The 57517-nt window shown below is 67.0% G+C and carries 53 protein-coding genes (1 of these 53 running past the window's edge); 32 read left to right on the top strand and 21 right to left on the bottom strand.

Annotated features, from left to right (window positions below; genetic code table 11):
* Positions 1-67, top strand: partial view of a CAP domain-containing protein gene (locus FB562_RS07585; RefSeq protein ID WP_185740479.1) — the end only. It extends 983 nt beyond the left edge of the window; 67 of the gene's 1050 nt are visible here — the last part of the coding sequence; its start codon lies off the left edge, out of view; its stop codon occupies positions 65-67.
* Between the two features lie 124 nt (positions 68-191).
* Here the strand turns inward: FB562_RS07585 and FB562_RS07580 are convergent, their stop codons facing one another.
* Positions 192-1214 carry a LacI family DNA-binding transcriptional regulator gene (locus tag FB562_RS07580; protein WP_141880548.1) on the bottom strand — a complete coding sequence of 341 codons (1023 nt, stop codon included), beginning with the start codon at positions 1212-1214 and terminating at the stop codon, positions 192-194.
* A 161-nt stretch (positions 1215-1375) separates the two neighbouring features.
* Between FB562_RS07580 and FB562_RS07575 the strand changes: the two genes are divergently transcribed.
* The 7 genes from FB562_RS07575 (at position 1376) to FB562_RS07545 (ending at position 10491) form a co-directional block, all read left to right on the top strand.
* Positions 1376-3394 (top strand): beta-galactosidase, encoded by a 2019-nt coding sequence (locus tag FB562_RS07575; RefSeq protein ID WP_141880547.1) that lies wholly within the window; start codon positions 1376-1378, stop codon positions 3392-3394.
* Complete coding sequence (locus FB562_RS07570; RefSeq protein ID WP_141880546.1) at positions 3391-4314, top strand: carbohydrate ABC transporter permease; 924 nt, start codon at positions 3391-3393, stop codon at positions 4312-4314. Before FB562_RS07575 ends, FB562_RS07570 begins: the two co-directional genes overlap by 4 nt.
* A 56-nt stretch (positions 4315-4370) precedes the next feature.
* Complete coding sequence (locus FB562_RS07565; RefSeq protein ID WP_141881138.1) at positions 4371-5195, top strand: carbohydrate ABC transporter permease; 825 nt, start codon at positions 4371-4373, stop codon at positions 5193-5195.
* Between the two features lie 73 nt (positions 5196-5268).
* Positions 5269-6591, top strand: a complete 1323-nt coding sequence (locus tag FB562_RS07560) for an ABC transporter substrate-binding protein (RefSeq protein ID WP_141880545.1) — start codon at positions 5269-5271, stop codon at positions 6589-6591.
* A gap of 8 nt (positions 6592-6599) precedes the next feature.
* On the top strand, positions 6600-8723 hold the full coding sequence (locus FB562_RS07555; RefSeq protein ID WP_141880544.1) for an alpha-galactosidase: 2124 nt from the start codon (positions 6600-6602) through the stop codon (positions 8721-8723).
* 193 nt (positions 8724-8916) lie between these two features.
* A complete protein-coding gene (locus tag FB562_RS07550) occupies positions 8917-9804 on the top strand; it encodes a glycerophosphodiester phosphodiesterase (protein ID WP_141880543.1) in 888 nt (295 codons plus the stop codon).
* Positions 9805-9891: 87 nt separating this feature from the next.
* Positions 9892-10491 carry a GDSL-type esterase/lipase family protein gene (locus FB562_RS07545; RefSeq protein ID WP_141880542.1) on the top strand — a complete coding sequence of 200 codons (600 nt, stop codon included), beginning with the start codon at positions 9892-9894 and terminating at the stop codon, positions 10489-10491.
* Positions 10492-10523: 32 nt separating this feature from the next.
* Here the strand turns inward: FB562_RS07545 and FB562_RS07540 are convergent, their stop codons facing one another.
* Both FB562_RS07540 and FB562_RS07535 read right to left on the bottom strand, forming a co-directional pair.
* Entirely contained in the window at positions 10524-11876 is a 1353-nt protein-coding gene (locus FB562_RS07540; RefSeq protein ID WP_246081383.1) for a M20/M25/M40 family metallo-hydrolase, read from the bottom strand.
* A gap of 41 nt (positions 11877-11917) precedes the next feature.
* Positions 11918-12952 (bottom strand): hypothetical protein, encoded by a 1035-nt coding sequence (locus FB562_RS07535; RefSeq protein ID WP_141880541.1) that lies wholly within the window; start codon positions 12950-12952, stop codon positions 11918-11920.
* Between the two features lie 164 nt (positions 12953-13116).
* Between FB562_RS07535 and FB562_RS07530 the strand changes: the two genes are divergently transcribed.
* Positions 13117-13461 (top strand): DUF6804 family protein, encoded by a 345-nt coding sequence (locus FB562_RS07530; RefSeq protein ID WP_141880540.1) that lies wholly within the window; start codon positions 13117-13119, stop codon positions 13459-13461.
* A 275-nt stretch (positions 13462-13736) separates the two neighbouring features.
* Positions 13737-15914, top strand: coding sequence for a DEAD/DEAH box helicase (locus FB562_RS07525; protein WP_141880539.1), 2178 nt, complete (start codon positions 13737-13739; stop codon positions 15912-15914).
* A 710-nt stretch (positions 15915-16624) separates the two neighbouring features.
* On the opposite strand, the gene FB562_RS07520 is transcribed toward FB562_RS07525, so the two are convergent.
* The gene (locus FB562_RS07520; protein ID WP_281284319.1) at positions 16625-18022 is read right to left on the bottom strand and encodes a DUF2510 domain-containing protein; all 1398 of its coding nucleotides are present in this window, start codon (positions 18020-18022) and stop codon (positions 16625-16627) included.
* Positions 18023-18444: 422 nt separating this feature from the next.
* Between FB562_RS07520 and FB562_RS07515 the strand changes: the two genes are divergently transcribed.
* From FB562_RS07515 to FB562_RS07500, 4 genes are all read left to right on the top strand, one after another.
* Positions 18445-19932, top strand: a complete 1488-nt coding sequence (locus FB562_RS07515; protein WP_141880537.1) for an aspartate ammonia-lyase — start codon at positions 18445-18447, stop codon at positions 19930-19932.
* A 170-nt stretch (positions 19933-20102) separates the two neighbouring features.
* Positions 20103-20903, top strand: coding sequence for a hypothetical protein (locus tag FB562_RS07510; protein WP_141880536.1), 801 nt, complete (start codon positions 20103-20105; stop codon positions 20901-20903).
* On the top strand, positions 20900-22081 hold the full coding sequence (locus tag FB562_RS07505) for a PrsW family intramembrane metalloprotease (protein ID WP_141880535.1): 1182 nt from the start codon (positions 20900-20902) through the stop codon (positions 22079-22081). The genes FB562_RS07510 and FB562_RS07505 overlap by 4 nt, the downstream gene beginning before the upstream one ends.
* Before the next feature lie 109 nt (positions 22082-22190).
* Positions 22191-24410: a UvrD-helicase domain-containing protein gene (locus FB562_RS07500; RefSeq protein WP_141880534.1), complete on the top strand. Its 2220-nt coding sequence runs from the start codon at positions 22191-22193 to the stop codon at positions 24408-24410.
* Between the two features lie 24 nt (positions 24411-24434).
* Here the strand turns inward: FB562_RS07500 and FB562_RS07495 are convergent, their stop codons facing one another.
* On the bottom strand, positions 24435-25460 hold the full coding sequence (locus tag FB562_RS07495) for a hypothetical protein (RefSeq protein ID WP_141880533.1): 1026 nt from the start codon (positions 25458-25460) through the stop codon (positions 24435-24437).
* Positions 25461-25513: 53 nt separating this feature from the next.
* Between FB562_RS07495 and FB562_RS07490 the strand changes: the two genes are divergently transcribed.
* The 3 genes from FB562_RS07490 (at position 25514) to FB562_RS07480 (ending at position 28541) form a co-directional block, all read left to right on the top strand.
* The gene (locus tag FB562_RS07490; RefSeq protein WP_141880532.1) at positions 25514-26656 is read left to right on the top strand and encodes an acyl-CoA dehydrogenase family protein; all 1143 of its coding nucleotides are present in this window, start codon (positions 25514-25516) and stop codon (positions 26654-26656) included.
* Positions 26657-26677: 21 nt separating this feature from the next.
* Positions 26678-27337, top strand: coding sequence for an alpha/beta hydrolase (locus FB562_RS07485; RefSeq protein WP_185740478.1), 660 nt, complete (start codon positions 26678-26680; stop codon positions 27335-27337).
* 373 nt (positions 27338-27710) lie between these two features.
* On the top strand, positions 27711-28541 hold the full coding sequence (locus tag FB562_RS07480; protein WP_185740477.1) for a nuclease-related domain-containing protein: 831 nt from the start codon (positions 27711-27713) through the stop codon (positions 28539-28541).
* A 14-nt stretch (positions 28542-28555) separates the two neighbouring features.
* Here the strand turns inward: FB562_RS07480 and FB562_RS07475 are convergent, their stop codons facing one another.
* Both FB562_RS07475 and FB562_RS07470 read right to left on the bottom strand, forming a co-directional pair.
* Entirely contained in the window at positions 28556-29323 is a 768-nt protein-coding gene (locus FB562_RS07475) for an SDR family NAD(P)-dependent oxidoreductase (protein ID WP_141880529.1), read from the bottom strand.
* A gap of 10 nt (positions 29324-29333) precedes the next feature.
* A complete protein-coding gene (locus FB562_RS07470; protein WP_246081382.1) occupies positions 29334-30098 on the bottom strand; it encodes a lysophospholipid acyltransferase family protein in 765 nt (254 codons plus the stop codon).
* 122 nt (positions 30099-30220) lie between these two features.
* Between FB562_RS07470 and rpsO the strand changes: the two genes are divergently transcribed.
* Positions 30221-30490 carry a 30S ribosomal protein S15 gene (gene rpsO / locus FB562_RS07465; RefSeq protein ID WP_141880528.1) on the top strand — a complete coding sequence of 90 codons (270 nt, stop codon included), beginning with the start codon at positions 30221-30223 and terminating at the stop codon, positions 30488-30490.
* A gap of 140 nt (positions 30491-30630) precedes the next feature.
* Here rpsO and FB562_RS07460 read toward each other — a convergent pair whose 3' ends face one another.
* A complete protein-coding gene (locus tag FB562_RS07460; protein ID WP_141880527.1) occupies positions 30631-30939 on the bottom strand; it encodes a protealysin inhibitor emfourin in 309 nt (102 codons plus the stop codon).
* Positions 30939-31997 (bottom strand): M4 family metallopeptidase, encoded by a 1059-nt coding sequence (locus FB562_RS07455; protein WP_141880526.1) that lies wholly within the window; start codon positions 31995-31997, stop codon positions 30939-30941. The genes FB562_RS07460 and FB562_RS07455 overlap by 1 nt, the downstream gene beginning before the upstream one ends.
* A 144-nt stretch (positions 31998-32141) precedes the next feature.
* Between FB562_RS07455 and FB562_RS07450 the strand changes: the two genes are divergently transcribed.
* Positions 32142-33272 (top strand): LLM class flavin-dependent oxidoreductase, encoded by a 1131-nt coding sequence (locus tag FB562_RS07450; RefSeq protein ID WP_141881135.1) that lies wholly within the window; start codon positions 32142-32144, stop codon positions 33270-33272.
* A complete protein-coding gene (locus FB562_RS07445) occupies positions 33269-33904 on the top strand; it encodes an FMN reductase (RefSeq protein ID WP_141880525.1) in 636 nt (211 codons plus the stop codon). The genes FB562_RS07450 and FB562_RS07445 overlap by 4 nt, the downstream gene beginning before the upstream one ends.
* A gap of 198 nt (positions 33905-34102) precedes the next feature.
* On the opposite strand, the gene FB562_RS07440 is transcribed toward FB562_RS07445, so the two are convergent.
* From FB562_RS07440 to FB562_RS07390, 11 genes are all read right to left on the bottom strand, one after another.
* Positions 34103-35032 (bottom strand): LysR family transcriptional regulator, encoded by a 930-nt coding sequence (locus tag FB562_RS07440; RefSeq protein ID WP_185740476.1) that lies wholly within the window; start codon positions 35030-35032, stop codon positions 34103-34105.
* A 74-nt stretch (positions 35033-35106) separates the two neighbouring features.
* Positions 35107-36498 (bottom strand): NAD-dependent succinate-semialdehyde dehydrogenase, encoded by a 1392-nt coding sequence (locus FB562_RS07435; RefSeq protein WP_141880523.1) that lies wholly within the window; start codon positions 36496-36498, stop codon positions 35107-35109.
* Positions 36495-37460: a fumarylacetoacetate hydrolase family protein gene (locus tag FB562_RS07430; RefSeq protein ID WP_141880522.1), complete on the bottom strand. Its 966-nt coding sequence runs from the start codon at positions 37458-37460 to the stop codon at positions 36495-36497. Before FB562_RS07430 ends, FB562_RS07435 begins: the two co-directional genes overlap by 4 nt.
* 12 nt (positions 37461-37472) lie before the next feature.
* Complete coding sequence (locus FB562_RS07425; RefSeq protein WP_141880521.1) at positions 37473-37766, bottom strand: putative quinol monooxygenase; 294 nt, start codon at positions 37764-37766, stop codon at positions 37473-37475.
* A gap of 51 nt (positions 37767-37817) precedes the next feature.
* Entirely contained in the window at positions 37818-38084 is a 267-nt protein-coding gene (locus tag FB562_RS07420) for a hypothetical protein (protein ID WP_141880520.1), read from the bottom strand.
* 22 nt (positions 38085-38106) lie between these two features.
* Entirely contained in the window at positions 38107-39033 is a 927-nt protein-coding gene (locus FB562_RS07415) for an NADP-dependent oxidoreductase (protein WP_141880519.1), read from the bottom strand.
* Positions 39034-39078: 45 nt separating this feature from the next.
* On the bottom strand, positions 39079-39585 hold the full coding sequence (locus FB562_RS07410; RefSeq protein ID WP_141880518.1) for an RpiB/LacA/LacB family sugar-phosphate isomerase: 507 nt from the start codon (positions 39583-39585) through the stop codon (positions 39079-39081).
* A gap of 10 nt (positions 39586-39595) precedes the next feature.
* Complete coding sequence (locus FB562_RS07405; protein ID WP_141880517.1) at positions 39596-40987, bottom strand: FAD-binding oxidoreductase; 1392 nt, start codon at positions 40985-40987, stop codon at positions 39596-39598.
* Positions 40984-41748 (bottom strand): SDR family NAD(P)-dependent oxidoreductase, encoded by a 765-nt coding sequence (locus tag FB562_RS07400; protein WP_141880516.1) that lies wholly within the window; start codon positions 41746-41748, stop codon positions 40984-40986. The genes FB562_RS07405 and FB562_RS07400 overlap by 4 nt, the downstream gene beginning before the upstream one ends.
* Before the next feature lie 60 nt (positions 41749-41808).
* On the bottom strand, positions 41809-42747 hold the full coding sequence (locus tag FB562_RS07395) for a VOC family protein (protein ID WP_141880515.1): 939 nt from the start codon (positions 42745-42747) through the stop codon (positions 41809-41811).
* Between the two features lie 103 nt (positions 42748-42850).
* Positions 42851-44119, bottom strand: coding sequence for a multidrug effflux MFS transporter (locus tag FB562_RS07390; RefSeq protein ID WP_185740475.1), 1269 nt, complete (start codon positions 44117-44119; stop codon positions 42851-42853).
* Positions 44120-44247: 128 nt separating this feature from the next.
* Here FB562_RS07390 and FB562_RS07385 point away from each other — a divergent pair, with 128 nt between their 5' ends.
* The 5 genes from FB562_RS07385 (at position 44248) to FB562_RS07365 (ending at position 48198) form a co-directional block, all read left to right on the top strand.
* Positions 44248-45147 carry a LysR family transcriptional regulator gene (locus FB562_RS07385; RefSeq protein WP_141880513.1) on the top strand — a complete coding sequence of 300 codons (900 nt, stop codon included), beginning with the start codon at positions 44248-44250 and terminating at the stop codon, positions 45145-45147.
* Between the two features lie 148 nt (positions 45148-45295).
* Entirely contained in the window at positions 45296-46414 is a 1119-nt protein-coding gene (locus tag FB562_RS07380; RefSeq protein WP_141880512.1) for an FAD-dependent monooxygenase, read from the top strand.
* Positions 46411-46965 (top strand): cupin domain-containing protein, encoded by a 555-nt coding sequence (locus FB562_RS07375; RefSeq protein WP_141880511.1) that lies wholly within the window; start codon positions 46411-46413, stop codon positions 46963-46965. The genes FB562_RS07380 and FB562_RS07375 overlap by 4 nt, the downstream gene beginning before the upstream one ends.
* A gap of 7 nt (positions 46966-46972) precedes the next feature.
* Positions 46973-47404: a VOC family protein gene (locus FB562_RS07370; RefSeq protein ID WP_221625367.1), complete on the top strand. Its 432-nt coding sequence runs from the start codon at positions 46973-46975 to the stop codon at positions 47402-47404.
* Entirely contained in the window at positions 47401-48198 is a 798-nt protein-coding gene (locus tag FB562_RS07365; protein WP_141880510.1) for an SDR family NAD(P)-dependent oxidoreductase, read from the top strand. The genes FB562_RS07370 and FB562_RS07365 overlap by 4 nt, the downstream gene beginning before the upstream one ends.
* Before the next feature lie 24 nt (positions 48199-48222).
* Here the strand turns inward: FB562_RS07365 and FB562_RS07360 are convergent, their stop codons facing one another.
* Positions 48223-49089, bottom strand: coding sequence for a formylglycine-generating enzyme family protein (locus FB562_RS07360; RefSeq protein WP_141881133.1), 867 nt, complete (start codon positions 49087-49089; stop codon positions 48223-48225).
* Positions 49090-49272: 183 nt separating this feature from the next.
* Between FB562_RS07360 and FB562_RS07355 the strand changes: the two genes are divergently transcribed.
* The 7 genes from FB562_RS07355 (at position 49273) to FB562_RS07325 (ending at position 57122) form a co-directional block, all read left to right on the top strand.
* A complete protein-coding gene (locus FB562_RS07355) occupies positions 49273-49701 on the top strand; it encodes a nuclear transport factor 2 family protein (RefSeq protein ID WP_141880509.1) in 429 nt (142 codons plus the stop codon).
* A gap of 161 nt (positions 49702-49862) precedes the next feature.
* Positions 49863-50885, top strand: a complete 1023-nt coding sequence (locus FB562_RS07350) for an ABC transporter substrate-binding protein (RefSeq protein ID WP_185740474.1) — start codon at positions 49863-49865, stop codon at positions 50883-50885.
* A gap of 113 nt (positions 50886-50998) precedes the next feature.
* On the top strand, positions 50999-51745 hold the full coding sequence (locus FB562_RS07345) for an ABC transporter permease (RefSeq protein ID WP_185740473.1): 747 nt from the start codon (positions 50999-51001) through the stop codon (positions 51743-51745).
* Between the two features lies 1 nt (position 51746).
* Positions 51747-52622 (top strand): ABC transporter permease, encoded by an 876-nt coding sequence (locus FB562_RS07340; protein ID WP_141880506.1) that lies wholly within the window; start codon positions 51747-51749, stop codon positions 52620-52622.
* Between the two features lie 20 nt (positions 52623-52642).
* A complete protein-coding gene (locus tag FB562_RS07335) occupies positions 52643-53464 on the top strand; it encodes an ABC transporter ATP-binding protein (RefSeq protein WP_246081381.1) in 822 nt (273 codons plus the stop codon).
* Positions 53461-55812, top strand: a complete 2352-nt coding sequence (locus tag FB562_RS07330) for an arylsulfatase (protein ID WP_246081380.1) — start codon at positions 53461-53463, stop codon at positions 55810-55812. Before FB562_RS07335 ends, FB562_RS07330 begins: the two co-directional genes overlap by 4 nt.
* 146 nt (positions 55813-55958) lie before the next feature.
* The gene (locus FB562_RS07325) at positions 55959-57122 is read left to right on the top strand and encodes an alpha/beta hydrolase family protein (RefSeq protein ID WP_141880504.1); all 1164 of its coding nucleotides are present in this window, start codon (positions 55959-55961) and stop codon (positions 57120-57122) included.
* Positions 57123-57517 lie beyond the last annotated feature (395 nt).

Raw genomic sequence — 57517 nt, 5'->3', positions numbered from 1 at the left:
TGCGGCCATCCTGTTGCTGGGGGCCGCCGTGTTCCCGCGTGTGCGGGCTCGCTTCATCCGGAGCTGAGCCACCGCGCGGCCCGCACACCTGAACCGCTCGACGGCTGCAGTTTGTCGCGACGGCTGCGGAATGTTCAGCCGCCGTCGCGACAAACTGCAGCCGCTGCTGTTCGGGGTGGGGTCGCGCGGGCTCAGGCGGAGTCGCGCCAGATGATGGGCGTGTCGAGCAGGATGCCGCCCAACTTCACTTCGTCACCGCGCAGTTGGGCGAGAACGGTTTCGGCAGCGCGGCGCCCGAGACTCCCCGCGGGCTGGTGGATGGTCGAGAGTTGCGGAGAGCAGCGCGCGGCCCACGAACTGTCGTCGAAACCGACGATGCCGATGTCGCCTGGCACGCTGAGCCCCGCCTCGCGGATGGCCTCAAGCGCGCCGGCTGCGACGGCGTCGGATGCCGCGAAGACACCGTCGATGTTCGGCTCCCGCGCGAGCAGCTCGCGCATGCCGGTGACGCCCGCCGAGTACTCATACAGGGGGACCTCGACGACGAGGCGAGGGTCGAAGTGATCGCCGAGCGCGTCAGTGAAGCCGGCGAGCCGGTCGGCGCCAGAGTCGCGGTCGAGGGCGGCCGCGATCATTCCGACGCGCCTGCGTCCCGTTTCCAGCAGGCGTGAGGTGATGGCGGCGGCCGAGCCCCTGTTGTCGATTCCGACGAAGGGTACGTCATCTAACTCTGGCGGATGTCCTACGAAGACGGCGGGCAGGTCCAGCCCGGAGACAACTCGCGTTATGGGGTCGTTCTTGCGGGCTGAGACGATGATGGCGCCGTCGACGAAGCCGCCGCTGAGGTAGCGGGCGACCCGGTCGGTGTCGCGGTCGGAGTCGATGACGAGGCACACCATCTGGTAGTCGGCGTCGGAGAGGCTCGCGTTGGCGCCGAGCAGGATCTCGCCGATGTTGGGGTCGTTGAGGAAGAGGGAGTGTGGCTCGTGCACGATGAAGCCGACGGCCTGGGTCTTCTGCATGACCAGATTTCTCGCAGCGGTGTTGGGCACGTAGCCCACCTTGGCGATGGCGTCTTCTATGGCCGTTCGGGCGGCCTCTGAGACGTATCTCTCGCCATTGACGACCCTGCTGACGGTGCCGCGGGAGATACCCGCTTCGACAGCGACGTCATGAATCGTCGCCCGTTTTCTCCTCTGCGAGGTGCTGCCCATTGCCTTACTCTAACGCCACGGCATCTTGACATGTGCCCCCGGTTCTCCCTAATCTGTGTACGTTCACAGAATAGATGTCGTGCAGTTCGTCGTCCTTATCTGTGCACGTTCACAGACATCGGCGTCGCAATCGACTCCGATGAGGTTCTGACAGGAGATCGATGAACGCCACCACAGGCGGAGAAACCCCCTTCGTCCACGCGGGCATCGCATTCGGCTGCGACTACAACCCCGAGCAGTGGAGCCCCGAGGTGTGGCGCGAAGACGTCGAGCTCATGCGCCAGGCGGGCGTCGATCTGGTAGCCGTCAACATCTTCGGATGGTCGCAGCTCCAGCGAGGGCCGGGTGAGTTCGACTTCGCCGACCTCGACACCGTCATTGAGCTGCTCCACGGGGCAGGCATCCGCATCAATCTCGGCACCGGCACCGCGTCGGCGCCACCTTGGCTGAGCCATGCGCATCCGGAGATCCTGCCTGTCGTGGCCGATGGAACGACCCGCTATCCGGGCGGTCGCCAGGCCTGGTGCCCCAGCTCGCCGGTGTTCCGCGAGCACGCGCTCGCCCTCGTCGATGCTGTCGCAGAACGATACGGATCGCATCCGGCGATTGCGCTGTGGCATGTTTCCAATGAACTCGGATGCCACAATGCGCTCTGCTACGACGAAGCAAGCGCCGCCGCGTTCCGCTCCTGGCTGCAGCGTCGCTACATCACCATCGATGCGCTCAACGCGGCGTGGGGCACATCGTTCTGGAGTCAGCGATATGGTGACTGGGCCGAGATACTGCCCCCGTTGCTGACTCTCTCGAGCCGCAACCCGATGCAGACAATCGACTTCCACCGCTTCAGCTCAGACGAGCTGCTCGACTACTACCGCGGGGAGGTCACGGCCATCCGCAGGCACAGTTCGGTGCCTGTGACGACGAACTTCATGGTCACGGCGCATATCCGTAACCTCGACTACTGGAGCTGGGCGCCCGAGATGGACGTCATCGCCAACGATCACTACCTCGACCACCGCCTCGGCGAGCCAGTGACGGAGCTGTCGTTCGCGGCTGACCTCACTCGGGGGCTTTCGGGCGGCGCGCCGTGGCTCCTGATGGAGAGCGCGACGAGTGCGGTCAACTGGCAGCCGTACAACATCGCGAAGGAGCCGGGCGAGTTCACTCGCAATTCCTTGTCGCATGTCGCACGCGGCGCCGACGGTATCTGTTTCTTCCAGTGGCGCGCCTCGGTGCAGGGATCCGAGAAATTCCATTCGGCGATGTTGCCGCATGCTGGAACGGATTCGGCGGTGTGGCGCGAGGTCGTCGAGCTGGGGTCTATCCTGAATCGGCTTGGCGAGGTCGCTGGCTCGAGGGTTGTCGCCGATGTGGCGCTCGTCTTCAGCTGGGAGTCGTGGTGGGCCTTCGATGGCGAGAGCAGGCCGTCGCAGGGTGTCGACTATCTGCAGCAGGTGCACGCCTCCTATGGAGCTCTCCGTGATCTGGGGCTCACCGTCGACATCGTCGCCCCAGGGGCGAGCCTCGAGGGGTACAGGCTTGTCGTCGTTCCTGCCCTGTACATGGTGAGCGACGCCCAGGCGACTGTCGTCAATGAGCACATCGCGCAGGGCGGGCATGCCCTTGTGACCTTCTTCAGCGGTATCGCCGACGAAGACGACAGGGTGCGCCTCGGTGGGTATCCGGGCGCTTTCCGTGATGCGCTCGGCGTGCGCGTCGAGGAGTTCGTGCCGCTGCCGCCCGAGGTTCGTGTCACCCTCGACTCGGGTGAGAGCGCGCGCCTCTGGGGTGAGCGCCTCTCGACCACGACGGCATCCGTCGTCTCGCGCTTCTCTGAGGGTGCTCTTGCGGGCATCCCTGCTTTCACTCGCAATGAGCACGGTGCCGGCGTCGCCTGGTATCTCGCAACAGTCCTTGAGGCGGATGCGCTCCGCGAGCTCTTCGGGCGAGTCGCCTCCGAGGCGGGAGTCGTGCCGTTCTCGGATGCCGCGGGCCACGACGTCGAGGTCGTGCGTCGTGTCGCCGAGGGCCGCAGTTACGCCTTCGTCATCAACCACTCACATTCCGCCATTGAGGTCCAGGTCTCGGGGCGAGAACTCATCACTGGTGCGGATGCTGTGGGCTCCGTCACCGTTCCGGCAGGCGCCGTGCGCGTCGTCAGGCAGGAGAGCGCATCATGACAGCGGTCGTAGAGACGCAGGAGCTGCGCCCGAAGCGCACGAACAGCGGGCGGCGCCGGCAGCATGCGGGAGCCATCGCCGTGTTCGTGCTTCCGTTCGGCATCCTGTTCGCTCTCTTCTACCTGGTGCCGATCGGCTACGCGATCTACCAGTCGCTGTTGGTCATCGAGCGTGAGGGCACATTCGGTGCGGCACGTGAGGTCTTCGGGGGCCTCTCCCAGTATGTGGCGGTGTTCCAGAATGAGGCATTCCTGACGTCGATCGGGCGGGTGCTGCTGTTCGGTGTCGTGCAGGTGCCGGTCATGCTGGGTCTGGCGCTTCTGTTCGCGCTTCTGCTCGATTCTCCGCTCGTGAAGGGCAGACGGTTCTTCCGGCTTGCGTTCTTCGTGCCGTATGCGGTGCCCGGCGTCATCGCGGCCATCATGTGGGGCTTCCTGTATTCGCCGAACCTGTCGCCGTTCAGCGCTGTGACGAAGTCGGTCGATTTCCTTTCCGCCGATCTTGTGCTGTGGGCGATGGCGAATGTGGTCACCTGGGTCTATGTGGGCTACAACATGCTCATCATCTACTCGTCGTTGCTGGCGATTCCGACCGAGTTGCATGAGGCGGCCAAGCTTGACGGTGCTGGCCAGGTGCGGATCGCATGGTCGATCAAGATCCCGCTCGTGATGCCGGCGATCATTCTCACCGCCATCTTCTCGATCATCGGCACGCTGCAGTTGCTGGCAGAGCCGCAGGTGTTCCGCACGTTCAGCTCGGCCGTGACGAGTGCTTTCACCCCGAACCTGGCCGTGTATTCGACTTCGGCCATCCCGAACTTCAACCTCGCGGCCGCCATGTCCGTCGTGTTGGCGCTGGCGACCTTCGCCCTGTCGTTCGGGTTCCTCAGACTCACCCAGCGGAAGGCGTTCACCTCGTGACCACGGTGTCAGCGGGCAGGGCCCGACAGCGCGCGAGGGCGCCTCGCGAGCCGATCATGTCGCGAATCGGCGCCATGCTCATCATGGGTGTGTTCACCCTGTACTTCTTGGTGCCGCTGTGGTGGCTGTTCATCGCCTCCACCAAGGACCGCTCGCAGCTCACTACCACGAATCCACTCTGGTTCTCAGATTTCACGCTGTTCGAGAACATCGGCCGGGTGCTCGCATATCGTGACGGCGTCTTCATCAAGTGGCTCGTCAACTCGCTTGCCTACGCGGGGGGCGGTGCGCTCATCGCGACCGTGCTCGCGGCGGCGTGCGGATATGCGCTGGCCAAGTACAGCTTTCCGGGCCGCGACCTCATCTTCAATGTCGTGCTCGGAGGGGTGCTCGTGCCGGCGACGGCCCTGGCTTTGCCGCTGTTCCTCATCTTCAGTCAGATCAATGCCACGAACACTTTCTGGTCGGTCTTTCTGCCGAGTCTCGTGAGCCCTTTCGGGGTCTATCTAACCCGTATCTATGCGGCGGCGAGCGTGCCGGATGAACTGCTCGAGGCTGCGCGACTCGACGGCTCAGGCGAGCTGCGCACTTTCGCGACGGTGTCGCTGAAGCTCATGTTCCCGGCGCTGGTGACGGTGTTCCTGTTCCAGTTCGTCGCCATCTGGAACAACTTCTTCCTGCCGCTGATCATGCTCAGGGATGAATCCTTCTTCCCGGTGACCCTCGGCCTCTATGCCTGGAACTCTCAGGTCAACCAGATTCCGGAGCTGCGCGGCTACGTCCTCGTCGGCGCACTCCTGTCGATCATCCCGCTCATCATCACCTTCCTGCTGCTCCAGCGCTTCTGGCGTAACGGGCTCGGCGCGGGAGCGGTGAAATGACCGTTTTTCTGAAAGCTCATCACCTGACGCAGCACCATCCGAGAATGCACCACGAGAGAAAAGGAACACAGTAATGGCAATCAAACATGGAGCGGCCGCCGTCGTCCTGCTCACCGCCGTCGCCCTCACGGGATGCTCCGGCACGACCTCGGGAGGTACCGGCGATGCTGCCGAGTGCGCGCCCGCTGACGGTGCCGTCACCCTCGATTTCACGTCGTGGATCCCCGGCATTGAAGACGTGGTCTCGATCTGGAATGAGGAGAACCCCGACATTCAGGTCAAGGTGCAGACGGGCCCCAACGGTAACGGCGGCACTTACCAGAACTTCTTCAACCAGCTGAAGGCAGGCAACGCGCCAGACCTCGGCCAGATCGAGTATGACGCCCTGCCGAACTTCCGTGTTCAGGATGGCCTCGTCGACCTGGGCGCCTGCGACTTTGTGCTCGACGCCAAGGACGACTTCGTTGACTGGACCTGGAACCAGGTCAGCTTCGGCGAAGACGGCTCGGCCTACGGCGTGCCGCAGGATGCCGGCCCGATGGCGATGTTCTACCGCTCAGACCTGTTCGAGGCGAATGGGATCCCGATTCCGACCACCTGGGCTGAGTACGCGGATGCCGCGGAGAAGGTTCGCGCGCTGGGCGGCTATATCACCAACTTCTCGCAGGTCGACATCAACCAGTTCGCTGGCTTCGTGTGGCAGGCCGGTGGGAGCTGGTTCAGCACCTCAGGCGACGAGTGGACGGTCGATCTGACCGGTACTGAGTCGACCACGGTCGCCGACTACTGGCAGGATCTCATCGACCGCGACCTGGTGGCGAGCTACCCGGCGTGGACGAGCGAGTGGGATAACGCCTACAACTCGGGCGAGGTCTGGACGTGGGTATCGGCGGTGTGGGGAGCCAACTCGATCGCGAGTGGCGCGCCCGACACGGCAGGCAACTGGTCGGTGGCACCGCAGCCGCAGTGGAAGGCCGGCGACGAGGTCGCGGGCAACTGGGGCGGATCGTCGACCGCGGTCTTCAAGGGGTCTGACCACGTCTACGAGGCTGCGAAGTTCGCGCTGTGGCTCAACACCTCGGATGAGGCGCTCACCGCCTTGAACAAGGCTGCGAACCTGTACCCGGCAACGAAGGAGGGCCTCAGCCTGCCTGCGCTCAAGGAGGGCGTTGAGTTCTATGGTGGCCAGCCGATCTACGATGTGTTCGCCGAGGCTTCTGGTCAGGTGGCGCCGAACTTTGCGTGGGGCCCCACGATGACGCAGACGTACAACGACACGTCTGACGGATTCAAGGCTGCTGTCAGTGGCTCGGGCACCCTGCTCGGCGCGCTCGAGTCGGCGCAGAAGTCCACGATCGAAGCGCTGAAGGCGCAGTCGATCCCTGTCAAGGAGTAGATACAGAAGTGATTGTGAACCTTCGTGCCGCGGGCACCGGCCTGTTGTTGGATGCCCGCGGCACGGAGGTTCCTGCCATAGTCCACTGGGGTCGTGACCTCGGTGAGCTTTCCCCGGAGGAGCTGGAGGCTGTGGCGGATGCCGCGGTGCCGGCGATTCCGCCGAGTTCGACCGATACGCCGCTGCGGCTCTCGGTCCTCCCCACGATCGCCGAGGGTTGGTCGGGGCGGCCGGGAGTGGCTGGGCATCATCCGGGCGAGGCCCGTAGGGAGCTCCGTTTCAGTCTGGCCGGTGTCGACGAGGTCTCCATGCTCGGCGTTGACGTGCGGCTGCAGGATGCTGCGGTGGGGCTATCGGTAGTCATCCGCATCGAGCTCAGCCCCGAGGGTGTGCTGCAGCTTCGTCACACCCTCCTGAACCGCTCGCACCATCCTTTCGAACTTGCATCATTGGATGCGATCCTGCCCGTTCCGGGAAGGGCGAGTGAACTGCTCGACTTCACTGGTCTGTGGGGGCAGGAGCGTCGACCGCAGCGCCATCCGCTGGGTCACGGCGCCTGGAGCCGCGAGACGCGGCACGGTCGCCCCGGCCACGACGACCCCATGCTCATGGTTGCGGGAATACCAGGATTCGGGTTTCGCCACGGCGAGGTGTGGGCGGTGCATCTGGCCTGGAGCGGCGACAAGCGTCTGTGGGCGGAGGGTCAGTCTCTCGGCGCATCCGTTCTGGGCGCGGGTGAGCTTCTCGCCCCGGGCGAGATCAGGCTTGAGCCGGCGGAGTCGTACGAGTCACCCCTTACGGTGGCCACGTGGTCTGATGCAGGCCTGGATGGCCTGTCGGGGCGGCTGCATCCGTGGATTCGCTCGTGGAGCATCATCCGCGGGGTCCAGCCTGTCGTGCTCAACACCTGGGAGGCTGTCTACTTCGATCACGAGCAGGGCAGGCTCGACGAGCTCGTTGATGCGGCAGCCGAGGCGGGGGTCGAGCGCTTCGTCCTCGACGACGGCTGGTTTGCGGGCCGCAACGATGCCACGACCGCGCTTGGCGACTGGTTTGTCGACCCGATCAAGTGGCCGCAGGGGCTTGCGCTGCTCGTGGAGCGGGTACGTTCGGCGGGCATGGACTTCGGGCTCTGGTTTGAACCGGAGATGATCAGCGCCGACTCGCATGTCGCGCGCGAGCACCCCGAGTGGGTGCTCGGCTCACACGACGCCCTCGAATGGCGAGATCAACGGGTCATCGACCTTGCCAACCCGCAGGCGTTCGACTTCGTACTCTCGAGGCTCGACGCCCTCGTCAGCGAGTACGCGATCAACTACATCAAGTGGGATATGAACCGTGACCTGCTCATCGACGGCTCGCACGCCCATGTCGCTGCTCTGTATCGGCTCATCGACGAGCTGCGCGCGCGGCATCCGCTGCTCGACATCGAGTCGTGCGCCTCGGGCGGTGCCCGCATTGATCTCGGGGTGCTGCGCCGCGTGCACAGGGTCTGGACGAGTGACAGCAACGACCCGCTCGAGCGGCAGCTGATCCAGCGCCACACGGGTGTGCTCGTGCCACCCGAGTATCTGGGCAGTCACCTCGGCGACTCTCCCGCGCACACGAGTGGTCGCGCCTCGGCGCTGGCCTTCCGCTTCGCGACGGCGCTCTTCGGCAGCGCGGGCATCGAATGGGATCTCAGCAGAGCGGATGCGGGGGAGCGCGCCGCGGTGGCCGGCTGGCTCTCCTTCGTCAAACGCATGCGTCCGCTTTTGCACAGCGGCACAGTTGTTCGCGGTGATGCCGTTGACGAGTCGCGCATCCTGCACGGCGTTGTCTCCCTTGACCAAAAAAGCGCACTGTTCGCGGATGTTTCGCTGGCGGCCGCGCGCTCGGCGCTGCCTGAACGGCTTCGGTTTCCGGGCCTCGACCCGGATCGGCGCTACAGGGTGCAGGAGCTGTCGGCGGGAGGCGTCCCGGATGCGCAATTGACGCTGGGGGTGATCGAGGCCGCCATGCCTCCTTCGGCCGCTGCAGCGATCGTGTTGCCGGGTAGGGCGCTGGTCGAGCTCGGCATCGCGGGCAGGCTGCTACTCCCGGGGCAGGCGGTGCTGTATCGCGTGGATGCTGTCGGCACTGGCGTGCTGTGACCCTGTTTCGCTGAACCCCGGTTTGTCCCCCTGAATGGGGACGCGACTATATGTAACAAAAAGGTAACGACTGCCGCTAGAGTGGCGTCAACCCGTGTTCACGGGCCGTGACGACTGCAACAGGAGTGGCGGGTCTATGGCGACTACGCGGCACCGGACGGGCTTAGGTCCCGATGCCCCCGATGTGTTGTTCATGCCGTTTCGGGCATGGGGGAGTGACGGCTTCCAGCGCGGTTTGATCGCCGCCTCGCTCACACTCGGACTCGTGCTGGTTCTCGTGCTTGGCCCGGCCGCGAGTCGCAGCCATGCGGCGAGCATGTTCGGAACGCTGCGAGCTCCGGGCGAGCCCGCGCTCATCGCCGGCCATCGCGGCGACCGGGCAACGGCACCCGAGAACACCCTCCCGTCCTTCGAGAGCGCGCTCGCAGGACCCATGACTTTTGTTGAGACCGACGTGCGCCTCAGCGCAGATGGCGTGCCCGTGCTCATGCACGACGCCACGGTCGACCGCACCACCGACGGCGCGGGCGCTGTCGCCGAACTCACGCTGGCCGAACTGAAATTGCTCGATGCGGGCACCTGGTACGACACGCATTTCGCCAACACCCGCATCCCCACCCTCGACGAGTTCCTCGACCTCCTCGTCGATTCCCGCAAGAAGGCGATGATCGAACTCAAGGGGGTATGGGCGGTCGAAACAGTCACGATCGTCGACGAGCTCATCCGCGCCCATGGCGTGGAATCCCGCATCATCCTCGCGAGCTTCGAGGAGGAGACGATGATGGCGCTGCAGGAGGCGGTCGAGCTACCGAGAGTGCTGCTGTGCCGCGAGTTGCCGCCCGACGCCGTCGCCACGGTGAGCGACTTCGGCGCGATCGCCCTGATCACCAATCCGGATGCGATCGAGTCGCGCCCGGAGGTCGTCGACGAACTGCACAAGGCCGGTCTGGGGGTGCTGCTCTACACGCTCAACAAGACGCGCAACTGGAGCGAGGCGCTCGCCCTCGGCGTCGACGGGATCATCACGGACAAGCCGAGCACGCTCGACGGCTGGCTCGCCGAATCTGCTCCCGGAACCTGAGCGCGAGGCCCGCCCCGAGCCCTCGGGTATGGCATTCTCCCAGCGATGCGGCGCATGATGGAGTGAACCGCACAGTGAGGAGCAGGCATGGAGAATCCCGATTCTGACCACCCGCAGACGATCGCCTTCGTCGGCGACAGCCTCACGGCATCCGGTGACTGGGCCGCGTGGTTCAGTGACGCCGATGTTCTGAACTTCGGCGTCAGCGGCTACACGAGTGACGATGTTCTGGCGAGCATCGGAGACATCGTGCAGGCGGCGCCGCATGAGATCCTCATGCTCATCGGCACCAACGATCTGGGCCTGCGGCGCTCGGTCGAGCACATGGTCCGCAACATCGAGTCGGCCCTCGTGGAGCTACGGCGCGAACTGCCCGGCACCCGTCTGCTGTTGCAGTCGATTCTGCCCCGCACGCGCGAATTCTCCTCCGACATCCAGACCGCCAACATCCACCTGCGCCAGTTCTGCGCAACGGTGCGCGCCCAGTATCTGGATCTGTGGCCGCGATTCGCGCTCGCGGACGGCAGCCTCGACCCGCAGCTCAGCTCTGACGGGCTGCACCTGAACCAGGCCGGTTACGACGCCTGGCTCGATGAGCTGCGCCCAGCGCTCGAGGCGCTGCGCGGGCTCCCGCCGATGAGCCGCCCCATCCCGGTGATCGGCCGCGAGACCCTCGGCTCGCACTAACCGCAGCACACGCCTGCGAAGCGGATGCGCCGCTACAGCGACCCGATGAGGCTGCGGTAGAACTCGATGCCGCGCAGGTAGGTGGCCACATGCATCCGCTCGTTCTTCGCGTGCAGGGTGCCGCGTTCCTCCGTCGACATCTCGAAGGGGCTGAAGCGGTAGACGTTGTCGCTGATGCGCGTGAAGTGCCTGGCGTCGCTGGCCGCCATCATCACGTAGGGCGTGACGATCGTTCCGGGGTGGCTGTGTTCGATGGCGTCGCGCATGAGCTGCCAGGCGCGGCCGTCGGTGGGCGATACGGGGGAGGGCTCCGACGGCGACTGCACATCGATGCGCACGAGCGGGTCGGCCACGGCGGCGCGCACATGCTCGACCGCCTCGGCGACGGACGACCCGATGGCGATGCGGATGTTCACGGTCGCGACTGCGCGTTCGGCCAGCGCGTTGTCGGCCATGCTGCCCGACAGGCGGGTGACGGCCTGCGTGGTGCGGGTCATCGCCGCCGTCTCATCGCTGAGGCGCCGGAACAGCCCCAGCAGCAGCGGTTTGGTCAGCCACAGCTGGGTGAATGCGAAACGGAGCGGCTGGCGCGCGTGCGCGCCGATGGTGCGGATCATCTCGAGGTTGGTGGCCGAGAACGCTGCACGGAATGGGCGCCGGTTCAGTGCGACGATGGCCTTAGCGAGCCGCACCGTCGCGGTCGTGGCTGGCGGTGTGGATGCGTGTCCGCCATCCTGATCGACCGTCAGGGTGAGCGTCATGATGCCCTTCTCTGCGACGCCGATGACGGCGATCGGGGTGTCGACCCCGGGGAATATGCCCTCGACAACGGCGCCGCCTTCATCGCTGACGAGGGCCGGGCGTATCCCGCGCGATTCGAGCAGGTCGACGATCGCACGGGCGCCGTCGCCCGCGGTCTCCTCGTTGTGGCCGAAGCTGAGCAGCACGTCGTTCTCGGGAACGAAGCCCTCGGCCAGTCGTGTCTCGACGGCTTCGAGAATGGCCGCCATGCTGCCCTTGTCGTCGAGCGTGCCGCGACCCCACATGAGCTGTTCGGCGCCGTCTCCCGTGAGTGTGGCCGAGAACGGCGGATGCTCCCAGCCTTCGTCCTCCGCCGGCACGACGTCGTAGTGAGCCATGAGAACGGCTGGCGCCCCATCGCCTCGCCCCTTCCACCGGTACAGCAGCGAATGCCCTGCCACGCGCTCGAAGGGCAGGTTCTCGTGAACGAGGGGGAACAGCCCCGGCAGCGTCTCGATGAACAGCTCGAACTGCTCCCATTCCGTCTCAGACTCGTTGACGCGCGAGACGGTCGGGATGCGGACGAGGGCCTGCAGGGCGGCCACGGCCTCCGCGTCGTCGCGGTGGGGCGCTGGAATGCTCACGCCACGACTCTATTGGAGCTTCCGGCTCGAGGTTGGGTTCGTCAGCCACCGGGCCTCTGCGAGCAGGGGCCCCACTCCCAGACGGGGAAACCGGCATAGAAGCGGGTCCATGTGCACCAGCCTCCGCTACCTCCTCCTCCGCCGCCGCCTGCCGCAGGCGGGGGAGGAGGCGCGATCGCGGCCTGATGGCTGTTCCGCACCTCGGCGGCTGCGCTGGCGTAACCGCTGAGGCTTGTCGGCACCGACTCGAGCAGCGCTGCCAGCTCGGCGGATGTGTCGCTGTCGCCCAGCGCCAACAGTCTCTGCTCATGGATGGCGAGAGCGTCCAGCGGCGGAACAGCCGCGATGGCCGCGTTCAGCGCAGCCACCGAGTCGGCTGAGGCCTGCGCGTTTGCCGCCAGGGTCTGTTCTCTGACGGTGGCGGCGGATGATGTGAGCTGGGATACGACGGCGTCGAGGTCCTGCGCGGCGAGGTTGTATGCATCCATCCAGTCCTCGAGCAGTCGCGGCTGCTTCGACAGGCGATCGATCTCATCCTGCGCCTGTGATCGCATGACCTCGCGGAAATCGTCGTCGACTGCGAGATACCGTTGCGCGAGTTTCTGTGACAGTTCCGGCGACCGATAGTCACTCGACAGGCCCGAGGCTGACGGCACGTCGGAGAGAAGAACCCGCATGCTCTCGGCGGACTGCGTGAACAGCGCGATGGTGTCGGCATCGAAATCGGAGCCGTTGTCGTTCAGCACGACGGACAGGGGAGTGACGAACACGCTCTCGTGCTGCTCGGCCAACGCCACGGAGGAAGTGAATGTCGCCAGCGTCGCTTCTGCGCTCGCCGCAGCCGAACGCACTCTGTCGGCGTCGTCGGCTGCCGCGCTGCTGATCGATGCCGAGCGCACCTGCGCGATGGTGATCGGGATCCCGACGGCGAGCACAAGCGCGCTCGCGCACAGGATGCCGACGATCAGGCGCGGGCGGGTCAGCCATCGTGTCGTCGTGACCGCCGTATCGGCGGAACCCTCATTCTCATCGACCGGATCGGGATCGGGGCTGCCTGAATCGGGGAGGGGCTTCACGGGAGCAGTCGGCCTTTCGAGCGAGCGATATTGAGAATTCATTAATCTATCGCCCCCGTCCGGGGGTCAAATCTTGGCCGTGTCGGCATGTCGGCATGTCGGCCGCCTGGATCATCGGCGCAACCGTGCTGATCCAGCCGTGGAGGCTGCTCTAGCCTTGGAGCATGGCCAAGCCCACTCCCGACTTCACCCGCCCCGCGCTCGCCCCGGGCATCCTCGGCGTCATCGTCGTTCTCGTGGGTCTCGCCCTGCTCGAGGTCGACGCCTACCTGTTCGTGCGTTTCGGCGTGTGCATCCTCGCGGTCATCGTGGCGGTGTTCGCGGTGAAGGCGGGGCAGTGGTGGTGGCTCCTGGGGCTCGCGCCCGTCGCCGTACTGTGGAACCCCGCGTGGATCATCGAGCTGCACGGGCAGGGCTGGGTGGCCGGGCAGTATCTTGCGGCCCTGCTGTTCCTCCTTGCCGGTGTGTTCATCAAGGTGCCCGAGGAGGGCGACACGGCCCGGAGGTGAGCTGCGGGTGATTTCGCAGTTCACCCGGCTGGTTCGGGGCCTGCGGATCGAATTTCTGGGAACATCCGGGATTGTGCGCTAAACTTGCCGTGCGTTGACGATTCCGTTCACCGTCTCGACCGTGTTCGCACGTTGCTTGAGTCTGGGGTCGTCGCCTGAGGGGCAGGCACCGAGTTCGTGGTGTCGGTTCCGCGGATGCATTCCCACGGATGTGACGCAGCCGGGCAGAGACGCCCCCGGCAGGTATCCCCAGCTTGTGCTGATTCAGGAGGATCATGGCCCGCTCCGCTCGTTCGGAAGGCAACACCATCAACGGCGCTTCGTCGCGCAGCAGGACGGCCGCGAAGTCGGCATCCCGTCGCGGCTCGAAGCATCGCAGCCGGCCCGGCGACGACGCCGGCATGATCCCCGTGCTCGCGCGTGCTGTGCGCGAGATCGAGGGGGCGGCCGAGCGCGGCAAGGTGGGGCCGTCGAACCGCACCAAGTTCCAGGTCATCGCCCTGCTCATGCGGGAGGAGCGTGCCCACGCCAAGAGCGATCCGGATGTCAGCGACGCCGAGCGCGCCGAGCTGCTCAAGCGGCTCGACGGGGTCGCCACGATCCTCGCCAAGACGGCCGCGCGCGACACGTCGCTGATCGCGCTCCTCGCGGAGGACGCCCCCGTGTCGGATGCTGCGCGCAAGCTTCGCAGGGACATGCTGATGGCCTCGGGTGCCGAGCTCAGCCCCGACGAGCTCATCATCGCGGTCGAGGCGCCCACGCTCGCCCCCGTGGCCGAGAAGCAGGTCGTGCCGAAGTCTGTCATCTCCCGGCAGCTGAGCAACCCCTTCCTGGCCCCGGACTTCAGCCAGCCGGTCGCGGCGAAGCCCGCGACGCACCGCCTCGCCAACTGGGAGCTGCTCGAGCCGCTCTTCCGTGCCTTCGAGTACGGTTCGGGCGGCAATGTCGCCAGCATGGGGCTTCCCGAGCCCAGCGATGCCGACAGGCGCGTTCCGGGCGGCCTCGAACTGTTCCACCACCAGGCCGAGTTCGTGGCGAGCGCCCGCGAGGGGCACCGCAGCTATCTGCTCGCCGACGAGCCGGGCCTCGGCAAGACGGCGCAGGCGCTGCTCGCCGCATCCGTCACCAACTCCTACCCGCTGCTCGTCGTTGTGCCCAATGTCGTCAAGATGAACTGGGCGCGTGAGGTCGAACGCTGGACTCCGAACAAGTCCGCCACGGTCATCCACGGCTCGGGGGAGGACCTCGACGCCTACGCCGACGTCGTCATCGTCAACTACGACGTTCTCGACCGCCACGTCGGCTGGCTTCGCACCCTCGGCTTCAAGGGCATGGTCGTCGATGAGGCCCACTTCATCAAGAACCGCGAGTCGCAGCGTTCGAAGCATGTGCTCGCGCTCGCCGAGAGCATCCGGGCGCTTCGCCCGCGCGCGCTCATGATCGCCCTCACGGGAACGCCGCTCATCAACACGATCGAGGACTTCAGGGCGATCTGGCAGTTCCTCGGCTGGATCGACGGCGAGAAGCCGACCGCCGAGCTGATGGCGCACCTCGAGGAGAACGGCCTCACACCCGCCGATTTCGGCTTCTTCGCCGAGGCCAGGCAGACGGTCATCGACATGGGCATCGTGCGGCGCAAGAAGCTCGACGTGGCATCCAATCTGCCGTCGAAGCGCATCGCCGATCTTCCTGTCGAACTCGACGACGATCTGGGGCGCAGCATCCGCGACGCCGAACGCGAGCTGGGGGCGCGCCTCAGGTCGCGGTACCTGTCGCTGCGGGCCTCCCGCACGGGTGCCGAGATCGGCGAGGGCCACAGCGAGGAACTCATGCGCATGGTCGCTCGCGCCGAGCTGGAGGAGTCGAAGGCCTCCAAGTCCGGCGACAACGTGTTCACGATGCTGCGCAGGATCGGGCAGGCCAAGGCCGTGCTAGCCGCCGACTACACGGCTCAGCTGGCCCGCTCGGTGGGCAAGGTCGTGTTCTTCGCGAAGCACATTGATGTCATGGATGCCGCGGAGGAGACCCTCGCACGTCGCGGCCTGACGACGGTGTCGATCCGCGGAGACCAGACCGCGGCGTTCCGTCAGGCGCAGGTCGACGCCTTCAACAACGATCCGCAGGTCTCCGTCGTGGTCGCCTCGCTGACCGCCGCGGGCGTCGGCCTCAACCTGCAGGCGGCGTCGAACGTGGTGCTCGCCGAGCTGAGCTGGACCTCTGCGGAGCAGACCCAGGCGATCGACCGGGTTCACCGCATCGGCCAGGCCGAACCGGTGACCGCGTGGCGCATCATCGCGGCCCAGACCATCGACGCCAAGATCGCGGAACTCATCGACAGCAAGGCCGGCCTCGCCGCCCGCGCGCTCGACGGAAGCGATGCTGATATCGTCGACGCCTCCGAAGTGCAGTTGGAGGCGCTCGTGGCGCTGCTGCGCGACGCCCTGGGCGACTAGGAGCCATGCCGGCGGCAGAATGTACGTCGGCGCAACAAAAGGCCGTCAGGCGGCCGCTGGATGCTCCGGCGGCTGTCTGGCGGCCTTTCTTCTCGAGATCAGCCGTGTCCCCCTTAATGCCGATCCCCCTTCGGGGGGGCCCCCAACTGGGGGCATGCAGGGGTGGACGCGAGGGTCTATCGTTTCAAACACGCAACACGGGGCAACCCGGGCGGCGAGGCCTGCAGGCCGAAACGGTTGGGATACGGGGGTATACCGGCTGGTGGAATCCTGCGATACGGCACCGCCGCTCGGAACCGTGTTTCGCTGCAGTCAGGGACGAGGCCCGACTCTCCCCGATCACATAACGTGTCCCGGGTAGGGCTGCAGGGGGTTTGTGCGGTGTCGCCATAGCGGCCTCGTGGTGTGGAGACATCCACCGCGAGTCCTGCCGCTAGGGCGACACCCGCGCGCCACTGCGCACCATCGACCCGTCAAGCGTGCGCTTACCGGCCCGCCAGCGTGCGTGCAGGCTTGAGTCCTTCCGAGCCGCCGCAGCAGACCGTATGCATGCCTGAGAGTGCATGAGACGCTCCCGGGCTGCCACAGCTCTGCCGCCCCGCGCATGTCTCGTCCAGCGCTTGGAGACGACGAGAACGGATCCCGCCGGCACATACGAAAGCGGCCGCACCCCGGAGGATGCGGCCGCTTTCTGAAGGGCTGTGCGTGCGCTACTTGGTGAGCGCGCCCGACTGCCAGACCTGGGAGTCGACGCGCCAGTCGATCCAGCCGTTGGCGCGCTGCAGGCTGACGTTGATCTCGACCTGGTTGCCGGTCTGGGTGACCCCGAGGCAGGTGAACTGTACGCCGATCTGCACGGCGGGGTTCGGGCAGGTCACGTCGAGTGCCGTTCCGACGATCGCGGCGTCATCGGTGATCGACTGCTCGACCTCTGCCTTGAACACATCAGGCACTGCGGCGATCAGGATGCCGGGGACGGCGACGATCGAGAGCACCTGGAGGATGGCCAGCGACGCCCAGATGAGCACCGGGGTCATTCCCTTGCCGAACTCGCGGTTGGTGGCCACCGAGCGGACGATCAGGTACACGAGCGGAGTCAGGAACGCCCAGGCCCAGTGGGCCGGTGCGCGGTGGCCTGCCTGCAGGAGCGCCTTGTGATCGAAGTAGGCGAGCACGATCGAGGCCACGTAGGGCAGGCCCATGATGAGCGCCGGAACCCAGACGGGGATCGCGGCGGCACCCGAGGAGACCCCCAGAAGGATGATCACCATCTGCACGAGCGGAATGATCGCGATCGCCCAGGCGGCGGGCGTGTAGATCTGCTGCGAGGGGTCGGTGATGCGGCGCTGAGGGCGCGCGTACTCGGTGCGACGACCGTATTCGGCATCCTGTGGCACATACTGCGCCGAGGGGTTGCCTCCGTAGCCGCTCTGTCCTGCTGCGGCGAAGCCGGGCTCGGATGCGGGCGCCTGCGGGAAGCTGGGGCCGTCCGAGTAGTTGACGGAGCTGCGCGCCGGGCGCGGCTCCTGGGGAGCCGACGGCGAGATGAACTCGGCGAAGGGGTCGGCTTCGGGTGCGGCGCCGAATCCCTGCTGCGCGGCGCGTGCCTGCTCTTCTGCTGCCTGCTGGGCGGCACGAGCCTGCGCTGCTGCCTGCTGCTGGGCGCGGAACTGCGCCTCCCGCTGCTGCTGGGCAGCCTGCTCACGGGCGAAGTGCTCCTGGGCTGCTGCCTGCTGAGCGGCCTGTGCCTGCTCGCGGGCCATGCGGTCCTGCTCGTCCTGCGAGCCGAACGGCGACGGCTGGTTGCGCTCGATGTGCTGCGGCTTCGGCGGCTCGAGCTGGCGAAGCGTGGAGATGAGCTCCGCCTTCGACATCGGCGGCTGCTCGGCGGCGCCCTCCGTGGCGAGGCGCACGTACTGCTCCTCGCGGTCGCGCTGCTCCCTCTGGGAGCGACGGGACGGCAGGTCGTCGTCTGCGTAGGCCAGCGGCGGCTGGTCCTGCATGATGAGCGGAGTGCGCGCGGCCGAGGTGAACTCGGTCCACGAATGATTGTCCCACCAGCGCAGCTGGGGCAGACCCATAGGGTCCGGGTACCACCCAGCGGGCACTGTCACGGTTTCATCCTCTAGCAAGGCGCTAACCCTCTCCTCTGTGCGCACGACCGATATCGGCCATGTGCACGCATTCTTCCCCCAGTAGAACTGAATGAGCACATCCTGACTTCACACTCCCTTCACGGGAATGAGAAAGACTAGATTTGCGTCTTCGAGAATAGTAGCGGCATCAGGTGGCGCAGCGACATGGTTGTTTTTGTTCACCCCGTGAATCACTCCCGGGGGTGAGAGGGGGGCGAGGCGCTCTCCGGGCGGCTTCGAGTCGAGATCTGGCGGATGCGTCGCGACGGCGAATATGTGCCCGAACTCCCGAAATTGCGGGGCTTGTTAGGCTGTTGGAGGCAGATCCGCCACCACCAGATCAGACGATGGAGTCACTACCCGTGAACAGCACTGAAGTTCCTGAGAAGCCCGCAATGACGGTACCTGTCACCACAATTGGGGGAGGGCCCACGCGGCCTGACAGCGACTCCCTCGGCACGATGCAGGTGCCCGAGGACGCCTATTGGGGCATCCACACCGCTCGTGCACTCGAGAACTTCCCGATCACGCGCAGGCCCATCTCGGTCTATCCCGACCTGGTCAGGGCTCTCGCGCGGGTGAAGCAGGCCGCGGCACGCGCCAACCGGGAGATCGGCGTGCTCGACGCAGCCAAGGCGGATGTGATCGAGCGGGTGTGTGAGGAGATCATCGCCGGGGAGCTGCACGATCAGTTCATCGTCGGGGTCATCCAGGGCGGCGCCGGCACCTCGACCAATATGAACACGAACGAGGTGATCGCCAATCGCGCCCTCGAGATCATGGGGCACCGTCGTGGCGAGTACCAGTTCATGCATCCGATCGATGACGTGAACCGCAGCCAGAGCACCAACGACGTCTACCCGACGGCCGTGAAGCTCTCGCTCGTGTTCGGCATCAACCGCCTGCTCGAGGAGCACGCACTTCTGGCGCAGAGCTTCGCCCGCAAGGGTCATGAGTTCGCCGGCATCCTCAAGGTCGGCCGCACCCAGCTGCAGGATGCCGTGCCCATGACGCTCGGTCAGGAGTTCAACGGCTTCTCGCACACCCTCGTCGAGGACCACGACCGCCTGCGCGAGACCATCCCGCTGCTCAGTGAGATCAACATGGGTGCCACGGCCATCGGAACGGGCATCACGACCGATCCGCGCTACGCGGAGGCGGTCTGCCGTCACCTGGCCGAGATCACGGGCATCGACACCGTCACCGCGAAGGACCTCATCGAGGCCACAAGCGACGTGGGCGTGTTCATGACGGTGAGCAGCAACCTCAAGCGTGCCGCGGTCAAGCTCTCCAAGATCTGCAACGACCTTCGCCTGCTCAGCTCGGGCCCGCAGGCTGGCTTCGGCGAGATCAACCTGCCGGCGAAGCAGGCGGGTTCCTCGATCATGCCGGGCAAGGTCAACCCTGTCATCCCCGAGGTCGTCAACCAGATCGCGTACAGCATCATCGGGGCGGATGCCACGGTGACGGCCGCCGCGGAGGCCGGCCAGTTGCAGCTCAACGCCTTCGAGCCGGTCATCGCCCACAGCATCCTGCAGTCCCTCGCCTGGCTGACGAACGGATGCCGCACGCTCAGGGTGAACTGCATCGACGGCATCACCCCGAATGTGCAGCGGCTCGCAGCGCAGGTGGAGACCTCGGTGAGTGTCGTCACGGCGCTGACTCCCTACATCGGCTATGCGGCATCCGCGACCCTCGCCCACACGGCGCTCACCACGAATGCGTCGATCGCCGATCTCGTCATCGAGAACGGCTACATGACGGAGGAGGAGGTGCGGCGCGTGCTGCGGCCGGAGCGTCTCAGCGGCCTCGTGCCCGCGACGGGCGTGATCGATGTGATCACGCAGGACGATCTCGACGCGGCGGCAGCCGAACAGCGGTGACGGCGGCGGGCGGAGGGGCACAGGAGCCTCTCCGCCCGTTCCTTGTCAGTACTGGCGCCGTGACTGCTCGCCCTATGGCTGCTCGGGGCAACACTCGCAGCGGTACGGATTCCGTGTCATCCGGTGCGCCCGGCTCGACTTGGGGCACGGGGGCGGGTACCTTGTGCGACGTGAACATTTGGTGGGATGCCGCACTGTGGCTGCTGGTGCTGTGGCTGGGCGCGCTGATCTTCCAGATCGCAGACATCGGCACCGCGTGGTTCGATCTGCGCTCCGCCCGCACCGGCCGGGGGCAGCTGGCCCGCCGTCGCGTGCACGAGATCTTCTGGGTGTTGCCGCTGGCGGCGCTCCTCGCCGTGGCGCTCGCCTTCGCCATCGCGCTCAGTGCCGCCCTCGTGATCGACACCGGCTGGCAGCTGACGGCGGGCCTGCTGCTGAGTCTCGCCGTGACGGCCATCGTGTCCACGATCGCCGTCGTCATTCTGGTGCGCCTGCTCACGCGCGATGTGCTCAGCTACGGGGTGTTGCGGCTGCGCGTCAGCGATTCGAAGTCGCGCAAGGTCAGCAGGGTGGATGTCGAGGGCTGGCGGGCCGAGCTCGAGGTGATCGATCGTCGTGAGGCGGTGCGTCATGAGCGCATCGCCCGGATGCTGCGGCTGATCCCGGTCGGGCTGGCCGTGTTGGCGTTCGCCGCGGTCTGGGTGGCGGTGCTGGTGGGCCCGCTGCCCACAGGGTGGCCGGCGATTCTGGTGGTCTCGGTTGTGCCGCCGGCGGCGAGCATCCTGATGGCGGCGCGGAGTGCGCGACTGTCGCTGCGTGCGCGCGCCGAGTGGGCGATGCTGAACGGTCGCCAGCGTGAGCAGCTCGTGCAGTCGCTCGATGAGTTGGAGCGGCGCACGAACAGGGGCGTCGCGGGGCTGAGTGACCGTGTGAACAGGGCCCTGCAGATCCTGCGCGAGCAGCAGCTGTGACGGCACGGCCCGGCGGGGCTGCGCCGGCGCTCAACCCGAACCCGGTCGCCGAATCCGCTGAGCCGGTCGTCGCGGGCAGACCGCGGGGCGACCATCTGGTGTTCGTTCTGGCGATCGTGGGTTACGCCATCCTGTCGCTTCTGCTTCTGGTTCTGCTCGTGTATCTGCTGTCGCTGCTGGGGCCGGTGGCGCTCGTCTCGGCCAGTGTCATGGCGATGGTTCCTCTCGCGATCGTGCTTCTGGGCATCCGCTGGATAGACCGCTGGGAGCCGGAGCCGCCCGGCGCGCTGGTCTTCGCGTTCCTGTGGGGGGCGGCCGCGTCGATCGCGATCGCGCTGCTCTTCGACGTGGGGGCGCACATCGTGGGCGCCGTCATGGGGATCGACGATGGGTTCCCGTCGCTGCTGTTCGGGCTCGTCGTGCAGGCGCCGCTCGTGGAGGAGTTCGGCAAGGGGCTCGGCCTGCTGCTGCTGTTCTGGGTGGTGCGCCGACAGTTCGACGGCCCCGTCGATGGGGTCGTCTATGGGGCGATGATCGCCGTCGGCTTCGCATTCATCGAGAACATCCAGTACTTCGGCCTCGCGATCGGTGACGCCCAGGTTCCGGGCGATGTGGGGGAGATCTTCGTGATGCGGGGACTCATGTCGCCGTTCGCGCACGTCATGTTCACGGCCTGCACGGGCCTCGTCATCGGGTGGGCTTCCCGCAGGGCGTCGGCGTGGGGGATCGTGGGCTGGTTCCTGCTCGGGCTGCTTCCGGCGGTGCTGTTGCACGCCTTCTGGAACGGCTCGGCGCTGTTCATCGCCGACTTCTACGGCTACTACTTCCTTGTGCAGGTGCCGCTGTTCGCGATCGGCTTCGCCATCGTCTTCTTCCTGCGCAGGCAGGAACGCATCATCACCCTCCGACACCTGCAGGAGTACGCCGCGGTCGGCTGGTTCACAGACGACGAGGTGCGGATGCTCTCCACGGGCGCCGGCAGAAGGGCGGCCACCGCCTGGGCGCGCGGTCACGGCGTCGGTGCGGCCTTCTCGCGCTTCTCTCGCGCGGCGACGCGGCTCGCCTTCGCCCGGCACCGCATCGTGCTGGGGCGTGACCGTGCTGCGGCCAGATACGACGAGGGCATACTGCTCGCCGAGGTGGCCGACGCCCGCTCGCTGCTAATCGGCCCGCGCTGAGCTCGAAGGCCCCGACCTTCCCCGGTGGTACCGGACCCCACAGGATGCGGCGGGCGACGGCATCCGGGATCGCGTAGGATTGAAGGCCGGATTTAAAGGGGCTACCTGGGTGATCGACAACGGACTGGAGCATGAGCAGCGGTACGTCGCCGCGCTCTATGCGCGACTCGACGAACTGCGTGCGGAGGCGGAGGAACAACTCGCCGCCGTGCGCCGCCAGAGTGTGGGCGGCACGCATCAGAGCCGCACCGAGCGAGACACCTTCGCCCGGCTCTACGAGGACCGCATAGCGCAGCTGCGCGACGTCACGGAGCGGCTCGCCTTCGGCCGGCTCGAGCTCGACGGGGCGCCCGACGATGACGCACCGCACCGCTACATCGGCCGGATCGGCCTGCGCGACGAGGAGCAGCGGCCCGTGCTGCTCGACTGGCGGGTGCCGCAGGCGAGCGCCTTCTACCAGGCGACAGCGGCCACCCCCATGGGCGCCCGCGCGCGCCGCCACATCATCTCCAAGGGTCGCGATGTCGTACGCATCGAGGACGAGATCTTCGACGAGACGCTCCTCACCGACGGTTCGGAGCATCAGGGTGAGGGCGCGCTGCTCGCGGCGCTGAGGGCGCAGCGCACCGGTCGCATGGCCGACATCGTCGCGACCATCCAGGCGGAACAGGACCGCATCATCCGCTCGCCCCTGGCCGGTGTTCTGGTCGTGCAGGGAGGCCCCGGAACAGGCAAGACGGCCGTGGCGCTGCACCGAGCGGCCTATCTGCTCTATTCGCACAGGGACAGGCTGCGCAACTCCGGTGTGCTCATCGTCGGCCCGTCGCGCTCCTTCCTGCACTACATCGAGGCCGTGCTTCCGTCGCTCGGCGAGACCGGCGTCGTGCTGGCCAGTCTCGGGCAGCTGTTCCCCGATGAGGAGGCGACAGCCCACGATGCACCTGCCGTCGCCGAGATCAAGGGCCGAGCCTCGATGGCCGATCTCGTGGCCCGGGCGGTGCGCTCCCGGCAACGGGTTCCCGCAGAACCGCAGCCGATGAACGTGAACGGCGACACCCTCGTGCTCGACCCTGCGACGATCGCAAGCGCCATCCAGAAGGCCCGCGACTCCCGCAAACCGTACAACGAGGCCCGCGTCGTCTTCGTCAAGAACGCGCTCTCGCAGCTCACCCGGCAATGGGCAGAGCAGCTGCGCGACCAGGGCAACTCGATCGACGACAGTGACCACCCCATGCTGCGCGAGGATCTGCGCACGGCGTACGACGTGCGGGTGGCGCTCAACACGGCCTGGCTGCCGTTGACGCCGCAGAAGCTGGTGCAGGATCTCTACGCGAGGCGGCAGTGGCTGGCCGAGCTCACGCCCGGCTGGTCTCCGGAGCAGCGTGCGCTGCTGTTCCGCGAGCGCAGCGCCCCCTTCACCGTCGATGACGTGCCCCTGCTCGACGAGGCCGCAGAGCACCTTGGCGAATACGACGACGTCGACGCGGCCCGCCAACGCGAGGACAAGGCGCAGCGCAAGCGCGACATCGAGAATGCCGAGGCGGCCATCGAGAACATGCAGGTCGGCGGCATCGTCGACGCGAAGACGCTCGCCTCGAACTTCGCCGAGACCGGCGCGAGCCGCTCCACGGCAGAACGCGCCGCCGCCGACCGCAGCTGGAGCTACGGTCACATCGTCGTAGATGAGGCCCAGGAGCTCTCGCCCATGCAGTGGCGCGTGCTGCTGCGCCGCGGGCCCCTGCGCTCCTTCACGATCGTCGGCGACATCGCCCAGGCGAGCGCCGCATCCGCAGCCCCCAGCTGGAAGCGTGCCCTGCGGCCGCTTCTGGGGCGCTCGCCGGAGACCGATCGCTGGCGACTCGAGGAACTCACCGTCAACTACCGCACCCCCAGCCAGATCGCGGATGCGGCCCAGGAGTTCGCCCTCGCGCACGGCCTGCCGGTGACGCCGTCATCGTCGGTGCGAGCCAGCGAGTGGCCCGTCACCGTCGTCGACGACGTCGTGGCCGCAGTCGCCGAGGCACGGGAGGCGGATGCTGCGGGAACCATCGCCGTCATCGTGCGCCCCGACTCGCTGCGGCAGGTGCACGACCAGCTGCGGCAGGAGTTCGGCGGTGACGTGGCCTACGGGGAGGACAGCCTGCTGTCGGCCGTCGTCGTGCTCACCGCCCAGGAGTCGAAGGGTCTCGAATTCGACTCCGTCATCATCGTCGACCCGACCGGAATCGTCGCAGGGGAGCCGCGCGGCGCGAGTGCCCTGTATGTGGCCATGACGCGGGCGACGCAGCGCCTCACGCTCGTGGGTGAGCTGCCGCCGGCCCCCGCCTAGACCGGCTCCGGCGCGAGCGTCGGGTCAGCGCAGCACGAACTGCGTGATGATCGTGAAGGCCACCCAGGCGACGACGACGACCCCGCCCACGCCCAGCCAGAGCGGGGTGCGGCGCAGCCGCTGGCCGCGCGGCGCCACATAGTCGACGCCGGGGTCGCCGATGCGCTCGTCCGCGTAGCGGCGGGTCTGCCGCTGCGCCTTCTCCCCGACGGTGTCGAGGATCGTGAACACGCGCTGCATGATGGCGGGGTCGTCGATGTCGATTCCCCCGTGCGCGTACAGGAACATCCAGTCGTCGATGATCTCCACATCGAACGCGGCGCTCTCATCGATGAGCCGCGCCATGAGGTCCGGGGTGAACACGTAGAGGGCGTCCCGCTCATATTCGGCGGGGCAGTACAGCGTGAAGTACCTGTCGAAGTCGCCCTCGAGCGAGAGCACCTGGTTGCGTGAGAAGGAGATCGGCAGATTGGATGCCCCAAAGATGCCGTTGTTGCTGCGAGCGTCGAGGAGCATGTGGGGCAGCTTGCGCGGCAGGCGCAGCGCGACGTAACCCCAGTTGTGCGTCGTCTTGTTCTTGTCGGAGCCGGTCGTGTAGCGGTACCCGCTGATGTCGAGCCCCGAGGCATCCGCTCGCCTGTAGCCGCCCGTCGCCTGCCGGGACGATCCGATTCCGAAGATGACGCCCGGATAGGAGGGGGCAGCGGATGCGGCGACATAGACGAGCCCGTTGGCGGCAGCGAAGCGGGTGCGCCGCATCGTCCTCTCCCAGTGGCGGCCGCGGCCGAGGAACCAGACAGCGCCGACGATGACGCCGAAGATCGCCACAACCACGAACATGGGAATCGCGGCCTGACCGGCCGAGCCGATCATCGAATACATGATGACCGCCCAGACAGCGATGAACACGCCGATGAAGACGTAGCCGGCCACACGCGCCGTGTTGGCGCTCGCCGAGCCGCCGCGCTGCCGGGCGTCGCGACGAAACGCCGTGACCTCCTCCCGAGTGACAGGGACGAAGAGGGCGGAGTAGTCGATGGAGGGCGTCACGGCACCATTCTGTCGGCTCGGCGCGCCCCCGCGAAGCGTGACATGCTGGACGGGTGACCGTGCTGAGCGATGAGCTGCTGACCAGGATCCGGGAACGCGCCGCGGGATACGACCGCGCGAACGCGTTTCCGCACGAAGACCTCGCCGAACTGAAACAGGCCGGCTATCTTCGGATGCTCGTGCCCGCCGAACTCGGAGGGCTCGGCCTCGGGCTCGTCGAGGCGACCAGGGAGCAGGCGCGCCTCGCGGCGGCAGCCCCCGCGACGGCCCTCGCCGTGAACATGCACCTCATCTGGACGGGCGTCGCGAAGGTGCTGCGCGACAGGGGCGACACCAGCCTCGACCACGTGCTCACGGAGGCCGCAGAGGGGGAGATCTTCGCCTTCGGCATCAGCGAGCCCGGCAACGACCTGGTGCTCTTCGGCAGCTCGACGGAGGCACGACCGCTGCCCGACGGCGGCTACGCGTTCACCGGAACAAAGATCTTCACCAGTCTCGCCCCCGTCTGGACCCGGCTCGGGGTCTTCGGCCTCGACAGCGAATCGGCAGACGCGCCCAAACTCGTGCACGCCTTCCTCGAACGCGGTGACGGCATCGAGACGCTCGACGACTGGGACACGATCGGCATGCGCGCCACCCAGAGCAACACCACGAGACTGCACGGGGCGGTCGCCGCGGCAGACCGCGTGTTCGGCCGCCGCGAGACCGGACCGAGCGGGCATCCGCTGGTCTTCGCCATCTTCACCAACTTTCTTCTGCTCGTCTCCTCCGTGTATGTGGGGGTCGGCCAGCGTGCGCTCGAGCTCGGGGTGGAGGCGGCCCGCTCGCGCCGCTCCGCCAAAACGGGCCAGAGCGGCGACCAGAACCCGGACACCCGCTGGAAGCTCGCCGACGCCGCCATCGCGCAGGATGCGATCGTGCCGCAGCTCGACGCGCTCGCCCGCGACGTTGACGAGAAGGCCGACCGCGGTGACCAATGGTTCCGGGCGCTCACCGGCATGAAGCTGAGGGCCACACAGAACGCCCGCTACATGGTCGAGCAGGCGGTGCGGGTGGCCGGCGGCTCCTCCTACCGCAACTCGAGCGAACTCGGCAGGCTCTACCGTGACGTGCTCGCCGGCGGGTTCCACCCGAGCAACGAAGATTCGGTGCACTCCACCGTGGCGACAGCCCTGCTTGGGCCGATCGCAGACTGAGACGACAGAAAGAGGATGCTCATGGGCGACGACATCGTGGAGATCGACGAGGCGGCGATCGCCTGGTCGGAACCGCAGGAGACGCTGAGGGAGCGCCCCCTCGTTCTGCTGCTGCACGGGCGGGGATCGCACGAGCTCGACCTGCTCAGCCTCGTGCCCCACCTCGTGCCCGGAGCCGTGTACGCATCGCTGCGGGCACCCCATCCGTTCCCGGGCGGCAACGGCTACACCTGGTTTCCTCCGGCGGAGCCCGGCCTGCCCGATCCGGCCGCGGTGCTCGCCGCCACGCGCGGTATTCTCGCCTGGCTCGACCGTGTCTCTCCCGTCGGCCGCGTCGCATCCGTCGGCTTCAGCCAGGGTGGGGCATTGACGACCCACCTCATGCGCACTGAGCCGGAACGCTTCGCCGCGTTCGTGAACCTGTCCGGCTTCGCCGTGCGCGGGGAGGCTCCGGCCGACGACCGCCTGGCCGAGCTGCGCCCGCGCATGTTCTGGGGGCGTGACGCCGCCGACCCCGTCATCACGGCGGGCGCGATCGACTTCACCGAGCAGTGGCTGCCGGGTCACTCCACCCTTCGGGCGGAACTGTACCCGGGAGTGGGGCACGGCATCTCGGCGGACGAGATCGTCGATGTGCGCGAGTTCCTCGCGGCGACCCTGTTCCCGGCCGGCGGCGCCTGAAGCGCATCCGTCGCTCTGAGGGGTTTTCGGCGATTCGAGCCCGCAATCGCATCCTCGGACCGCCGAAAACGACTCGCGACGGCGGATGCGGGGCATCCGGTGACAGGACCGGTTAAAGGACTCATCGCCCGGCGCGGCACTTGGTGCGGCACTTCCGGGCGATGAGTTGATCTGCCTCCAGCATGCGACGACCGCCCGCAGGTGTCAAGGCCTGTTCGCCGGACTTAGGATTCGCACATAGCGGAGCAGCGGTCACCCGAGGCATCCCACAATGAGGGGATGGCGCTGGGGGCCGCGAAGAGGCAAGCTGAAGCAGCGGTGCCCATGGTGGGCGGCGGGGATCGGCCGCAGACAGGTGGCGGAACAGGGCGCGATGAGCGGCAGCGATGCGCTGAACAGTCGACGGGGTGATCAGCAGGGTGGACGCCCTGCCGGCGGAACGCCCGCGGCGAGCGCCATAGAGGAGTTCCTGAGAGCTCAGGATGCTGTGCCTGCACGATCACGCTGGGCGCGCTTTGTGGGTCACAGCCCGCTGAGCGAAGCGAGCCGCCCCCGTTTCTGGGGTGCGCTGGGCGAGCTCGAGGTCGCGCGCGCCCTCGATGAGCTCGGCGCGGAGTGGACGCTGCTCTACTCGGTGCCGGAATCCGCCGATGGGGCCGGCGTCGACCATGTGGCGATCGGCCCGGGCGGCGTCTTCACGATCATGACGGAGAACACCTCCGGCCAGTCCGTCTGGATCTCGGGGCGCACGGCGATCGTCTCGGGCCACCGCCAACCCTTCGTGCGTGACGTCGAGCTGGGGATGGGGCGGGCGGAGGCCCTGCTCTCCGCCGCGACCGGCTCGGAGGTTGAGGTCGTCGGCATTCTCGCCCTCGTCGACCCGGAGACGCTCGCCGTGAGGGAACTGCCCCGCGATGTCGTCGTGCTCCACTCTGCGCGTCTGTCGCGGTGGCTGTCGCGCAGGCCGACCGTGCTCGATGCGGACAGCATCCAGGCGATGGCCCAGGCCGCGGCGGGGGAGCGTCACTGGCGGCAGCATCCGCCCGTCATCGGAGAGGTCGCCGAACAGCGCGTGAGATTCGAGACACTGCGTCGCGATGTCGTGCGGGCTCGGCTCGTGCGGCAGCTGTGGCTGCTCACCGCGGCGCTGCTCGTGACCGGCGCGATCGTCGCTGTCGGCTTCGCCCAGCTCGCCGCCGGATGAGCGTGGAGGGCGGGTCAGCGCCCTCGTAGCGCGCCGGCAGCGACGAGTCGCTTCGGAAGCCAGCCAGCGAACCACACGATGATCTTGTAGCGCAGCGACGGCACCACGACGGCCCTGCCACGGGATGCCGCCCGAAGGGCCGAGCGTACGACACGGGGTGCGTCCAGCCACAGCGGTTCGGGGATGTTGTCGGTGCGGGCGTTCATGCGCTGATGGAATTCGGTGCGCACGAAGCCCGGCGCGACCGCCGTCACCGTGACGCCGCGGCGCCGATAGTGGATGTTCGCCCAGCGGCTGAAGCTCAGCACCCAAGCCTTCGCTGCACCGTATGTTCCGCGCGGCGTGTAGCCGGCGACGCTCGCCACGGAGATGATCGTGCCGCTGCTACGCGCGAGCATCTGCTGCAGGGCGGCATGCGCGAGCCGCATGGGCGCCGCGACGAGGAGGTCGAGGTGCCGCTGCTCGTCGCCGACAGGGTTCGCGTCGAACGGCGGGGTGAGCCCGAAGCCGGCATTGTTGACGAGCACGGTCACCGGATGCTCCGTGGCCGAGAGCCGCGCCTCGACGGTGGCGAGCTGGGCCCTGTCACTCAGATCGGCGGGAAGGATCTGCGCGACGACGCCGAATTCGCCAGCCAGGGCATCCGCCGTCTGCTGCAGACGCTGCGCATCGCGCGCGACGAGTACGAGGTCATGGCCGGATGCCGCGAGCTGGCGGCAGAATTCGAGGCCGAGACCCGCGGTCGCGCCGGTGACGAGTGCGAGATCGCGGTGACTGTGCATGCTGCCCACGTTAGCCGTCGGCACGCTCGGCGCGTCGCTGGTCGCGCTCGGCGTCGGATGCGGCGGCCTCGTCGGGCGTCGGCGCGGTGCCGCCGAGGTGACGTGGCTGCCACCAGGCACCTGCGCCGTCTGCCGGGTAGTTCTCCTGCGCGGAGTCGACCATGCCCTGCAGCAGGGTGCGCAGTGCGGCGGTGACCTCGCGCGGGTCACTGTCGGCCGCGACGCTGATGGGCGCACCGAAGGTGAAGCTGATGGGAACCCCGAAGCGTTCGGATGCCCTGATCCTGCGATTCTTCGTGAGCAGGCGGTGGCCGCCCCACACGGCGACCGGGATGATGGGCACCCCCGCCTCCGCGGCGAGGCGTGCCGCCCCCGTCTTGAGTTCGCGCACCGTGAACGATGCGCTCACGCCCGCCTCGGGAAAGACGCCGAGCAGTTCACCGGAGCGCAGCGCGGCCACGGCATCGGCGTAGGCGGCGGCGCCCGCCTTCATGTCGACCGAGATGTGGCGCATGCCGCGCAGCAACCAGCCGACGACGGGCTTGTCGAATGCACCCTTCTTGGCCATGAAGCGGATGCGGCGGCGATTGTGCAGCCACGTCACCCATTCGACGAGCGCGAAGTCGAGATAGCCGAAGTGTGTCATCGCGAGCACGGCGCCGCCCTGCTCGGGGATGTTCGCGGCCCCTGTGACGCTCGGCTTGAGCCTCCAGAAGCCGAACAGGCTCCTGCCTGCGACTATCGCGCTCGTGTAGATCGGTTCGCTCTTCTTCACGCTTCAATCGTAATCCGAGTAACTGCTAGACTCTTGAGGTTGCCGTGAAGACGGCCGCGGATAAAGAGAGCCGGCACATCCTGTGACCGGCACCGCGCAACGAGAGAAAGGGGATCCCATCTATGGCACTCGAAGCAGACGTCAAGAAGGCGATCATCGACGAGTACGCAACCCACCCAGGTGACACGGGTTCCCCCGAGGTTCAGGTCGCGATGCTGACGCGTCGCATCAAGGACCTCACGGAGCACCTCAAGGACCACAAGCACGACCACCACTCGCGCCGCGGGCTCCTTCTCCTGGTCGGCCAGCGCCGCCGACTGCTCGGCTACCTGCAGGATGTCGACATCAACCGTTACCGCTCGCTCATCGAGCGTCTCGGCCTGCGTCGATAACTCCTCCCGAAGTCGAGTCGTCGATTCCCCGCACAGGGGATCATCGATGACACCGCGAACTTCTTGGACGGGCCGTCACCTTCGGGTGGCGGCCCGTTTCGCATTCCCCGGATGCCGGGAGCTGGAATCAGGGCACGAATTCAGTCGCCCGCGTCGGCCCTCTTCTGCGATTCTCTCCGCGCGCCGGTGTCGTCGGCGTCGCGCACGCGGTCGAGCAGTTCCCGCCAGGGGCCGACGAGTTTCGTCTCGGGGATGGTGGTCTGTCGCTCGTTGCAGCGCACCCTGTAGATGTAGCGATCCGCCTCTCCTGTGGCGGCGTCGTCGCCCTGCCAGGGCAGGCGCTCGATGAGCTGGTGCCATTCATCGGCGTCGGGGCGGGTGTCGACCTGCACCGTCCACACCCTGGTGAGGCCCGCGAAGCCGCCGCTGCGGGTGATCGTGATCGTCATCATCCGAAATCGACTCCCACCGAACGCCAGCCCTCGACGACGGCACGATGCTCGGCGGAGTCGTCGCCGTGCAGTGTGCGGGCCGCCTGGGCGGTGGCGGATGCGAAGCCGACGAAGTCGGTGCGGCTCGGCAGCCCGCCGGTGAGGGTGGCGTACCAGATGGTGCCCGCCCGCTCCCAGGCGTTGCCGCCGAGAGCGAGAGCGGCGAGCGCGAAGGCGCGATTCGGGATGCCCGAGTTGAGGTGCACGCCTCCGTTGTCGTCGCGCGTCGCGATGTAGCCGTCCATGTGCGCGGGCTGCGGGTCTCGGCCGATGACGTCGTCGTCGTAGGCGGTGCCGGGCTCGAGCATGGAGCGCAGCGCACGCCCCTGCACCTCCTCGGTGAAGAGGCCTTCTCCTATCAGCCAGCTCGCGGCATCCGCCTGCTGTCCGAGCGTGAACTGTTCGACGAGCGCGCCGAACACATCGGAGATCGACTCGTTCAACGCCCCGGATTGCCCTTCGTAGATGAGGCCGGCCGTGTGCTGGGTGACGCCGTGCGCGAGTTCGTGGCCTATGACGCTGAGGGATGCGGTGAAGCGGCCGAAGACCTCGCCGTCGCCGTCTCCGAACACCATTCGGCTGCCGTCCCAGAACGCGTTGTCGTAGTCGCGGCCGTAGTGCACTGTTCCGTGCAGGGGCATGTTCCTGCCATCGACCGACAGCCGGCCGAGCGCATCCGAGAAGAAGCGGTGGCAGGAGCCGAGGCCGTCGTAGGCCTCGTTGACGGTCACATCGTCGACGGGATCGGATGCTTCGGCGCGCACCTCTCTGCCCGGCAGCTCCGTCAGATTGCCCGCGTCGAAGACGACGCGATGCGGTCGGGCGTCACGTGTGACGGTCGCCGGGGCATCCGGTGCCTGCCGGATGCCTTCGCGCAGTTGTTCGCAGCGCACGGCCCGCAGGGGGTCGTCGTGCAGGAGGGAGCGCCGTGCCGCCTCGGCGGCCGCTCCGAAGCGGGAGTCGCCGGCCTGGGCGATGCGGGCCAGTAGATAGGGCGGTACGATCGCGCAGCGCATGTCCTGATACTGCCACCTGCGGCTGTCAATGCACGGGGAGTTCTGGCTGTCTGAAATTCATGGGAATAACCGCGGCCAGAGCGCGTTATGCTGGATATACATGCAAACGCATTGAAATAGAAGGAGTCCAGGATGACCAACGCGATGCAGTTCGGCATCTTCAGTGTCGGAGACATCACCACCGACCCGACCACAGGCCACACGCCGACGGACGCTTCGCGCCTGCAGGACGTGCTGACCATCGCCCAGCACGCAGAAGATGTCGGACTCGACGTCTTCGCGATGGGCGAGCACCACAACCCGCCGTTCTTCCCCTCCAGCCCCGTCGCCATCAACAGCTGGCTGGCCGCCAAGACCGAGAAGCTCATCCTCTCGACCGCGACCACGCTCATCACCACCAACGACCCCGTGCGCCTCGCCGAGGACTACGCCGTGCTGCAGCACCTCTCTGGTGGCCGCATGGACCTCACACTCGGCCGCGGCAACACCGGCCCCGTCTACCCCTGGTTCGGCGAGGACATCCGTCAGGGCATCCCGCTCGCGCTCGAGAAGTACGCGCTGCTGCGCCGCCTGTGGCGTGAGGACTACGTCGACTGGGAGGGCGAGTTCCGCACCCCGCTGCAGGGCTTCCAGTCCACGCCGCGCCCGCTCGACGGTGTGCCGCCCTTCGTCTGGCACGGCAGCATCCGCAGCCCCGAGATCGCCGAGCAGGCCGCCTACTACGGTGACGGTTTCTTCTCGAACCACATCTTCTGGCCGGGCAGCCACACCGCCAAGATGGTCGGCTTCTACCGTCAGCGCTTCGAGCACTACGGTCACGGCACCGCGGCCCAGGCGATCGTCGGCCTCGGTGGGCAGGCGTTCATGCGCAAGAACTCGCAGGACGCCGTCAACGAGTTCCGCCCGTACTTCGACCAGGCGCCGGTCTACGGCAACGGGCCGAGCCTCGAGGAGTTCTCCTCGCAGACCCCGCTGACCGTCGGCAGCCCGCAGCAGGTCATCGACCGCACACTCGGCTTCCGCGACTACGTCGGCGACTACCAGCGCCAGCTCTGGCTCATGGACCACGCCGGGCTTCCGCTGAAGACCGTGCTCGAGCAGCTCGACCTGCTCGGCGGCGAGGTCGTTCCCGTGCTGCGCAAGGAGTTCGCGAACAACCGTCCGACGAATGTTCCGGATGCGCCCACGCACGACGCGCTCGTGGCTGCGGCGGCAACATCCGCAGTCGTCGACGCAGCAGAGAAGGCAGAAGAGACCGTGGAGGCACAGCGATGACCGAGAACAGAGCACGCAGGATCGCCGTCGTATCGGCGGGGCTCAGCAAGCCGTCGTCGACTCGGATGCTCGCAGACAGGATCGCGGACTCCACCGTCGCCAGGCTCGAGGAGCAGGGCTTCGATGTCACGGTCGACACCTTCGAGCTGCGCGACACGGCACAGGATGTGACCAACAACATGCTCACCGGCTTCCCGAGCCCGAAGCTCGAGGACGTCATCGAGAAGGTCACCACCGCCGACGGCCTGATCGTCGTCACGCCGGTCTTCACCACGAGCTACAACGGCCTGTTCAAGTCGTTCTTCGACGTGATCGACAACCAGGCCCTCGTCGACATGCCGGTCGTCATCGGCGCGACCGCGGGAACGGCACGGCATTCGCTTGTGCTCGACTACGCCCTTCGCCCGCTGTTCACCTACCTGCACTCGGTCGTCACGCCGACCGGCGTCTTCGCGGCATCCGCCGACTGGGGCGACAGCGGAGACAAGGTCAAGACGCTGCACGACCGTGTCGAGCGCGCCGCGGGCGAGCTCTCAGCGCTCGTCGCCGTGTCGACCCGCTCCACCGAGGTGCGCGACCCGTTCGCGCTCGACGCATCGTTCAGCCCGACAGGCGCGTACGTCATCGACTGAGTTGTCGGGGGGTCTGGGTTTCGAGACGACCTCGTTCCTCGCTCCTCAACCCGCGGGAAACCTCGCTGGTTGAGGAGCGAGGAACGAGCGTCTCGAAACCTCGCCCGCGATCGACCTCAGCCCGCGGGAAACCTCGCTGGTTGAGGAGCGAGGAACGAGCGTCTCGAAACCTCGCCCGCGATCGACCTCAGCCCGCAGCTATTCCGCGTCGTCGCCGAACTCGATGAGTTCGGCGGCCTTGCGCAGCACGCCCACGAGCCACTCGATGGCGGGGTCGTCGTTCTTCGACGGATGCCAGTGGGCCGCCTCGATGAGCGTCGACGCGTTGAGAGGCGTCTCGGCGATCGTGAGTCCGAGACTCTCGCGGTGCAGCAGCGCGAGCCGCTCCGGAACGTGACCGATCATGGCGGTTCCGCTCACCATGAACGGCACGGGCAGGAAGCCCTGCACACTCACCCCGACCTTCGGCGCGATCCCCGCCGATGAGAGCATGTCGTCGACGTGGGTGAGCGCGAGTTCGCCGAAGTTGCTCATGACGTGCCGCAGTTCGGCCAGATCGGCGAGCGAGAGCGCGCCCTCGCGTAGTCGCGGATTGCGGGCATCCGCTATGCAGACGAATCGATCGCTGAACAGTGACTGGCGTTTTCCGGGGACCCCACGCCCCGTTCCTGTGACGAAGACGTCGCGGCGCAGGAGGTCGTTGGGTGAGACGATCTGTTCCGTTGGCAGCGCCTCGAAGCTCACACCCGTGCCGGGCGCCTGCTGGCCCAGCAGCTCGAGCAGCGGCGCCGTCATGACGGAGAGCACATAGTCGGAGGCTGAGACGAGGAAGGTGCGGGTGCTCGTCTCGGGGTCGAACGTCGGCAGCACCTCGAGTGTTCGGGCGATCTCGGCCATCGCCTCCTCGACGACGGGGAGGAGCGCTTCGGCCTTCGGCGTGAGCTCATAGCTTCGACCCGTGCGTACGAGCAGCGGGTCGTCGTACTGCTGCCGCAGCCGCGCCAGTGCGCCGCTGACGGCGGGTTGGGTCATGCCGATGAGTTCGCCGGCCCTGGTCAGGTTCTTCTCGCTGAGGATCGCGTCGAGCACGACGATCAGGTTCGAATCGACTCTGTGGAGATCGGGCACGGCGCTGCGCTTCCTTCTGCGGCCGCGGTGGTGTTGCCGCTGGTGCCGCCTCATCAAGTCTAGGTCGCGGATGCTCAGGCGCGCGGCATTGCTCCTGCCCACACCGAGCGCACATTGGTGAATTCGCGGATGCCCTCGACCGAGAGCTCCCGGCCGTAGCCGCTGAGTTTGACGCCACCGAATGGCAGCCGCGGGTCGGAGACGACGACGCCGTTGACGAAGAGCGCTCCCGATTCGATGCCGAGGCCGAGGTCGATGCCGGCCTGCATGTCCGCGGTCCAGACGCTGGCGGCGAGCCCGTACTGTGAGTCGTCGGCGAGTTCGATCGCGTGTGCCGGGCTGTCGGCTCTGACGAGCGCGAGAACGGGCCCGAAGGTCTCCTCGCGGAATACCGGCATGTCGGGGGTGACGTCGGCGAGCACCGTCGGCGCGTAGTAGTTGCCCGGTCCGTCGATGCGGTACCCACCTGTGACGAGGCGTGCGCCCATGGCGATCGACTCCTGTACCTGGCGGTCGATGTCGTCGATGAACGAGGGCTTGGCGAGCGGGCCGATCTGGGTCGCGTCGTCGAGCGGTTCGCCGATCTTCAGCGCTTCGACGGCGGTCTTGAGACCCGCCTCGAACCTGTCGATGACGTCGCCTTCGACGATGAAACGTTTGGCGCACAGGCAGCTCTGGCCGGTGTTGACGAAGCGTGCGCGCACGGCGAGCGGTGTCACGGCGGCGATGTCGGCGTCGGCGAGGATGACGAATGGGTCGGATCCGCCCAGCTCGAGCACCGTCTTCTTGAGGGCGCGACCTGCGGCTTCGGCGACGGATGCTCCGGCCTTCTCACTTCCGGTGAGGGTGACGGCGGCGACGCGGACGTCTGCGATGATCTCGTTCACGAGGCTGTGGTCGGCGAGTACGAGGGTGCGCAGCAGGCCCTTCGGGTAGCCGGCGCGCTCGAACAGGCTCTCGATCGCGAGGGCGGAGCCCGTCACATTGGAGGCGTGCTTGAGCAGCCCGCCGTTGCCCGCGGTCAGCGTCGGCGCGGCGAAGCGGATGACCTGCCAGTACGGGAAGTTCCAGGGCATGACGGCGAGTACGACGCCGAGCGGTTCGTAGGCAACGAACGAGGTCGCCGCCTCCGTCTCGACGGCCTTGGGGGAGAGGAACTCCTCCGCATGATCGGCGTAGAAGTCGCACGTTGTCGCGCACTTGAGCACTTCTGCCCGAGCCTCGGTGACGGGCTTGCCCATCTCTCGGCTGATCAGCGTCGCATGGTCTTCGACCTCGTCGCGCAGCATCCGGGCCACGTTTCTGAGCAGTTCACTGCGTTCGGCGAGTGAGGTCGTGCGCCAGGCGCGCTGGGCTGCGAGCGTCTCGCTGAGGGCTGCGTCGAGTTCGTCGCGGTCGAGGGCGGGAACGCTGCCGAGAGAATCGCCGGTGCTGGGGTCGATGAGGGCGATGGATGCTGAGGTCATGGTGATTCCTTGGGCTGGCGCCGGCTCCATGCGGGCGGCACGGGCACTCCCGTGCTGGTCTGAGGGCTGATGCGGTTGGTGAGGGTTCCGAGGCCCTGAACGGTGATGCTGATGACGTCGCCGACTGTGAGGGGCGGCGGGTCCTGCCTGCCGGCACGACCCCACAGCTCCGCGAGGGAGCCGGATGCGCAGGTTCCGGTCGCGAGCACGTCGCCCGCTCCGACCCAGGCATCGCGGGAGGCGTGCGAGACGAGCTCTTCGAAGGTCCAGGACAGGTTCGAGAGCCTGTCGCTGCCGGTCTGAACGCCGTTGATGGTGACGCTCATCTCGAGATCGAGTCGCCCATCCGCGAGCCGGAACTTCTCCAGCTCGTCGGGCGTCGTGATCCATGGGCCCAGCGTGTTCGCGAAGTCCTTGCCCTTCGACGGGCCGAGGCCGACCTGCATCTCACGGCCCTGGATGTCGCGGGCAGACCAGTCGTTGAAGATCGCGTAGCCGACGATGTGCTCGCGTGCCTGCTCTGGCGTGACGTCACGGGCTGCGGTGCCCACGATCGCGGCGACCTCGACCTCGTAGTCGAGCGCCTTCGTGAGCGGCGGCATGGGGATGTCGGCGCCCGGTGCGGTCAGCGACCACGGGTTCATGAAGAGGAAGGCCGGGGCCTCGTACCAGGCCTCGGGAACACTGCCGTCGCCCGGCTCTGCCTTCTTCATGCCCGTGATGTGCGCCTCGAACGCCACGAAGTCGCGCATGGCCCGCGGCTCGATGGGTGGCAGGAAGCGCACATCCTCGAGGGGAACCCGGTGGTGGCGTCCCGCGCTCGCCTGGAGGCGGTACTGCGCATCCAGGGGAAGGTTCAACGTCTCGAGGACATCGGTTCCGTCCGGCAGGGAGTTGACCTTGCCGTGGTTCACGATTCCCACGTGTGGGAATCCGTTGTGCTCGTACCGGGCGATCTTCATGGTGAGGGTTTCTTAGTAGTCGAGGGTCTCGTAGAAGTCGCGCTTGCGCTCCTCGAGGGCGGGGATGGCCTGGCCTGCCGCCCACTGCGTGAAGTGCTCGTACTCGGTGTGTGCCTTCACTGCGGCGTCGTCCTTGTAGACCTCGAAGATGCGGAACACGCGGGGCTCTGCCGGGTCCTGGTAGGCCTGGTAGTAGATGTTGCCCTCCTCGGTGCGTGAGGCGGGGGCGAGGTGCTCGAGGGCTTCGCGAACGGTCTCCTCGCTGCCCTCTTTGGCGATCCAGGTGGCGCTCAGAACGATGGCCATGGTGTGTCCTTTCGTGGTGACGGGGCGATCCTCGTCGTCGTGTTCACCACGCTATGGCGAGCCTGCGTGGCGCGGAAATAGGCCCGGTGGATGACTGGCATCACCGAATGCATCGCTGTCAGCCGCTGACTTGACGCCCGCCGCGGGAACCGCACAGCTGGGAACCTGCTCGCCGCACGAGACGACGTAGAGCACCCTGCCCGACTCGGGGGTCACCGCGGTGAGGTCGGCGAGGTCGCTGCCGATGCCCTCGTATGCCGTGTCAAGTGCCGTCTGCGCCTCAGCGCTGAGGCTCGCATCCGGGCCATGCGAGATCATCGATGGAAGTCATGCACGGCAGCTATGCCATCGCGATGACGACCTTGCCGCTCAGGTGACGACCCTCGAGCAGTTCGAAGGCCGCGTCGAGCCCGTCGAGGCCGAACACCTTCTGCACAGGCAGCATGAGGTCGCCGGAGCGACAAGCCTCGGCCAGGCGCAGCAGCGTCGCAGGCGACCGTACGTAGCGTCCCGGGCTGGCGAGTCCCAGCTCGGCCGTGGCCGCATGGTCGACGATCCCGCAGATGCGCTGGGGCGGAAGGCCGAGGGCGAGGGCCGCGTCGATGGTCTCGCGACCGAAGTTGTCCTGCGCCGCCGTCACGCCATCGGGGGCAGCCGCGCGCACGCGCTCGACGAGGCCGTCGCCGTAGGTCACGGGGATGACGCCGAGGGAGCGCAGCAGTTCGTGGTTGCGTTCGCTCGCGGTACCGACGACGGTGGCGCCGCGGGCGATGGCGAGCTGTGAATAGAGGATGCCGACGGCACCGGCTGCGGCGCTGACGAGCACGGTGTCGCCCGCGCCGATGTCGAGGGTGTCGATCGACGCCTGCGCGGTCAGCCCGGGCGTCGTCAGCGAGCCGGCGACCTCCCACGGCACGCCTTCGGGTTTCTTCACGATGTGGCCGGCCGTCACGAGAAGTTGCTCGCGGAGCGTGCCATCGCCCCAGCCGAGCACCTCGTCACCGATGGTGATGGCTGTTCCGTCGAAGTAGCGTGCATCAGCACCGGCGGCGTCGACCACGCCGGCGAAGTCACTGCAGATGCCGCGCGGAAATCCCGGGTCGGCGAAGGGAATGACTCCCATTCGGGCCTTCATGTCGAACGGGTTCAGCCCCACTGCCTGCACGGCGATGGAGACCTCGCCCGTTCCGGGTTCCGTGCGGGCTTCTTCTGCGATGTACAGGACATCGCGCGGTCCGAACTCGTCATAGCGAACGGCCTGGGGCATGGGGTCTCCTTACAGAAGGTGGATGCCGGTGGGAGATGATCGCGGCTAGTCGGCGATGTTGTCGAACTCTTGGGCGTTCCAGCCTTCGATCGTGCCGGCATTCTCGTATTCGGCGGTGTTCATGATGCGGCGAACGTCACCGGTCTCGACCCCGAAGGGGGCATCCACGAGTGTGGCCACAAGCGAGGTCGCCAGCGCCTCGTCGACGAAGTCGACGCCGAGCGTGACGATGTTCGCGTCGACGCGGAGGCGGGCGGCCGTCACGAAATCGATCGAGAGGCCGGTCACAGCCCGAGCACCGTTCACCTTGTTGGCTGCGATGTTCTCGCCTGCGCCCGTGGCACCGACGACGACGCCGCGGGCCTCGACTCCGGCATCCTCGTCTTCTATGACCGCGTGGGCCACAGCGATCGCGAACGGCGGGTAGTCGTCGCCCTCGTCGTAGGCGGCTGCCCCGTGCCAGAGGACGTCATGACCGGATGCGCTGAGCGAGGCCTCAAGGGCCCGGCCCAGCTGATAGCCGGCGTGGTCTGCGGCCAGATGGATGCGCATCCGATTCTCCTTAGAGCTGCCAGTGGTTGCGGTTGACGGTTGCGGGGTCCTTCGCAAGGTATCTCACGAAGCGGCCGTCGGGGTCGCGATCAGCCCAGATCTGCTGAAGCTTGGCGAACTGTTCGGTGCCCATGAACTTGAGCTGGCGGTTGGTCATGTCGCTGTCGCCCAGGTACTGACCGGCGGTGACCGGCTGGGCGTGTTCGAAGGCACCGTTCAGCCAGTCGCGGTTGCGTTGGAACTCGGTCGGGTCCTCGTAGACGGTGTACGAGGCGACGTAGGCCTCTGTCTGCAGCGAGAAGGCCATGTCGGGCAGCTCGCGCGTCGGCCCGTTGCTCATCCAGATCGCAAAGCCGCGCTCGGTCGGGATGTCGGCGAACAGCGGGCGGATGTGCTCGACGACGTCGGCATGGTCGTCGCCCTGAACCCACGCGTTGTCGGTGAGGTACTGCCAGTGCTCGGGGTTCTGCAGCTCCTGCTGTGCTCGCTGCTCGGCGAGCGACGACTCCTTGCAGTGGAAGGAGAAGACGGCGCGATCGAGATACGGATTCGCGGCGAACGGGGCGAGCGCCTCCTCCGCGGCTGCCCTGTCGGCGACGAGCGCGACCGCGGTGACGAGCAGCACTCGGCGCTCCGTGCCGTCGGGCAGGGGAGTCGGGGTGCTGACGGCGACGATCTCGACATCCGTCGACACGCTCTTGTGCGTCTCGTACAGCCACGTCATGACGGGGCTGAAGTCATCGAGCTCGAAGGCCTGCACCGTGTGGCCGAGGAACCCGAACTTCTCCCGCGTCGCGAGGTGGAAACGGGTGACGACGCCAGGGAAGGCGGGGCCCGCACCGCGGGCGGCCCAGAACAGGTCGCTGTTCTCCTTCTCGTCGGCACGCACGAGGATGCCCTCTGCCGTGACGACATCGATTGCGACGACGCTTTCGGCAGCCCAGCCCCATCCGCGCTGGTTCCAGCCCTGGCCGCCCTGGAGCAGGAAGCCGCCGATGCCGACGGAGGGGCAGTGGCCACCGTTGAAGAAGCGGCCGCGCTCCTCGAGGAAGGGGGAGAGAACGTCGCCGCCCTTGACCGCGGGCTGCGCGCTCACGATCTTGGTCTCGTCGTCGTAGCGGATGTCCTGCAGATTGCCGATGTCGATCAGCAGGGTTCCGTCCTGAACCGTCCAGCCTGCCCAGGAGTGACCGCCGGAGCGGGTCACGACCGACCAGCCGTTGGCACGCGCGAGCCTGACGCCGTTGACGATGTCCTGCTCGTTCTCGGCGACGAGAACCGCTGCAGGCTGGCGGCCCGGGCGGCGCCCGTTGAACATGCGTCCGACGCGGGCGTCGTCCCAGTCCGGGGCATCCGGCGTGACGATGCGGCCCGTGAACTCGAGATCCGTGTCGATGATCATCCCAGCACCGACCCTCCGCCGTCGACGACGACATTGATGCCGGTGATCCAGGATGCCTCGTCTGAGGCGAGAAAGAGGCTTGCGTTCACGATGTCCTCCGGTTGGCCCACCCGTCCGAGCGGGATGCGGGCGAGATTGTCCAGCAGTGGTTGCGGCCCCGACTCGACGAGCCAGGCCGTCGACGGGGTGACGGTGAAGCCCGGGCTGACGCAGACGACGCGGATGCCGTGCGGGCCACCCTCGACGGCGAGTTGCTGGGTCAGGTTGATGACGCCGGCCTTCGCGGTGCCGTGCGCGTTCTGGGGCATGAACTCGACGCCGCGCGTGCCCGCGATCGACCCGACGTTGACGATGACGCCGCCGCGCTTCTTCAGATGGGGCCAGGCCGCCCTGCAGGCGTAGAAGACGAGGTTGAGCTCGTTGTCGATCGTGAAGTCCCAGTCCTCGATCGAGATCTCGTCGACGGCTCCGAAGCGGGGGGTCGAGGCGTTGTTGTAGAGGATGTCGATGCCGCCGTACACGGCCGCCGCAGCATCCACCCATTCGGCTGACGCCGCGGCATCCGACAGATCGACGGGCGCGAAGTTCTCGATCTCCCCGCCGGCCTCGCGCACGAGGCGCACCGTCTCGGCGGCACCCTCCTCGAAGAGGTCGCAGCCGACGACGCGGGCGCCCTCCTGAGTGAAACGGAGTGCTGCGGCGCGGCCCATGCCTCCGCCGATTCCGGTGATGAGCGCGATCTTTCCATCGAGTCGTGCCAAGGCGTCCTCCTCATCGAGTGGGTGCAGTCGTGCTGCGCTGAAGGGTGTGACAGAGCCAGATCAGACGGGCGGTGCGACGAACATGCCCTTGTCGATGTCGTTGAACGACTCCCTCGCGACGTACTCGTTCATCTCGTTGGCGGTGCCCCACTGATCCTGCGTCGTCGTCAGGTCCACGTCGAGGCGGCTGGGGTGCCAGTTGTCCTCGTCCTGGATGATCGCCAACTCGGTCGTGTATTCGAGCGTGTTGCCTGCCGGGTCGATGAAGTAGGCGAAGGTGTTGTCGCCGGCGTTGTGCCGGCCGGGGCCCCACACCATGCGGGCGCCGCTGCGCAGGATCTTGCCGGTGCCGCGCATCCACTCCTCGATTCCGCGCATCTCGAACGATGCGTGGTGAAGAGAGTTGTGGGGGCCCTGAGCGATCGCGAACGAGTGGTGGTGCTCGTTGCAGCGCATGAAGTACATGAGGTCGCCCATCTTCTGGCTGAACAGCACATCGCTCAGCGCGAAGCCGAGGTGCTCCTCGTACCATTCGCGCAGGGCGGATGCGTTGGCCGAGTTGACGACGACGTGCGAGAGGCGCACCGGGATGGGCTCGCGTGACTCGATCCTGCGGTGCGCGCGTACGGCGACGTCAGACGAGATCTCGATCGTGCGACCGTCGAGGTCGAAGAACCTGAAACCGTAGCCGCCGCCCGGCTGGGTGAGTTCGCGCGGCTCGTGAACGATCTGCACACCCTTCGCTGCGAGGCTGTCATGCAGGGCGTGCACGTCGTCGCGGTTCGCCGCGCCGAAGGCGATGACATCGATGCGCTTCTCGGCCTTGCGCAGGCGCACGATGAACTGCTCGGGGGAACCCTCCGCGGCCAGGTACACGGTGTCATCGACGCGGTCGACCTGGGTGAGCCCCCAGTACTTCGTGAAGAACTCGAGCTCGGTGTCGAGGTTCGGCATCGCCAGCGCGAGGTATCGCAAATGGGTGATGAGGCGGTCGGTCATCGTGGGGCTCCTTCTCCTGCGACGGCGCAACCCTGCGCCTGCCGGCACTCTCGATCGTAGGTTCGGGCGGTGGCGGTCCGGAAATAGCCGTGGGGGATACCACTCATTCCGGAATCGTTGCCTCGTGTTCGGGGGAGGCCGCAGTGGCCTCCTGCTCGCCACGGTGCCCGCGCCCTGCGGCAAGGCAGACTGCGGCGCCGAGGCCGCCGACGGTGACGACGACGGCGAGCGGCACGATCGACGCCTCCCCGGCGATTCCGACGAGCGGTGCCGCGATCCCGGCGAGCACGAACTGTCCGCAGCCGAGAAGGGCGAGGGCAGTACCGGATGCGTGACGCACCTGCGCTATGGCGAGCGCTGTCGCAGGCCCGAAGACGAGCCCCATCGACGACCCGACGAGGAACAGGGCGGGCAGAACGGTGAACGGCGTGATCGCGCCTGTCGCTGCGATGGCGCACAGCGCCCCGCCGCCGAGCAGCAGGATCGCGATGCCCACCGCAGCGATCCGGGCGGCCGCGACCCTTCGCGCCAGAACGGATGCGATCGTGCCCGTGATCATGAGGCCGACACCGTTGACCGCGAAGACGACGGTGTAGGCGGTCGGGCTGAAGCCGAGCATCGTCTGCAGCACGAACGGTGAGGCGGAGATGTAGCCAAAGATCGCGGCGAAGCCGAGGCAGAGTGCTGCGGCATGCGTCGTGAATCCTCGGGTCGCCAGAATCCGGCCGCCCGTACGTAGCAGGTCTGTGATCCCACCGCTGTGCCTCCGCTCGGCGGGCAGCGTCTCGGGCAACAGGATGATGACGCCGATGAGCAGCGCGGCGCAGATGGTGGTCAGTACCCAGAAGATGGTGCGCCAGTCGCTGACCTCGAGCACGAGCGCGCCGAGCAGCGGACCGGCTATCGGGCCGATTCCCGTGATCAGGCCGAGGATGCTGAATATTCTGGTCGTCTCGTGGCCCGTCGTCAGATCGGTGGCGACGGCACGGCCGATCACGAGTCCCGCGGCGGCACTCGCCCCGGCCACGGCCCGCCACAGGATGAGCAGTCCGATCGTGGGGGCGAGGGCGGAGAGCGCGCAGCTCACGACCGAGATGACGGCACCCGCGATGAGCAGGCGGCGCCGTCCGAAGCGGTCGGAGAGCGCACCGAGCAGAAGCTGACCGGCCGCGAGCCCGATCGTGAACGACATGAGCGTCGCCTGGATGAGAGCGGCGGATGTGACGAGATCGGAGGCCATCTCCGGCAGCGCGGGCAGATAGAGGTCTGTGCCCAGCGGTCCCACCGCGCCCAACGATCCGATGAGTACGAGCAGCACGACGGGGAGGCGGCGGTCGGTCGAGGGCGTCGACGCATCGACCGTGGTGGGCATGCGAGACATTGTGCCGTCTGCGGGCGGAAGGAGACAAGCGGCCGCTTCGATACCTCGTATCTGTGGGCATCCGGCACCGTCGCCGCTTGCTAGCCTGATGTCACCGCCGACGAGGGAGAGAGGCCCGCATGAATCTGGCAGGCAAAGATCTCAACCTCCTCGTGGCGCTGCGCGCACTGCTAGAGGAGACGAACGTCACGCGCGCAGGGGACAGGCTGCAGGTGGGGCAGTCGGCAATGAGTTCTGCCCTCGCCCGCCTTCGTCAGCAGTACAACGACGAGCTCCTCGTGCGGGTGGGGCGTGACTACGAGCTGACGCCACTCGCCCGGCTGCTGCTGCCCCAGGTGCAGCGCACCATCCCGCTCATCGAACGCGCCCTCGGCAGTGAGGGGCCGTTCGACCCCCTGACCTCGTATCGCAGCTACACGATCCGCGGCTCGGACTTCGCGATGACCGAGCTGCAGCCCATGGTGACCCGGGCGCTCGACGCGGCCCCCGGCATCCGCATCGACATGCTGCCGCTGCCGGCCCAGCCGACCTCGAGTGAACGCGACCTGCTCAAGAGCGACTTCGTGGCCGCCGTTCCCGGAATCGGCATAGAGGGCAACAGCCGCACTCTGTTCCGGGATGTCTACGTCTGCCTCGTCGACAGCAACAACCCGGCCCTCATCGACGGGCAGCTCAGTTGGGATGCGTTCAGAGGGCTGCCGCAGGCGGTGGCCAACTTCGGGCAGGCCCATCACACACCGGCGGACCGCCGACTCCGGGAGCTGGGCTTCCCGCGGGTGGCCCGGGTCACGACGAACAGCTTTCTGCCGCTGCCGAGCGCGATCGCCGGGACCGACCTCGTGGCGGTGGTGCCGCGCCGGCTCGCTGAGCGACTCGGGCCGACGACGGGCACGATCGGCGTTCCGACGCCGTTCGGCGAGGTGGAGATCATCGAGACCCTGTGGTGGCATCCGGCCCACGACAGCGACCCAGCGCACGTCTGGTTGCGCGAGACCCTGCTCGAGGGCGTCCCCGCCTGATCTGCGGTCGCCGCGCGCGGTATGGCTCCCGGCTATGGCTGGCATCACGTTCGCTTACTTCCCCCATCCGGTCGTGCATCCGTAGCGTGTGCTGGAGCGGCACGACAGCGCTGCAACGACGCATGCCTTGATTGGAGACGGTGCACAGATGACCGTGAAGAGAGTCCTCGTGATCGGCGGGGGAGTGACCGGCTCGGTCGTCTCCATCGCCCTGGCCCAGAAGGGTGTCGATGTGACGCTCGTCGAGATCTCACCGCAGTGGTTCGGTGTGGGCCACGGCATCACCGTGCACGGCAACGCGCTGCGGGCCTTCGAGCAGATCGGCCTCGCCGACAAGATCATCGCGGGCGGCGTGCCGTTCTACGACATCGATGTGCGCCACGCGGATGGCCACACGCTCGTCAAGGTCCCGACGCCCCGCACGGGCGGCCCTGACCTGCCGGCGACGCTCGGCACGCTGCGCGCCGACCTGCAGACGGTGCTCGTCGACGAGATCCGCGCCCTCGGCATTGATGTGCGCCTCGGCGTCACGGCCACCGCGTTCGCTGAGACGGATGCGGGGGTCGAGGCAAGCCTGTCGACCGGCGAGACTGAGACATTCGACCTGGTGATCGCGGCCGACGGCATCCGTTCTGCCACTCGCGAGGTTCTCGGCATGTCGGAGCGCCCCGGGCCCAGCGGCATGGGGATCTGGCGTTTCGTGACATCGCGCACCCCCGACATGGACGGCGCCGCAGTGTTCTACCACGGCCCCTGGTACAAGGCGGGGTATGCGCCCATCTCCGCGACCGAGTGCTACGCGTACATCCTCACCGATCCGGTCAGGCCGGACGACGGGCGCACGAACGCCGAGATCGTCCGCGAGCTCGCCGAGGGTTACCACGGCCCGTGGGATCACCTGCGCGAGAGCATCACAGAAGACACCTACATGAATTTCCAGCCCATCGAGTGGCTGCTTGTTGAGGGCTCGTGGCACCGCGGCCGCGTGATCGCGATCGGCGACGCCGTGCACGCCTGCCCGCCGCTCATCGCGCAGGGTGCGGCGATGTGTGCTGAGGATGCGGTGCTGCTCGCCGACTATGTGACCCGCGATGGAGAGCTCGAGCAGCTGCTCACCGAGTTCGAGGGGCGCCGTCTGCCGCGCGTGAAGATGGTCGTCGACGCCTCCATGAAGATGGTCGACTGGGAGCTGCACCCCGGCACGCCCGGCGCGGACCCGGCGAAGCTCATGGAGTCGTCGCTCGCGAAGGTGGCGGAGCCCGTATGAGCGAGCAGCTGCCCGAGGGAACGATCCCGCGACGGGTCGTCACCGGTCATGACGAGAACGGTGTCTCCGTTGTGCTCTCCGACGGGCCCGTTCCGGTGCACAAGGTCATGCCGCAGGATGGCGTCGGTTTCTACGAGATCTGGCAGACCGAGGGTGCGCCCGCCGTTCTCCTGCCCGAGGAGCCGTCGGAGCCGACGCAGCGCACGCTGAGGGTTCCGCCTCCGGCGCTCGGCACGAAGATCCGCATCAACGAGTTCTTCCCCGGCCACATCAATGAGCTCGGCAACCAGTCGCCCGTGCACCGAACCGAGTCGATCGACTACGGCATCGTGCTCGAGGGTGAGATCGTGCTCGTGCTCGACGACAGCGAGGTCACGCTGAGGGCCGGCGACGTCGTCGTGCAGCGCGGAACCGATCACGCCTGGGCCAACCGCAGCGATTCCGTCGCGCGCGTGGCGTTCATCCTGATCGACGCCGAGTTCGGCAGGGAGCTTCTCGACCTGCTGCCCGACATCCACGCCGGCATCATGCACGGCGGGCCGCACGACTAGGCATGCCATGAAAGGACACAGAATGCACCTCGATCATGTGGGGCTCAGCGTCGCCGACCTGGAGGCCATGACGCGCTGGTACTGCGACACGCTCGGGCTGCGCGAATCCGCACCGTTCACGATCGACGCGATCGGGCTGCGCGGCACATTCGTCATAGGCGACGACGGCTTCGCGATCGAGCTCCTCGAACGAGAGGGCTCGCAGCCCGGCCTGCAGGCGCCCGACACGGCGACCGCCCTGCTGACTCGTGGCTACGGCCACATCGCGCTCCGCATCGCCGACGTCGAGGGCACGCATGCCGCGCTGCTCGCGGCCGGTGCGAGCGAGCGGATGCCTCCCCAGCAGTCCCCGGAGGCGGGCGTGCGCATGTCGTTCGTCGCCGATCCCGAGGGCAACCTCATCGAACTCCTCGACCGCAGCGGGGCGGTCGGCTCATGAGCGCGCCAGTGGTGCTGCCCGGCCTCGCCGGCAAGACCGTCATCGTCACGGGTGCGGCAGGGGGTCAGGGTGCCGCCGAGAGCCTGCTGCTCGCGGCATCCGGCGCAACCGTCTTCGCGACGGACATCACCGACGGTGCCGCAGAGCTTCTCGAGAGCGCGGCGGGACTGCCCGGCGAGGTGCTCTTCCGCAGGCTCGACGTGTCGAGCGAGGCGGAGTGGTCCGCGCTCGTCGCGGAGCTCTCCGCGCGCGGCGCCGTCCACGGCCTCGTCAACAACGCAGGCATCCCGTTCCGCGCGAGGCTCGGCGAGATGGCCGTCGACGACTGGAATCGCGTCATCGGCATCAACCTGACCGGGCCGATGCTCGGCATCCAGTCGCTCGCACCCCTCATGGTCGACGGCGGCTCGATCGTCAACGTCGGCTCCCTTGCCGCCCTCAACGCGCACCACACGGTGTCGTACACGGCGAGCAAGTGGGGGCTGCGCGGGCTGACACACGTCGCCGCGACCGAATACGGTGGCCGCGGCATCCGGGTCAACATCGTGCACCCCGGCTACATCGAGACCCCCATGATGGCGAACGCGCCGGCGATCATGACGGAGGCACAGCTGGCCCTCACCCCGCTCGAGCGCACCGCGCAGCCGGAGGAGGTCGCGGCCGTCGTCGGGTTCCTGGTCTCCGATCTCGCCTCATACGTGACAGGCGCCGAGATCCCCATCGATGGTGGGTTCTCGTCGTCGGGCGGCGTCAAATACATGTCAGACACGATCCGGCGCTCCCAGCAGAGGTAGAGCGGGGAGCGCGTCGCGCGTGGACTAGGGCCGAACAGAGCGCACACATCGGAACCCGATGTGAGTCGTTGACGTGTCCTCCGTCTGGGGCGAGCGGGCCGCGGGACGGTAGCGCAGGCAGTACTCGGGCGCGCAGAGGTGGGATCCGCCCTTGAGCACCCGTCTCGACCCGGTCACCTCGGTGACGGGGGAGCAGCCGCAGCTCGACATGGGAGGAGGGGTGTCGTAGAAGCCGTCGGTCCACTCCCAGGTGTTTCCGCACATGTCCAGCAGACCGTAGCCGTTGGGAGGGAAGGCACCGACAGGCGAGGTTCCCACCCAGCCGCGCGCACCCGTGTTGCGGTACGGGAACGACCCCTGCCAGGTGTTGGCCAGCGGGTGGCCGTCGGGCTTGGCATCCTCCCCCCAGGTGTAGGTGGCTCCCTCGAGGCCGCCGCGCGCCGCGAACTCCCACTCCGCCTCCGTGGGGAGTCTCTTGCCCGCCCAGGATGCGTAGGCGACGGCATCCGCGAAGGCCACCTGCACGACGGGATGCCCATCGCGGTCGGTGATAGAGCTGTCGGGGCCGTAGGGGTGGCGCCACTGCGCTCCCGGAACCCACGACCACCACTGCTGCCAGTCGCGGAGATCGACGGGGCCGCGCGTGCCGGTGAAGACGAGCGCTCCCGGGACGAGCATTGCGGTCGGCGCATCCGGGAAGTCCTCGGGGCGCGGCCGTTGTTCGGCGACTGTGACATATGCGGTGTCTTCGATGAACAGGGCGAACTGCGCGTTCGTGACGGGTGCCCGGTCGATGGCGAACGGCTCGACCGTCACCTCCCGAACGGGCCCCTCATCGTCGTAGAAGGCAGTCGAACCCATCAGGAATCGGCCGCCGGGCAGGGTGATCATCGTCATCGCCCCCATGCTCGCACACGACGGCCGGGTACGCCGCCGACCTGACATAGCCCGGACGCATAGGACGTATGGGGGGATGCCATTTCCCGTGTCTTCAGGGTCTGGATAGCCTCGAAAACACCGCCGACAAAGGTGTATACGGTCTGCGACACCGGCGAGAAACAGGAGGATCGGATAATGCTCAGAGAGCGATTCGACGAATACATCAGCCGCTTCAATGCCGAGGACGACACGACCTTCGACGATTTCCTGGCAGCCGATGTGCACGTCAAGAACGGAACCCTCGAGTTCACCGGAATCGACGGGATGAAGGATCACTACCGGAACAAGATCTGGCCAGATTTCGTGGAGCAGCTGACGGTGCCCCGCTTCGTCTCGGATGACCACGGTGCGGCCATCCAGATGCACACACTCTTCACCGCGAGGCATGACCGTGAGGACTCGCTCTTCGGCCCGGTGAAGAAGGGCGAGACCTTCGAATTCGACGGCGTCATCATGTATGAATTCGACGCGACCGGACGTTTCAAGGACATCCTCGTCGCCTACAACAGCTTCGTCCACACCGACTCAGACGGTCACTCCCGTGACCTCGGGATCCCGCACTGAGGTGTCGTCGTCAGCATCGCGGCGGGCCAGTAGCTGGTATTCCGATTCCTGATTTCTGCGCCACTGCCGCTCTCAATACGCTGGGCACACCAGGAGGCAGCACGCATCCGCCCGGCAGCACGCACCGAGCAAGTCCACACCTTCGTACAAAGGAGTACACAGTGAGAAAGACACAACCATCTCGAGGAATCGGCCGCACTCTCGTTGCCGCCCTCGCGGTCTCAGCGGCCGCGATCGCCCTCGTCGGGTGCAGCCCCGACACGGCCAGCAGTGACGGCGGAGCAGGCGCAGGCGACGGTGGCGCGGAGATCACAGACATCAAGGTCGGTCGCAATCCGGGCGGCTTCGAGGCGACCATCCTGGCCGACACCGAGGGCTTCTTCGAGAAGCACGGGCTGAAGGCCGAGATCAGCCTCGGTGGTGACCCCACGACTCAGATCGCGTCGCTCGTGTCGGGTGATCTCGACATCGCGATGACCGGCGGGCCCGACATCGCGCGTGCGGTGGCCCAGGGAATCCCCGTCTCGGTCATCTCGGGGGCCAAGAGCGCCGAGCCCGACTTCGACGGTGAGCCCACCGACGGTCTCCTCCTTCCCCCGGGCAGCCCCATCAAGGACTGGTCCGACCTCGAGGGCAAGACCGTGGGCATCCAGGGTCTGGGCAGTCTTCCGCAGCTCGTCAACAACATCGCGCTCACCGAGAACGGCGTGGACCCCGCGACGGTCAGCTACGTCAACCTCCCCGTGGACACCCTCATGGAGGCTGCGAAGAGCGGAACCGTCGATGCGATCCTTCCCTTCTCGGTGTTCTTCCTGAACGCGGTCGACCAGGGCTTCGAGAAGATGGGCATGGGAGCGCGGGAGTTCCTTCCCGGTGCGCCGCAAATCGTGTGGGCGGCGAGCGACAGCTATATCGCCGCGAACCCCGGCGTCATCGAGGCCTTCGTCGCGGCGATGGACGAGGCGAGCCAGTTCGCCGGCGAGAACCCTGAGGCCGTGCGCGATGTGTACCGTGAGTACAGCAAGTTCCCCGAGGACTTCATCGCGAACCGCATGGTCCTCGAACCGCTGACCGTGGTCTCGTACCGCGACGCGTGGACGAAGATGCTCGATGCCCAGTTCGAACTCGGTGACCTCGATCATGAGGTCTCGGTGTCCGACGTCCTCCTCGACTCCGCACCGTAGGACGCACGACGATGCGGTGGGGGCGTGAGAGCCTCCACCGCATCGCTCACAGCACACGATTCAAAGGAGATCGGATGCTCTCCCGAGCAGTACGGACAAGAACGGGCGTAGTGGTGGCCCGCCTCATCGTGGCGCTACTCGCCATCGGGTGCTGGCAGCTCGCCGTCTCGACGACATTGCTTCCCGCGAATGTCCTTCCGGCGCCGTTCAGCGTCGTCGAGAGCTTCGCGACCCAGATCATCTCGCCCGACTATTGGAAGGCGATCGGCGACACCTTCGCCGGGGCACTGCTCGGTCTCGCCTTCGGAATCATCGTCGGGGTCCCGGTCGGCATGCTCACGGGCCGCCGGCCCCTCATCGAACTGTCGACCCGGTTCCTCTTCGACTTCGGCCGCGCCTTCCCCGCGATCGCCCTCATCCCCGTGCTCATCCTCCTGCTGGGGCGCACGACCGACATGAAGGCGGTCGTCGTCTTCACTGCCGTCGTGTTCCCCATCATCGTCCAGGCACAGCACGGCGTGCGCAGCGTGACCGCCAGCATCGAGGAGACGGTGCGCAGTTTTCGCATCCCCCCTCATCTGGTGGTGCTGAAGGTCATGCTCCCCTCGGCGGCGCCCTTCCTGGCGACCGGGTTCCGGCTGGGAGCGACGATCGCGGTCCTGGTGTCCCTCGGAACAGAAGTGTTGACGGGAGCGGCCGGCGTCGGCGCGGAGCTCGGGGAGGCGCAGCAGGGAGGCGACACCCCGCTCGCCTATGTCTTCCTTCTCACGGCATGCATCCTCGGTTTCGCCGTGAGCGCGGTCGTCAGCTTCGCGCAGGACCGGCTCATCCGTTGGCAGACAGAGGGGAACGAGGACTGACATGACCTCTTCACGCAGCGGCGCCGGACGAGGCGTCATGAAGTCGCTCCTCATCCAGGCCTGGCTTCCCATCCTGCTTGTCCTCCTCTGGTTCTTCGCCTCGGCGTCGTCGACCTCGGCGTACTGGCCTCCTCTGGAGCGCATCGCCACGAACCTGGTCGACGGGATATTCGGGGGTCGCCTGTGGGGCGACATCATCTACAGCTTCACGAACTATTTCATCGGGCTCGCGATCGCACTCGTGATCGGTCTCACCGTCGGTATCGCGGTGGGGTCGAGCGCTGTGCTCCGAAACATATTCATGCCGTTCCTCGACTTCGCCCGCGCATCCCCACCCGTGGTGTTCGTGCCGATCATCATCCTCGCCTTGGGCATCGGCCCCGAGCCGAAGATCTTCCTCATCGCCTTCGGATGCGTGTGGCCGATCCTGTTGAACACGGTGGAGGGGGTGCGGGCGATTCCGGCGAGCGTCATCGAGACCGCGCGAGCGTACCGTATCCCAGTGCACTTCCGGGTGGCGAAGGTCATCCTTCCCGGTGCGCTGCCCCAGATCGTGGTCGGTGTGCGGATCGCGATCACGATCGGCATCGTCATGCTCATCGTCAGCGAGATGTACGGATCAACCCAGGGTGTCGGCTTCTTCATCCTCCAGAGCGGCATGAGTTTCGCTCTGGCCGACACCTGGGCGGGCACGATCTTCATCGGAATCGTCGGCTACGTGTTCACCGCCCTCTTCGCGATGTTCGAGCACAGGATCCTCCGCTGGTACCGCAACGAGGCGGTGCCGCTGTCCCGGCGGCGGACCAGGCGGATGGATGGCCTCATGGCCGAGATCCAGGGCGAGGCGGCCCAGCGAGTGCGAAACAGCCAACCATGACAGGTCAAGGAGATTCGACCATGAGCACTTCCTCCCCGATCAAGGACGTCGGTACCCTGCGTGCCGTCGGTGTGCAGAAGACCTTCGGCACCGGCTCGGCGGCGAACACGATCATCGCGGACCTCGACCTCGAGCTGACGCCGGGCGACGTGACCTGCCTCGTCGGGCCGTCCGGAGTGGGCAAGACCACGCTCCTGAGGCTCCTCTCCGGCCTGATCCAACCCTCCGAGGGAAAGGTGTTCCTCGGCGACCGGAGCATCACAGGTCCGGTGGAGGACATCGCCGTGGTCTTCCAGGACTACCGCGGCTCGATGCTCCCGTGGATGCGCGTGCTCGGCAATGTCGAGTTCCCGCTTCAGGCCAGGGGTGTGGGCAAGCGGGAGCGCTTCGAGCGGGCGCGGAGGTGCCTCGAGCTGGTGGGGCTCCAGGACAATATGGACAAGTTCCCCTGGCAGCTGTCAGGGGGCATGCAGCAGCGAGTCGCGATCGCGCGTGCGCTGGCCTATGACGCATCCATTCTTCTCATGGATGAGCCCTTCGGCTCCCTCGACGCCCAGACCCGGTTCGAACTGGAGGAGCTGACTCTCAGGCTTCGCCGCGATCTGGGGATCACGATCATCGTCGTGACCCACGACATCGACGAGGCGGTCTTCCTCGGCGACAGGGTCGTCGTCTTCGGGGGGCGTCCGTCGCGGATCGTCGACGACGTGGCGGTGAATCTCGGACGCGAACGAGAGCAGCTCGCGACGAAGGCGCGGCCGGAGTTCATCGAACTCAGAACGAGGATCCTGAGCGAGATCAAGAACAACGGCATTCCGACGTCGTCGGTCAGGCTTCCGTGAACGGGGTTCCCTTCGTGTCGCCGCAGGCCGTTCCGGAGGGGGCCCGCGGCTACGAGGATTTCGGTGGCTCGGTCGATCGCGCGATGTCCCGATCGACCCCAGCCTGGGTCCCTTCACCGAAGCCTGAGGCGGGAGCGCCGAACGTCATCCTGATGGTCATCGACGACATGGGGTTCAGCGACCTCGGGCCATACGGGGGCGAGATCCCGACGCCCCATGTCGAGGCGATCGTCGACGACGGCGTCGTGCTCAACAACTACCACACGGCCTCGGTCTGCTCACCGGCTCGCGCCGCGATCCTGACGGGAGTCAATCCGCACCGTGCGGGCTTCGCGACCGTCGCCGGCTTCAACCCGGGGTTTCCCGGCTTCGCCCTCGAACTGGGGGATGATGTCCTGACCCTTCCGGAGGCGCTTCAGGGCGCCGGGTACGCCACGTTCGGAATCGGCAAGTGGCACCTGACGCGTGACGACGCGACCTTCGAGGGCGCCTCACGTGAATCCTGGCCGGTGCAGAGGGGGTTCGACCAGTACTACGGCTGCCTCGAGGGGTTCACGAACTTCTTCGCTCCGAACCGGCTCGTCCAGGACAACACGACGGTGGAGGTCGAGCGCTATCCCGACGACTACTACCTGACGGATGACCTGACAGATCACGCGATCAGCATGATCCGTGGTCTGCGCACATCCGAGTCCGAGAAGCCGTTCTTCCTCTACTTCGCCCACAATGCCATGCACGGCCCGCTGGGGGCCAAGGCGGAGGACATCGATCGTCATCGGGGGCGCTATGCGGAAGGGTGGGACGAGGTGCGTCGTGCTCGTTTCGCCGAGCAGATCGCGCGCGGGCTCTTCCCCGAGGGCACGCAGATGGTCGACCGCAATCGCGAAGGAGGCTACGAGGTCGAGCCCTGGCAGTCGCTTGATGAGGACTCGCGTGCGAGATTCGAGCGCTACATGGAGGTCTATGCGGCGATGGTCGACAACATCGACCAGAACCTGGGCCGACTCCTCTCCGTGCTCGATGAGTACGGAGAGCGCGAGAACACGATCGTCATCGTGACGAGTGACAATGGGGGCACCGCCGAGGGCGGTCCAGAGGGCACCCGGAGTTATCTGAGCCAGTTCATCAACGGCCTCAGGCTTCCGGAGGACTGGTCCCGCGATCAGCCGATCGAGACGGAGCTCATCGGGGGTCCCCGTGCCGGGGTGCACTATCCGCGAGGGTGGGCCATGGCTTCGAACACCCCGTTCAGGCTGTACAAGGGCAGCACCTTCGGGGGCGGCGTCCGCGCGCCCTTCATCTTCTCGTGGCCTGCCCGCCTGCGCAATGTGCCTGCCGCGGAACGGGTTCGTCGCCAGTTCATGTATGCGACCGACATCATGCCAACCCTCCTTGAAGCATGCGGCGTCGTGCGCCCCTCGGAGCGCCACGGCATCCCGGCGAAGGATCTCGACGGCCTCAGCGCGCTCGACCAGCTGCTGGGTAGTGCCTCGAATGAATTCCGGATGACCCAGCATGCGGAGTGGAACGGTCACCTCGGTCTCTACCACGAGGGGTGGAAGATCCTGAGCCTGCGCCCCGGACCGATCATGGATGTCGAGAACGTGACCTGGCAACTGTATGAGGTCACGAATGATCCCGCTGAGACGCACGATCTCGCGGCTGACAGACCCGAGAAGGTCGCTGAGCTGGCGGCACTGTGGGAGCGGCTCGCCTGGGAGAACACGGTGTTTCCGATCGCGGATGATGCCGGTCTGGTGTTCCAGATCCAACCCCGTGAGAATGCGAGGTTCTCCGAGCCCCTGGTGATCCGCAACGGGAGCCCCACGGTGGAGCGTCATCGTGCCGCGCAGCTCATCGGCCTTCGCGAGTTCCGGATCCGAGCATCCGTCGTGGCAGCGGGGGAGGGCGTCCTCGTGGCGCACGGCGACCAGTGTGGCGGCTATGTCCTGTACGTCGAGGACGGCCGGCTCGTGTTCGAGTACAACGAATACGGTGTGATGCGCACGACGGATGCGCCCTTCACGGCGTCGGGGCCGTGCGAGATCGAGCTTGATCTCACCTTCAACCGTGACGAGTTCTATCTCGATGTCGAGCTGTCGGTCGACGGTGTTCCCGTTGCGTCGTTGCGTCGCGTCATGATGCTCACGGGTCTGGCACCGTTCACCGGAATCGACGTGGGCATCGACCGCCGCGGTCCCGTGTCGTGGGAGATGCACGAGCGGCACGGTGCGTTCCCGTTCTCGGGTGAGCTAACCTCGGTTCGCTACGAGCCGGGGGAGCCTGCTCCGTATGACGCGGGCAGGCTCGCTGCCGCCGCATTCATGGCGGCACACCACTACGACTGATCCGAAGGCGGCCACGCGGTGCCGAGGTATTGCCGCCGACGATCGCTCGCATCAGGGAATTCACGTTCCCGAGCCGTCGGTCTGCCCATAGCGTGGTGGTGGCCTTCGGCGCCGAAAGCGCACAGAGAGATACTGGAGTTCCTCCTATGTACATGTACTTCCCGACCAACTACGTGTGGAGCATGGCGGTCGTCGCCTCCCTCAACAACGGCGGACTCATCGATGAGATCGACCGAGCCTGCAGGCCGGTGCTCGAGGCCTCGAAGAACGGTGACGATGCGGGCACAGACCTGCTCTACGCATCCTGGGCTGCCGTGGCCGACAGGCTGGCATCCGAGGCTGCCGAGGCCGAAGGTGCGGGGCGCCGCATCACGGCTGCCGATAAGTTCTACCGTGCGAGCCTCTACACCTCGCAGTCGGAGCGGCTTCAGTCGCCCAAATGGGAGGGTCGCAACGCTGCGTACCAGAAGTCGATCGACCTGCTGCTGAAGCATGTCGAGCTCGCGGGCGTGCCGTTCACCCCGGTGGAGATCCCGTACGAGGAGGGCGCGCTGCCCGGTTACTTCTACCAGGCGGAGAGCCTCGACGGTCGCCCGACGCCCGTCGTCATCCAGTGGAACGGCCTCGATTCGACCAAGGAGATGATGTACTACTCGCAGTTCCCGCAGGAACTCGCGCGTCGCGGCATCTCGACCCTCATGGTCGACACCCCGGGCTCGGGTGAGGCCCTGCGTCTTCGCGGCCTGAAGGCCCGCTTCGACACGGAGGTCTGGGCTGCGGCATGTGTCGACTTCCTTGAGGCGCAGGCTGCGGATGTCCTCACCATCGACCCGGATCGCATCGGCATCGTCGGGTGGTCGCTGGGCGGGTACTACGCGCCTCGCGCCGCAGCGTTCGAGAAGCGCCTCAAGCTGGTCGTCGCCTGGGGGGCGAACCACAACTGGGCGGAGGTGCAGCACGGCCGGGTCAAGCGTGAGGGTGAGAACCCGGTGCCGCACTACTGGGATCACGTGCAGTGGGTGTGGGGGGCGGATGATCAGGAGCAGTTCCTGGAGATCGCCGACAGGGTGACGCTGGCCGGCGTGGTGGAGAAGATCACGGTGCCGTTCCTCGTGACGCACGGTGCGAACGACCGTCAGATCAACGTGAAGTACGCGCAGCAGAGCTACGACGAGGCCGTGAACAGCCCGAAGCGGCAGCTGCGCATCTTCGACGACCCAGAGGGCGGCACGGAGCACATCTCCATCGACAACATGTTGCCCGTCGCGGGTTTCATCGCCGACTGGGTGCAGGAGACCTTCGCCGAGTAGCTCGATCGCAGGCTCGACCCGACGGCTGTGGTTCGTCGCGACGGCTGCAGAATGTTCCGCAGCCGTCGCGACGAACCACAGCCGTCGCATCGAGCGGGTTGCCCGGGCCGCCATCTGCCGTTCACCAGCGCGCCACTGGCCCGTTCAGGTGGTCGCTGGTAGGATTGTTGCGGCTGCAGGGCGTCCGACAGGATGCGTCGTGGCCGAAGCACAAACGGAGCAGGCTGGCACGATGCTGGTCACCGGTGGTGAGTTCCCGTCCAGTACGGTGATTTTCTACTGTTGGCCAGAGCACGGCGCCCGCGCAGATCGCGCGCGCCCCTGACTGCCCGCTCCTGCTCCGATGTATGCAGTCGCGCCCACACGGGGGCGACGTAAAACAAAGGAGATACCCT

It is taken from the genome of Homoserinimonas aerilata (genome assembly GCF_006716125.1).
GTDB classification, from domain to species: Bacteria; Actinomycetota; Actinomycetes; order Actinomycetales; family Microbacteriaceae; genus Homoserinimonas; species Homoserinimonas aerilata.
This window is presented reverse-complemented; position numbering and strand designations above follow the sequence as displayed.

Bases quoted from the DNA above. Each gene is read 5' to 3' on its own strand.
- FB562_RS07580 (WP_141880548.1), bottom strand. From the start codon at position 1,214: ATGGGCAGCACCTCGCAGAGGAGAAAACGGGCGACGATTCATGACGTC.
- FB562_RS07575 (WP_141880547.1), top strand. From the start codon at position 1,376: ATGAACGCCACCACAGGCGGAGAAACCCCCTTCGTCCACGCGGGCATC.
- FB562_RS07570 (WP_141880546.1), top strand. From the start codon at position 3,391: ATGACAGCGGTCGTAGAGACGCAGGAGCTGCGCCCGAAGCGCACGAAC.
- FB562_RS07565 (WP_141881138.1), top strand. From the start codon at position 4,371: ATGTCGCGAATCGGCGCCATGCTCATCATGGGTGTGTTCACCCTGTAC.
- FB562_RS07560 (WP_141880545.1), top strand. From the start codon at position 5,269: ATGGCAATCAAACATGGAGCGGCCGCCGTCGTCCTGCTCACCGCCGTC.
- FB562_RS07550 (WP_141880543.1), top strand. From the start codon at position 8,917: ATGCCGTTTCGGGCATGGGGGAGTGACGGCTTCCAGCGCGGTTTGATC.
- FB562_RS07545 (WP_141880542.1), top strand. From the start codon at position 9,892: ATGGAGAATCCCGATTCTGACCACCCGCAGACGATCGCCTTCGTCGGC.
- FB562_RS07530 (WP_141880540.1), top strand. From the start codon at position 13,117: ATGGCCAAGCCCACTCCCGACTTCACCCGCCCCGCGCTCGCCCCGGGC.
- FB562_RS07525 (WP_141880539.1), top strand. From the start codon at position 13,737: ATGGCCCGCTCCGCTCGTTCGGAAGGCAACACCATCAACGGCGCTTCG.
- FB562_RS07515 (WP_141880537.1), top strand. From the start codon at position 18,445: ATGACGGTACCTGTCACCACAATTGGGGGAGGGCCCACGCGGCCTGAC.
- FB562_RS07485 (WP_185740478.1), top strand. From the start codon at position 26,678: ATGGGCGACGACATCGTGGAGATCGACGAGGCGGCGATCGCCTGGTCG.
- FB562_RS07480 (WP_185740477.1), top strand. From the start codon at position 27,711: ATGAGCGGCAGCGATGCGCTGAACAGTCGACGGGGTGATCAGCAGGGT.
- FB562_RS07475 (WP_141880529.1), bottom strand. From the start codon at position 29,323: ATGCACAGTCACCGCGATCTCGCACTCGTCACCGGCGCGACCGCGGGT.
- rpsO (WP_141880528.1), top strand. From the start codon at position 30,221: ATGGCACTCGAAGCAGACGTCAAGAAGGCGATCATCGACGAGTACGCA.
- FB562_RS07460 (WP_141880527.1), bottom strand. From the start codon at position 30,939: ATGACGATCACGATCACCCGCAGCGGCGGCTTCGCGGGCCTCACCAGG.
- FB562_RS07455 (WP_141880526.1), bottom strand. From the start codon at position 31,997: ATGCGCTGCGCGATCGTACCGCCCTATCTACTGGCCCGCATCGCCCAG.
- FB562_RS07450 (WP_141881135.1), top strand. From the start codon at position 32,142: ATGCAGTTCGGCATCTTCAGTGTCGGAGACATCACCACCGACCCGACC.
- FB562_RS07445 (WP_141880525.1), top strand. From the start codon at position 33,269: ATGACCGAGAACAGAGCACGCAGGATCGCCGTCGTATCGGCGGGGCTC.
- FB562_RS07435 (WP_141880523.1), bottom strand. From the start codon at position 36,498: ATGACCTCAGCATCCATCGCCCTCATCGACCCCAGCACCGGCGATTCT.
- FB562_RS07430 (WP_141880522.1), bottom strand. From the start codon at position 37,460: ATGAAGATCGCCCGGTACGAGCACAACGGATTCCCACACGTGGGAATC.
- FB562_RS07425 (WP_141880521.1), bottom strand. From the start codon at position 37,766: ATGGCCATCGTTCTGAGCGCCACCTGGATCGCCAAAGAGGGCAGCGAG.
- FB562_RS07420 (WP_141880520.1), bottom strand. From the start codon at position 38,084: ATGATCTCGCATGGCCCGGATGCGAGCCTCAGCGCTGAGGCGCAGACG.
- FB562_RS07415 (WP_141880519.1), bottom strand. From the start codon at position 39,033: ATGCCCCAGGCCGTTCGCTATGACGAGTTCGGACCGCGCGATGTCCTG.
- FB562_RS07410 (WP_141880518.1), bottom strand. From the start codon at position 39,585: ATGCGCATCCATCTGGCCGCAGACCACGCCGGCTATCAGCTGGGCCGG.
- FB562_RS07405 (WP_141880517.1), bottom strand. From the start codon at position 40,987: ATGATCATCGACACGGATCTCGAGTTCACGGGCCGCATCGTCACGCCG.
- FB562_RS07395 (WP_141880515.1), bottom strand. From the start codon at position 42,747: ATGACCGACCGCCTCATCACCCATTTGCGATACCTCGCGCTGGCGATG.
- FB562_RS07390 (WP_185740475.1), bottom strand. From the start codon at position 44,119: ATGCCCACCACGGTCGATGCGTCGACGCCCTCGACCGACCGCCGCCTC.
- FB562_RS07385 (WP_141880513.1), top strand. From the start codon at position 44,248: ATGAATCTGGCAGGCAAAGATCTCAACCTCCTCGTGGCGCTGCGCGCA.
- FB562_RS07380 (WP_141880512.1), top strand. From the start codon at position 45,296: ATGACCGTGAAGAGAGTCCTCGTGATCGGCGGGGGAGTGACCGGCTCG.
- FB562_RS07375 (WP_141880511.1), top strand. From the start codon at position 46,411: ATGAGCGAGCAGCTGCCCGAGGGAACGATCCCGCGACGGGTCGTCACC.
- FB562_RS07370 (WP_221625367.1), top strand. From the start codon at position 46,973: ATGAAAGGACACAGAATGCACCTCGATCATGTGGGGCTCAGCGTCGCC.
- FB562_RS07365 (WP_141880510.1), top strand. From the start codon at position 47,401: ATGAGCGCGCCAGTGGTGCTGCCCGGCCTCGCCGGCAAGACCGTCATC.
- FB562_RS07360 (WP_141881133.1), bottom strand. From the start codon at position 49,089: ATGATCACCCTGCCCGGCGGCCGATTCCTGATGGGTTCGACTGCCTTC.
- FB562_RS07355 (WP_141880509.1), top strand. From the start codon at position 49,273: ATGCTCAGAGAGCGATTCGACGAATACATCAGCCGCTTCAATGCCGAG.
- FB562_RS07340 (WP_141880506.1), top strand. From the start codon at position 51,747: ATGACCTCTTCACGCAGCGGCGCCGGACGAGGCGTCATGAAGTCGCTC.
- FB562_RS07335 (WP_246081381.1), top strand. From the start codon at position 52,643: ATGAGCACTTCCTCCCCGATCAAGGACGTCGGTACCCTGCGTGCCGTC.
- FB562_RS07325 (WP_141880504.1), top strand. From the start codon at position 55,959: ATGTACATGTACTTCCCGACCAACTACGTGTGGAGCATGGCGGTCGTC.